Below are 57,671 nucleotides of genomic sequence, written 5' to 3'. Positions count from 1 at the left end.
GGCGCTGCCTCGTTCCTCCCCTTCCTTCCGTGATTCCCGCGCGCCGATTTCGGCATGCCCAAGGAGCTTCCTTGCACCTATTCGAAACCGTGCAGTACTTGGCCTACGATCCCGGCATCACGCCGTCGGGCGGTGGACTGCCGGGCCTGAGCGTGCTGAAGAACGTCGTCAACTCGATCAACTTGTTCGGCATCGTCGCCGTCGTCGGCGCCCTCGCTGTGTCGCTCGGTGTGTGGGCCTGGGGTCATCACACCGGTGGGCACCAGGCCGAGGCCAACGGGAAGAAGGGCGCGGTCGTGGCTGCGGGCGCCGCCCTGGGCCTCGGCGCCGCGAACGGAATTGTCGCGTTCTTCTCGGCTCTCGGGTCGCAGGTCCACTGATGCGGAAACGACTCTCCTCCTCCCTGTCTTCGTTTGGCATGGGCTGGGCGGCTAACCGGCGCATCGCGCTCGTCGCCTCCGTCGTCGCCGTCCTGCTTGTCTTCGCCGGGATCGTCGCCCCGCTGACCGGCAGCGGGAACGGCCACCAGACCCCCGACACTGCCGCACCAGTTCCATCTGACAGCCCGTCCTCCACCGAGGCCGCCCCGAAGCCTTTCTCCGGATCTGGATCGGTGCCCAATCCTCCGCAGATCGCCGAGCCGGTCGCCTACGCCAAGGCGGCGGCCCAGATGCTGTGGTCCTACGACACACGCGACACCAGCCGCGACCAGCAACTAGCGGGCATGCGGGCCTGGATGACCACGGAGCCCAAGTACGCCGACTGGGCCTCGGTCTCCGGCCAGGTTCCCGATCCGGTGCTCTGGTCGCGGATGGCCGACCAGGACCAGCACGCCACCGCCAGCGTCACCGAGGGCCACTACCCCTCCGCCTTCAAGCAGGCGCTGGCCGACGACCCGTCCGCGATCACCGAGGCGTACATCTACGTCGTCACCGTCAACGGCAAGCAGCAGATCGTCTGGAAGCAGGGCGGCGGCGGTGCCGAGGAGCGCGCCGTGACCCTCGCCGTGCAGTGCCGCCCCAACCACGACTGCACCCTGGCCGCCATCGCCCCGAGCGTCACGCAGTGACTCGCGCCTGACACACGAAAGGGAGTAACTCCCCGTGGGTTTCTGTGACTTCCCCTTGGCAGACAAGCTGTGCACTGTTGGCGACGCGGTGTCCTTCGCCTCGGACCCCGGCAAGGCCATCGGCGACTGGATGGCAAAGTCCGCCGGTGAACTGGCAGCCGCCGCAGCCGACTTGGCCGCCGAGGCGGTCAACACCACCACCAAGGTCGACCTGAACGCCGTATGGTTCCGCGACAACTACGAGATGCTAATTCCGCTGGGCCTGGTCCTGCTGGTCGCGACGTTCTGCGCGCAACTGGTCAGGGCCGCCGTCAGACGCGACGGACAAGCCCTCACACAGGCATTCACCGGCACCATGTCGGGCGTCCTGTTCGCGTTCTGCGCCATCGCCCTGACCACGGTCGCCGTCGAGGTGGTCGACGCCGTCTCCGACGGACTGTTCAAAGCCGCGAACCTGGACATCGCCTCGGCGGTACGCCGCATCGTCAAGGTGAACCAGATCGCCAGCCTGTCCGGACTGGGCTGGCTCGTCGCGGTCGTCGCCGGCCTCGGCGCCGCCATCGGCGCCTTCCTCTACTGGTGCGTGATGATGGTCCGCAAGGTCGGCATCCTCGTCATGGTCACCCTGGCGATCTTCGCCTCCGCCGGCGGCGGCTGGGAGGTCGCCAGGCGCTGGCGCAAGGGCTGGATCGAAGCCACCGCCACCCTCGTCGTCTCCAAGCTCTTGATGACCGTGATCTTCGTTCTCGGCATCGCCGCCATGGGCAAGACCGAGGCCAAGGACGGCATCGCCGCTCTGGCCGACGTCATGTCCGGCATCGTGATCATGATCCTGGTGCTGCTGTGCCCGTACGCCGTCTTCAAATTCGTGCACTGGGCAGCCGACGGCACCGACGGCGAGTCCATCCACCGGGCCGGTGGCGCTGGAGCCCAGATCGCCAAGGCCCACGCCGAGAAGGCCGCCCGCAAGGCCGCCGCCACTGCGGCCACCGCCGGAACCGGTGGCGCTGCCGCCGGAGCCGGCGCCGCACCGCAGGGGCCCGACGCCGCCAGCGGAGGCGGTTTCCCCGGCGACGTCGCCGCCAACCCGACCGGCGGGGGCGGCGAGGGCAAGGAAGGTTCGCAGGGCGGCGGCTCGCCCGGTGGCGATGCCATCAAGTCCGGTCTTCAGAAGGCTGTCCAGCCCGCACCGACGAGCGTGTCCGACGACGCCAGCGGCCAGGTGGGCGGCAGCCCAGGGCCGGGCGGATCCGGCGCGAACGCCGCATCCGGCCAGGGCAGCGGATGGCAGTCCACGGCGCCGACGACGACCCCGCCGCCGCAGGGCGCACCCCCGTCCCCCGGCTCACAGAGCGCCACGTCCAGCGGGGCGAGCGGACCGCCGTCGCCTCCGACCGGCCTCTGACCCCCTGCCCGACTCCCGGGGGCGGGACGTGCACGTCACCTCCCGCCCCCGGGTTCCACCCGCGCCACCAGGACCCGCCCCTTGACTGATCTCTCCGTCGCCCCGGTCACGGTGAAGTTCCCGCACCGGTCCCGCCGCGGCATCCTCCTCGGCCTCTCCCTCCCCCAACTCGTACTCGTTTCCTGCACGCTGGCGCTGCTGCTGATGACGGTGATCTCCACCGGACTGCTCGGCGCCGTCGCCCTGGCCCCGCTGTGGGCCACGTCCGGTGCACTCGTCGCAATCCGCCGGCACGGCCGCTCCCTAATCGACTGGGCGCCGATCGTCGCCCGCTACGCACACCGCCGCCGCAGTGGCCAGACCCTCTGGCTCGCCCGACCCGTCACCCGTCCCCGACAGGACGGCATCCTCCACCTGCCCGGCACCGCCGCCTCCCTCAAGGTGGTCACCCCCAGCGACTCCGCCAACCAGGCTGCGGCCGTGCACGACCCGCACCAGCAGACCCTGACCGCCATCGCCCGTGTCAGCAGCCGCGCCTTCGCCCTCCTCGACCCCACGACCCAGAACCGCAACGTCAGCAGCTGGGGACGCGCGCTCGCCGGCATCGCCCGTACCGGGCACATCGCCACCGTGCAGGTGCTGGAACGCACCGTCCCCGACAGCGGCGACACCCTCACCCGCCACTGGACCCAGAACGGACAGCCCCGCACCCCCGTCGCCGGACAGATCTACTCCGAACTGGTCGCCTCAGCCGGACCCGCCGCCGCCCCGCACGAGACCTATCTCGCCATCTCCCTCGACCTCAAGGCCGCAAGGCGCCTGATCAACCAGGCCGGCGGAGGCTTGCCCGGGGCGTTCACCGTCATGGCGCAGACCACCGCGTCCATCGCCCAGGCCGCCCGCAACGCCGGACTCCAGGTCACCGGATGGCTCACCTCGCGCGAGATCGCCGCCGTCATCCGCACCGCCTACGACCCGAAGGCGCTCGCCGCACTCCAGCAGTGGTCCCCCACCGGCCGCGCCGAGGCCGACTCCGAAGCCGCCGGGCCCGTCGTCCACTTCGAGGAATACGACCGCCTCGCCACCGACTCCGCACGGCACACGACGTACTGGGTGGAGAACTGGCCGCGCACCGAAATGGGGGCCGGGTTCCTGCACGGGATCATGTTCACGGCCGGCGTGCGCCGCAGCCTCTCCCTCATATACGTGCCGCAAGGACTCGAGCCCGCGCTGCGGGACGTCCAGCGCAAGAAGGCGGCGATCATCGCCGACGCCAACGAACGCGCCCGCCGCGGGCAGGTCGACAGCGAGGAAGATTCCGTCGAGTACGCCGACGTCAAAATGCGGGAACGGCAGCTCATCGCCGGGCACGCGGACGTCGCCCTGACCGGCCTGGTCACCGTCACCGCCGAGACCGACGCCCTCCTGGACGCCGCCTGCGCACAGATCGAGACCCACGCCGTCACCTCGGGCGTCGACCTCCGCAGACTCAACTACCAGCAGCCGGACGCCTTCGCCCTCACCGCGCTCCCGCTCGCCCGGACCGCCCTGTGAGCCGGACCCGTTCCCCACACCCGGCACCCTGGCCCACTGTTCTTCGATCACCCGCGACGGACCACCCGTCACCGCCCCTGCCTCCCGGCAGGAAGGACCACCACCTTTGACCTCTCGCACACCTCCGGACGACGCGCACCCCTACCTCCGCGCCGCGAGCGCCGGAGTCCGCCACCACACCCGGGCCCTTGCCTCCTCGGACGCGACCCCGTCCCGGCCGGCAGACCGCCTGCACCTCGATGTGGTCCACGCTCACCTCACCGCCCTGCACCAACTCCTGGACCGGCTCGCCGAAAGCGCCCGGCCACCGCACCCCGCCGCCGGCCGCCACCTCGCCGCCGCGCATACCCGCCTCTGGCAGGCCGCCAGCGAGGTCCACTCCGCCTTCCACCTGCTGCCCAGCAACACAGCAGCAGAACCCGAGGCGAGCGCGTGCCATCCCGAGCGGCTGCCCGAGGGACCGCCCGTGCTGACGATCTGCCAGCGCCACCTCGCCGCCGGACACAGCATCCGCCGCAAGACCACCCCCACCGACCTCCGCCCGCACACCACGGCCTGCGTGCGATGAGCACCACCCGCAGAATCGAGGGCCACCGATGAGCCACCGGCCCGCCCGCCGCGCCTCCGCCAGCCCGCTCTTCACCCCCCACGGCACCGACCGCGCCAGCCGCAAGGCCGCCCGTCGCCAGCTCGCCGAGGCCACCGCCAAGGCCCGCGCACAAGCCAGCGCCCACCAAACCGAGAGCACATCCGCTGAGCACGAGATACCCACCGCGCTCTACCCACCGAGCGGACGCCCCGGGCCCGCCTCCGCACGTGGAAACCGGCTGAAGCTGCCCGCCCACCGCATGACGACCGCCGTGGTCGCCGGCGCGTATCCGTTCCTGGCAGAGGGCGGACTCGGCGCCGAGGGCATCTACATCGGGCGCGACGTCCACGCCGAAGCCAGCTTCGTCTTCGATCCGTTCGCGCTGTACGGCCGCGTCGAGGGATTCACCAACCCGAACCTCTTGCTCGCCGGAGTGATCGGCCAGGGCAAGAGCGCGCTCGCCAAGAGCTTCGCCCTGCGTTCCATTGCCTTCGGATACCGCGTCTACGTACCGTGCGACCCGAAAGGCGAATGGACGCCGGTGGCGCAAGCCCTCGGCGGCCGATCCGTAGCCCTCGGCCCCGGGCTGCCCGGACGACTGAACCCTCTGGACGCGGCACCGCGCCCGCAGAGCGTTGCGGAGGCCGACTGGGTCGGCGAGATCCGCAAACGGCGCCTTCTCCTGCTCGGCTCCCTGGCCCGGACGGTCCTGGGCCGGGACCTGATGCCCATGGAGCACACCGCCCTCGACGTCGCCCTGGACGCCATCGTCACCCGCGCCGCTGCCACCGGCCGCACCCCGCTCCTCGGCGACGTGGCCGCCACCCTCAACAACCCCAGTGCGCTCGACGAAGCCGCCGGGATGATGTCGGGCCAACTCGGCGACGCCGCCCGCGACCTGGCCCACGCGATGCGCCGCCTCATCCACGGTGACCTGGCCAGCATGTTCGACGCCCCCTCCACCGTCGCCTTCGACCCGAACGCGCCAATACTCACCATCGACCTGTCCCGTCTCGGCGGCTCCGGCGACGACACCGCCCTCGTCCTGGCGATGACCTGCGCCTCCGCCTGGATGGAATCCGCCCTCTCCGATCCGTCCGGCGGCCGGCGCTGGATCGTATACGACGAGGCATGGCGGTTGATGAGACACGTCGGTCTGCTCCAGCGCATGCAGGCCCAGTGGAAGCTCTCCCGCGGCCTCGGCATCGCCAACCTCATGGTGATCCACCGGCTGTCCGACCTGCTCACCGCCGGCGACGCCGGATCACAGGGGCGCGCCCTGGCCGAAGGGCTCCTCGCGGACTGCTCCACCCGCATCATCTACCGCCAGGAGACCGACCAACTCCACGCCGCGGCCTCGCTGCTCGGCCTGACCTCCGTCGAAATGGACGCCATCGCCCACCTCAACCGAGGGCGTGGCCTGTGGAAAGTCGCCGGACGATCTTTCATCGTGCAGCACCTCCTGCACGCGCACGAGCTGGCGCTCTTCGACACCGACGCTCGCATGCACTGAAAGCGATCAAATGCAGGGAAAACCTACCGAAAGATCCGGACATGCTGGACGCTTCCGCACACTCTATTCCGGAGCGCCTGCACCAGTTGTGCCTCGAACTGCGAAGCGCCACCAGCACCCTCGAACTCCTCGACGCGGATGGCCAGGTGCCTTCTCCCCTGCCCATCCGCAAGCTGCTGCGGCACACGGTCATGGCCCAGACCCTCGCGACCGCTACCACGCGGCTAGCCAGCGACCTCGCCAGCAGCATCGGAGCCGAGCCCTCCAAGGAGCAGGCCAAAGCCCTCGCCGGCATGGTCGCCGCAGTAGCGCAGACGTCGACAGCCGCCCATCTCTTCGCTCGTATCGCCGAGACACCGGCGTCTCCAGCTCCCCAGCCGGGCACCACGCACGCCGAGCGCCGCAACAGGCGGACGCTCATCGATCACGCCACCGGACGACGCGAATTGCGGCGGGCCTCCGAATCCGTCCAGGCAGTGGGACAGCATCTGAGCGACCATCACGCCTATCAGCGCTTCCTCGCCGACATGCGTCTCCCTCCCCGTCCACCTGCTCTGTCCCGGTTCCCGACCACCTCACGCTCCTAGCGTCAAGGGACGCGACAGCGCGGTCCCTGCACTCGGGCAGGATGCTGGCTGTGTACGGTCAGTCGAGGTCGCCCGTTGCCACCAGGTGGTCGACGAAGGCCGCCGTGATGCCCTGCGGGTCGGTGTCCAGGACGGCTGCGTCGGGCAGCTCGGCTTCCAGACCCCATTCCGTGTTGAACGTGACGGCCGCGCCCTGCGGGACCACGGCCGACCTCAGCCAGGTCACCACACCGGCCGCCAGAGCGACGGTGCAGTCCTTGACGGACACACCCTCGGGCGACAGCAGGGCCATGCCCTCCAGCTGCTCCTCGTCCACCGTGATGCCGAAGTGCATCGACGACCCCGTCACCGGCCCGTCCGTGCCCTCCTCCACACGGATGAACGCCTCAGGGTTCCGCTCCCGCAACACGGCTTCAAGCCCCGCGTAGGTCAGCCCCCAGCTCTCCCCCGCGGGCGGGGTGAAGACGTACAGGGTGCGCAGGGCGGCGATCTCTTCCGGCTCCATCGTGGGGGTGCTGCCTTCTGTGCGGGGGGTCAGGGAACGTAGCGGGCGTGGCCGCTGACACCATAGGCGGCCATCATGACGCGCCAGTACTGGACCGCGTCCTGATTGTTGGTGACGGTCTCCACGCCGCGCATCTCGCTGTTGCGCGGGTCGGTCAGCGCGGCAGCGTACTTCTTCAGCTCGTCACGATCCGACCGGTACAGGAAGTCCTTCTTGTCGGACGCGTGGTTCTCGCGCAGTTCTTCGAGCGAGCGATAGCAGCGCTGGTCCGGCTTGTTGACGTACTTGGCCTCGATCGCCATGCCGTCGCTGTCGCGGAAGCCGTCCACCATCAGGGTGCTCTTGGCGCTCAGCCCCGGCGGGATGGGAACCTCGAACTCCGGGTAGCCGGCGACACGGCGCTGGTAGGCGATCTCGGCAGGACGGCCGCCGGAGAAGTCGCCTTCGCGCAGTGAGCTGAGCCAGGTCTGGAAGTTGCCGCGCTGGGCGGGGGTGAGCGGCGGGAAGCGGGGGTCGGGCGGGAGGGCCGGCGGTATCGGCTGGACGCGCGGGCCGTTGGCCGGCCGGTAGGCAACCGGGACCAGCGTGGGCACCCGGATGAGCGGAGCCACAAACGGCGGCAGGCCGGGCAGCAGGCTGTCGTTGTCCGGGCGGGGCAGTTTCACCCGGGCCCTGGCGCTGTCGAGGGCGGGCGGGATCTGGCCGAGGGCGGTGATCCGCGTGTCAGCGGCGATCAGGTCGTGCAGCCCGCCGTCGTAGCCGTCCCCGCCGAACCTGGGCTGCTCCCACGGCATGAGCACCTCGCTGGTGGGCGAGGTCTGTTCGTACGGCAGCCGGGCCTTGGCCGTTTCGATGTGAGCGGCGTACGCCTCACACGCGTCGGCGAGCATCTTGCAGGCGGACGGCAGGTTCGCCATCAGGGTCTCGTCCTCGCTCACCGCACTGGACGGGGGCCGCTTGCCCACGAACCTGCCGAAGAACTCCTCGACCGCGTCCGCCGTCACGCCGACCTCGTCGAGGGTGGCCCTCTTCCACGCGGCCTCCGCATCCCAGTACGCGTCCTCCAGGATCTTGCCTGCACTGCGCCAGGATCCGGCCACCGCCCGCAGCTTGCCCGGCTGGCCGAGGAAACGCTCGTTGAACAGGTACTGGTCCATTCCGCTGGTCTCGCCCACGACCTCGGGCAGATCCTCGGCCTGGTGACTCGCGCGCGGGCTGCAGTCCGGTCCCGTCGGCTGCGCCCCGATCTCCGGTGCCTGCGGGCTCTGCGCCAGCAGCTCCGCGGCGATCCGGCTTTCCGTCTTCAAGAACTCCTCGGCGGACTTCAGCAACGCGCCCGCCCCGCTGGCCATCACCCGGTGGGCGAAGCCGGCCTGTTCGAAGACAGTCGTGACGGCTTGCCTGTACACGGTGGCGAAGGCCCGCCCGGCCGTGTCGTCGCCCGCCATGCCCCCGTTCCCGCTGAGTTCGGCGGACAGCAGGCTCAGCATGTCGAAGATCAGGTCACGCAGCTCCACCAGGGACCATGACGCGTTGACGAAGTTCTCCGTCTGATGCCGAATGTCCAACGTTCCCCTCGCCCTGCCCGGCCCAACTCCCCTCGCACCGTACACGGTTGCGAATGAGGCATACGCGGGCAGTGGCTGACATCAGAGCAGCCGCCGTCACGGGCACGACCGGCGGCGCACCCCGTCCGGCAGGAACCTGCCCTGCCCAGGCACGTAGCGGGCGGGCACGAGCATCTCGATCCGCACGTGCACGCCCGTCTCAAGGCCCGCTCTCTCCTTCATCACATCGACCAGAAACCCCTCATGTCCCATCCCGACTTCGAGCTGTACGACAACGTCGGCCGCACCGCCGACCAGATCCGCGCCTACCACACGCGTTCCGCTACCAGGGCGGATCTGCGCCGCTGGGCCGATCGCGATGCCGAAGCATTCCGCACGCGGCACGCCCTGCCGCCCGAGCGGTTCCCCACCCCGGACCTGAACCTCTACCGCGCGCGGCTTTGGACGCGGCGGAGACGCCGGCCGAGTTCAGCACCGTACTCAATGCCCTGCTGGACGCCGTCGCCCCGTTCCTCGGCGAGGTCATCGATCATCTGGCCGCCACGGCGAAGTGGCGGGACCAAAACCGAGGAGCCGAACCCGAGTCACCGCCCTGGTTGCTGCGCCAGCAGCATCGCCTCCGGACTGGCCATGGCCAGCGAAGCCGATCTCAAGATTCTTCGCGCGCACTACGACCCGGCCCCGGACCGCGACGGGCCCCTGAAGCAGACCCGCACCGCGCCCGGGCCGCCCCCGCTCCCGCCGCCCAGCCCGCAGCCCGGCTCAGCAGGCCCACGGCGCTGACCGCCGAAGGATCAACCACCCGCCACCTCAACTTCCCCGGCTTCCTCCCCGCGCACTCCCATTGCAAGAGCCCCGTGCCACCGCCACATAAACCGAGCGGTCGCCACCGTTGAAACCGGGCCGCTGCCCACCTTCACGAGGAGTCCCCTGAAACGCCCCGCCCACTTCAGCGACGCCGACTATGCCGAGTACCAGCAGTGCCAGGCCGAGCACGACGACCTCATGGCGCAGATCGCCGACCACGAAGCCCAGATGGAACACGGCCTGATCAACGCCTACGACGAGTACGAACTCGCTTTCAGTCCGGTGCCGAAGCCGGAAGCCACCCCCGCTCGCCGGACGCCTCCGCCGCACCGCACGCCGACCTCCCGCAGGAGGAGCCGTGGCCGCTGACGACGCGAGCACCCCAGACGCCCGCCGCGCGGCTCCGCTCGCGCCGCTCCCCGACCATCGCAACGTGGACACCCCGTGGTGGCAGGAGCTGTGGTGCCGCCACGCACACATCACCACACCGCTGCGAGAGCGCGGGCTGGAGTGCGACATCGAGTTCGGCCTCAGCGCCTACATCGTGCGCGTGTCGCTCCCCGACGACAGCTACCTGATCATCGGCCCGCCGCAGGAGCCCTCCACCGACCACCCGCCAGGAAACCCGCAGGGCTGGATCGCGACCCGTGAGCACCCCGACGACCAGGCACTGTTCGAGGTCGTCTACGACTCGGCTCCCTCCGACGACCCCGGTGCCCCCCAGCGGGCCGAAGTCCGCCACGGCGGCAACGCCCAGCCCCTCATCGAGGCGATCGACCATCGCCTCGCCCAGCTCGGGCTGCTGCCACATCCCCTCTCACCCACCACCAACCCGCACTCGCTACCGGAAACGCCGACGCTCCACGAGCCTGACGCCCCGGACGTCCCCGACGCAGACCGCGGCCCTGCCTACGTCTACGGCGACGCGCTGCTCGCTCTGACCGACCGGCTCAACGCAGCCGAGTCACACGCGGACGCCGCTGACCTGCTGCACCAGATCCTGGATCCGGCCAACGGCCTGCTCGAACGGCTCGGCGAGTTCTTCGAAGCAGCCGGGGAGAAGGCCAAGGAAGCCGAGGAGGACGACGGCTTCGACCTGTCCCACGACCTCGCCGACGCCGCCGCCAAGATCCGCAACCTCGGAGAAGTCCTGCACGTGGCCGAGGACCGGATGCGGGCACTGGCCCCGCGCGTGCCAGCGCCGCGGCTCCCCGCCGCCCCGTCCCGTGCGCCGTCCCTTCCACTGCGGTCCCTCCCGTCGGCATCACCGAAGACCGCACCAACGACCAGCCGTACGCGCTGATCCACTCCCTCCCGCAGCCCCTTGGAGCCTCCAGCCGCACCGCTCGCCGTACCCTGCCGCTGTTCGTCGGCGCCTTCGCCCCGGAAGGGCTCGAAGAGGGCCACGACGATCCGCACGCTCCACGCAGTATCGTCCTGCCGCCGTTCGCCAGGTCGGGCTGCCCTGGCCGTCGCCGATCGGTACCTGCCCTCCTACGAGCCTGCCGTCCACGCCCGCCGGACCGCGGCCATCGCCGCCGTACTCGGGGGCATCTTCTCCGAGCACGACACCTGGCAGGCCATGGTCGTCTCCGGCCGCTACAGCGACGCCACCCCGCTGAGCGCCGCTGCTCTGGGCGCCGCGACCGAGGAATTCCTCGACCGCTCCTGGCGCGGCTTTCTCACCGCCGTCGACCACGCCCCGGCTCTGATCGACCGGTGCCGTCCCGCCAGCAGCCCGTGGCACGACGACATCGCGACGCTCTCCCGCCTGGCCGACGCCGTGACCGATGCCGAGACCCTGCTCGACGAGGTGGTCCACGGCGGTCCCGTGCCGTCGTAGGAGCGCGATGCCCGCGCGTGGCCGGCCGTCCAGACCTGGCTCACCGACGGCGCGATCTTCCTGCGCCAAGCCCGCGTGGCGTACCCCACCGCCGCCCGGTCCTCCTCGTCGCCGCCTCGGTCCCCCCTCGCCGCCGCGGCCCGTCCGGCGCACCTCAGCCACTGACAGCTCCACCCCGACAGCGTGAGGAGAAGCCCGCCCCCTTGCAACCCGGCACCCACTTCGCCTTCGGCGACCACGACACCCACGGCTTCGTCGCCTCCTTCACCGCCTCCCTGCCCGCGCACCTCGCCCACTGGTACCTGGAGCGCGAGCAGTTCGAGCCCGTCCCCGGTGAGCCCGGGCTGTACCGGCTCAGCGAGCCCGAGCGCGATGGTCCCCGCCGGACCCGCCAGGCCGTCCACGATCTTCGCCGGCAGGGCTACACGGTGCAGGCCGACATTCGCCTCGACCCGGCCCTCTCCGACAGCCCACCACGCCCGGTCCGGCCGAACGGGCTCCAGGAACGCCGCAGCCGTCTCGCCCAGGCCGCCGCCGGCCGAACGACGCAGCGCGCCACACCGCCCACCACGTCCTTGCCGTCGGTCCGGCCGATACCGCCGAAGCCCGCCTACGCACCGACCGTCCACCTGACGGCCTCAGGCAGTGGACGGTCCCGATGACGCCCGCAAGCACCGCCCCCGATGGCCACCTGCCGGTGGCACCCGAACTCGCCAACGGAGCCCGCGACTTCCGGCTGCGGATGGCGGTCATCGACCGCGAGACCGAAACCGCGCTCGACATGACACGCGACCGCTACGGCCGCACCGTCCACGCAAGCGCTGCGGCAGCCGCACGAGCCCACCGCGACAAGGCGGCGGTGGAGGCGTACACCACCCACCTCGCCCCGCACACCGATGCTCTGCTCGATGCTGCCCGCCGTGTGCTCGACGAGCTGCCACCTGCCCGGCATCTGGCCGGGTGGCGGGCCGTGCTGGACGGCCTGGCCGCCTCCGCCACCGAGATCCGCCGGGCGCTCGACCGGCCGGCCACCCCCGGCTCCGCAGCCGAACGCGCGCAGCACGCGGCCCTGTGGCCGCACCTCACCGCGTGGGCGGATCAAAGCGTCATCGCCAGCAACCTCGCCGACCAGAACAATGGCCAGCACCACAAGGCCCCGCTGACCGACGAAGAACAGCAGATGTGGACCGAGATGGCCCAAGCCGCGCAGAGACGAGGCGAGCTGGAGCTGACCGAGTCGTGGTACGCCGCCGACGGGCAGCCGATCACCCTCGCCCACCTGGTCGAAGACGACGACTCGACGCTGGTCGCGCTGCGAGGGGACCCGGACGCACCGGGCTGGCAGGTGATCGGGCACTACGCCCACGAATACGAGGCAGGAAAGGTACTGCCCGTCCCGGTCCCGCCCGGCGTGCTGCGCACGGACTTCTCACGGTTCAACCGCCCAGCGCCCGTCCCGGAGGTGTCGCTGCAGGAACTCATCCGCGACGTCGTCGAAGGCCGAACTGCGGGTGACGCCTCCGAAGCTCTCCTCGGCGCCGTCCAACGCGGATACACCCCGGGCCCGATGGTCCGTCTCCAGGAACTCCTCGAAACGAGTAGCCAGTTCGCCCGCGCCCTGGAGACCGTGCAGGGCCGCCAGATCGCCGCCCGCCTCTCGGCGCTGGGCCGGCAGATCGAGTTCCTCACCCGCGAAGTCGAGGAGGCGGCCGAGGACCTCGGCGAAACCGTCGCTGTCCTGCCGCCGCACCGCACCCCCGTGCTGCGGGTCCGCCCGCGCCCCGCCGTGGACACCACACCGCCCACGCCGCCGCCCCGCGCCAGCACGCCCGCCCGCCACCGCTAAGCACCGAGAAAGCACCCGGTGTCCCTGACCGCACCCCCGGCCCCGGCACCGGGCATCACCCACGGCGCGGTGCTTGGCAGCCCGTACGTCGCCCGCCTGCTCGGCGGCACCCTCACCTGCCGCCTCCCCAACGGCATGGCGCCCGTCGCCATCACCCTGTGGGCCACCGGGAGCGGAGGCAGCAGCGCCTTCGGCGGGCTACTCAGCGCCCTGTACGGGCTGTCCTCCGCGCTGGCCCAGCCGGTCAAGGGATGCCTCATGGACCGCCGCGGCCAGAGCACGGTGCACCGTCCGGCCGGCGCGCGCCGGCGTCTCGGTCCCACCGGACACCTGCAGCGCGGCCGGCATCGCCGCCCGCGCCGGAGGCCCGGCACAAGACGCCCTGATCAGGGCGCAACCCCTTTCCTGTCCAACCCTTTGAGGAGATCCATTTATGGCCGTCCGTATGCAGTGGACCGTGGAGCACGCATGCTCTCACCAGGTGGTTCATGACTTGTCCGGCCGTCCTGCCGACAAGCGTGCCGGATTCGCCCGCTGGCTCGCGACGAAGGACTGTACCGACTGCTGGAAGGCGGCGCGTGACGCCGACACCGAGTCCAAGGAGGAGTGGCTCGCGGCCAAGCGCGTCGCAGAGCAGGAGGCGGCCGTCGCGTGGGCGAAGCGGTTCGACATGCCGCAGTTGGAGGGTCCGGAGAAGGCCCGGGACTGGGGTGAGCGCTCGCGTCATCAGCTGATGACGGCCGCGCACACCGCGCTGGTCGTGGAGGGGAGTTGGGACGAGGCGGACTGGGCGGAGCTGGAGGAGAAGGCCCGCTCCCTCACGCGTGCCGGGTGGTGGATAGATCAGCGGGACGCCGAGGGCACCGACGTGCTCGAACTCCTCGACGCAGCGACCGAGGCGGACCGCGGGACGGAGAACCCGTTCCGCTGACAGCGGGGGAACATAGCCGGGAAACGCCGGTTAGCCAAACCGGCGTTCCTCCGGACCATTGTTCCTCCCACCCCGCCCACCTCGCGTGGAAGGAACAGCATGTCCCAGCCCCCGCCCTCGTCGGCCTTCGCGCCGACACCCGACCCGCTCACCCCCGACCGGGACATCACGCACCAGCACTTCCAGGCCGGTGACACCGTCGTCGTCCTCAAGGGGGTGGCCGGCGGGGAACTGTGGGGCGACGCGATGCGCGTTGTCGCCCCGTCTTGGCACACCCCGACCGACGAGGACGGATGGCGGCTGCGGGATGCGACCGGCGGAGCCCAGTCCTACGTCACCGCCCATCCCCGCTATCTCGTGCATCTCTCGCGCCGCTGCCCGGACTGCCTGATCCACCTGCGGGCCATGGAGGACACGCTCCTTGCGCGGTTCGCCGGCCGCGACGAGCTGATCGATTGCGGCTGGTACACCACCACCGCTCTCAACCATCTCGTGCACATCGCCGACATCCGGGGTGGTCGATGATCCCCCGCCTCCATGAGCGGACCCACACTCCGCACGACCCGCTCGCCGAGGCGCTGGGGCGGCCCATCTCGCCGATCGAGGGCCTCACGGAGTACACGGTCGTCGCCCACTGGCCGGGCCTGGATTACTTCTCCCTGGACGACGAGCAGAGGACCTGGACGTCCGTCCAGTGGGCTGAGCATCTCGAAGGCCCGTACCTGGAGCATCCGTTCGCCGCCAGTCCGGACGACGACCGGCGGGCGATCCTCCATCTCGACGTCCGGCTTCACCCGGACGACCGGGAGCTGACCGGCCCCGAGTGGGCTGAAACCGCCCACCGGCTCGCGCGGGCCGCCGGCATCGAGATTCCCGGCGAGGAGCACGGCTGCCGGTGGATCGCCATTCAGGCCCAGCCCGGACGCCTCGATTTGATCGCCAACCTGATCCACCTCGACGGCGCGTGGCACGCCCCGCCCGCAGACATTCTGCGGCGCCTCTCCGCCGAGGCGCGCCGCATCGAGCAGGACCTGCTCCTGATCCCCGTACGCACCGGACCCACCCCGCGGCCCGCCATCCGGCCAGCGACCACGGCATCGGCCCAGCTCGCGAGCGTCCTCACCCAGCTCGCCGACGAGCAGACCGGCCCGCTGGCCACGGTCCGCGGACTCGTCGAGCACACCGCGCAACGGATCGCCCGCCAGCCCGGCGCCGCCGGAACCGCCACCGCGCACCGCCTGGAGCTGATCGCCCGCCGCCTCCACGCCATCCAGCAGGACCTGGACAGCACCGCCGCGTGCCTGGTCCAGCCCCGGGTCGCCGCCGCACCGCCCGCCGCCCGGCACACCGTCCACCGATCGCCGTAGGAGAAACGCCTCATTGCCCCGTACCGACCGCTTCCTGGACATCCGCCGTGACTCACACTCCGACGAACTCCTCGCCCGTGGCGGCGACTCCGAGGCGCACAGCGTCCTGCAGCGCGCGGGTTTCGTCGCCGTCGTCCGCGTCCACGAGACCTACCACCGCGCCCCCACCGGCCTCACCCAGGACGACGAGTCCCGTCTCGCCGCAGACGCCGTCGCTCGCCTCCGGGCAGCCGGATACCACGTCGACTGTGACGAGGACTTCGACACCGAGGCCCGTCCGGCCAGTTACCTGCCGCTGGGCTCCTCCGTCGCCCACCTCGCCGAGCGCATTCGCGAGGCCACCACCACCGACGAGGCGGCCGACGCGCTGACCGAGCTGACCGCCGCCCACGACGGCATCCTCGTCGCCCTGCGCGAAGTCCTCACTGCCACCGCCGAATTCCACGAAGGGCTCGGAGGAGCAGCCGATCAACACGTCGCCCGGCGCCTTCGCTACCTGGACGAATGGCGCTTTCGCTCGCTTTTGAACGACCGCTCGGCCACCCGCAACGCTCTCGCCGACCGGCGCGCCCCTCACCCCGGTCGGAGCACCTGCACCGGGGAGGTCCCCGCCACCGAACGCGAGCGCTCTGCCATATGCGCCTGCCCGCCCCCGCCGCGCACGCTCCCGGCCCCGCCACTACCGGTCGCGGTCGGACTGCGCCGCTGACCCACCTCACCCAAGGACACCATGCACGACCACGACACCTCCGAGCGCCTCGCCTCGTACGCCGACGTCCTCGCCGGCGAACTCCCCGACACCTGGACCAGCACTCACCTCCCGGCGGGCGCCAAGGACGACCTCACCGAACTCGCCGACCGCATCTGGGACCTGGACCTGGTCGCCGCCTCCCTCGCCGAGCACCCGCTGAAGCAGGCAGCCGTCCTGAGCCGCCCGGACGGCGCCCAGCTCGTCCTTCTGGACCGGCACGACGAACGCGACGGATTCCTCCTCGCCGCCGTCGCCCCCCGCGCCCTGCCCGACGAGGCGTACCGCGCCGTCCCCGAGCCCAACGGCATCGCCCTGGCGGACGACCCGTTCCTGGGCGCCGAACAGATAGCCGGCGACCTGCTCGCCCGCTACGACAGCGCGCTCGCCCAGGTCCGGCACAACGCCCTGGGCGGCATCCAGCCCTCCCAACCGGACCGGATCGTCCTGACCTGGCAGCCGGACGGCAGCGTTGCCACCGCACCCGTCGACGACCGTGCCGGCGTCGTCCTCGTGGCCAACGGCTTCGTCCAGGACCCGCAGAGCGGCATCTATCGCCTCAGCGGCGACGACACCAGGGCGCAGGCGCGCGCCCTGCGTGAGATCGGCCCTCAGCTGGACACGCTCGGCATCGGCACCGCCCTCCAGCACCCGGCAGGCCGGACCGCGCCCACCTCCGCCCCAGCCTCCATGCCGCCGGTCCCGGCCGGCACCCGTACGTCGGCCAACCGGACTCGATGACGTTCAAGGAGCCCGAGTTCTGGGTGCTGGAGTACATCACCATCACCAAGGACCCCCGCACCGGCCTGGTCGTCGCCATCGGCGGCACCGAGAAGGCGGCGGACATCCTCCAGCGAGCCGGCGGCTTCCTCTGCGCCCCCGGACCGCGCGGGGACTACCACCGGCTCCCGCACGGCCTGCCCGTCGAGCAGCAGCGCCTGAAGGCGACCACCGCCTCGCACGCCCTGCTCGCCGCCGGTCACAGCGTCCATCTCGACCCCGCCCTGAACGCGCTGACCAACCCGGACAGCGAACACGACGCGGCCCTGCGCTACCTCGCCCAGCTCGCCGAGCGGGCCTCTGCTGCCAAGACCAGCAGCGCGGTAGCCGAGGTGCTGACCGAGATAGCCACCCCGGTCAACGGGCTGCTGCCCCTCACCAGGGAAGCGGTCGTCCGGGCCTGGATCGCCGCCAGTGACCTCCAGAGGGCTGCCCCCAGCAATGAACCCGCAGCCCTCGCACGGCTCAGGGACACCGCCAACTCCATGAGCCAGGCCGCGCACATGATCCTCCACGCCCGCAACCACGCCGCCCGTGCACCGCAACCGGCGGCCCCCACACCACCGCCGAGCACCGCTCAGCCCTCGACCGCCTGCCGCCGTTGAACCCGGAGAGAAGCACATGGCCAACCTGGCCGACGAATACGGCACGGACGTCGAGATCTACATCAAGGCCCTGACGACCACCTTCCACGCCGACACCCCTACCAGCGCCCCCGCCAAGCTCCACGACCTGCTAGAACAGCTCGGTACCGACGAGCAGAAGCGCCTGGCGACCCGCGCCATCCCCGCCCTGCTCCTGGCCGGGTACGACGTCAACTGCACGCCCGACGTCTTCGACGAAGCCGCCTACCGGCAAGCCGTGCACGACGCCCGCACCCGCGCAGCCCACCCCGCCGCGCAGCCTCCGGCACCGGCCAGCTCCCCCTCGCGCCCCGCACCGGCCCGGCACACCCCGTAAGACCGCCCGGGCGGCCCCGGCACCCCGCCGGGGCCGCCCACCGCACCGCTCGATCCCCCGGAGAAACCCGTAGCAGCCCGCACACCTCCACCCATCAGCCACCGGCTCAAGCCCCGACTCGCGACCGCCCTGTTCCGCCGCTACCTGCGCGCCTGCATCCCGACCGGCCCCGACCGCGCCTCCCCGCTGGCCGGCGCCCGCCCGGAGGCCGTCCTCGCCGAGACGCAGCGCGTCGGCCACCGCCACCACCACTGACCGTCCCCCTGCCCCGGAGGAGCATGTCCCACCCCGCCCTCTACCCGGTAAGGCTGGCCGACGAGATCGCCCGCCAGCTCGGCCAGCTCGCCGACGACCTCTCTCAGCTTCCCCCGCCGCAGGCTGCGCAGGTCATCGCCCGCGTCCTCGACCCGGGCAGCGGCGTCCTCGGCGGCATCACCCAGCTCGTCGCCACCGGCAGCGTGTTCGCCAAGGACCAGGCCGAACGAGGCGCTCTCCCCGCGGAGGTGAGGCTCGCCCTGGGCCGCGCCTCGAACGAACTGCGTGATATCACCCTCGACCTGGGCGAACACAAGGACACCCTGCTGCACGTCGGCGCCCAGCCCGCCACCACCGCGGCGAAGCCCCCGGCGCCCGCACCGCTCGTGGTCCGGCGGCGCCGGTGAAGAACAAGCAATGGCAGGGCTGGGGACCAGGCGAGCAGGCCGAGCAGCACTATCTCGTCCAGCCCCGTGCCCTCGCCGGCGGCGGCGACGTCCGGCACGTCTCACAGTTCCTGCGCGCCTCGGGCTGGCGGGACAAGTCCAAGGCAGGCGGCCCTCTGCTCATGGAGAGCCCGGACCGCACCATCCGTGTCGCCTACGACCCCTACGTCCTGCCCGGCGGGTGGACCATCCACGGTCAAGCGGACGGCCCCAACGGCGAATGGACGGCGCACCTGGGCCGGCAGACGCCAGTGGAGATCGTCGCCGGTATGACCGACGCCCTCACCCGACCCCGCTCCGCCCACGCCCCCAACGTCTGGGCACCCCTGCAGGAGCAGAACTGGCACGCGCGTTCCGAGGGCGAGCACTACACGGCGACCAGCCCCGACGGCACCGCGTGGATGCAGTACCACCACAGCCCCGACGGCACGGCGATGTGGTGGACCGGAGCGAAGGACAAGCAGGGAAACGGCTGGACGGCCAACTTCACGCCCAACACCCCGATGCACCTGGTACAAGCCCTCTCGGCCGAACTCGCCGATCCCGATCCCGTGATGCGCCCGCGCGGGCGCGTCCCGCACAGCGCACAGATCCGCACCTGGTCGGTCTCCGTCACGCCCTCCCAGCTCAGTGCGTGGCAACAGGCCCGGATCACGGCCGCCCGCGCCGCCACCTGGGCCCGCCACAGCGCCCGAAGCACCCGGCCACGCACCACCGCCCGTCCCTACGCCCCCGCCGGCGGCGCCCGGACCCGCCGCTGACCCGACGCCCCGTACTCAAGGAGCCCGATGCTCGCACTCACCCCGCAATCCATCCGTACCGCGACCGAGACCCTGTCGGACCTCACCGACTACCTGCGCGAGAGCCCCGACCCCGTGGAAGCCCTCGCCCTCGTCGAGCCCCTCCTCGACGAGTACACGGGCCTGCCCGTCCAGCTCGCCGACACCCTGCGCGCCCTTGCCCGCGCCGTGCAGGAACACCCGGACACGCCGCGCACCGCGCAGGTCGATCTCCTGATCACCGAGTTGCGCACGGCCGCGTGGGAGCAGACCGACCAGCACACCCTCCACTACGTGCTGGACGACCTCCGCGACCTGTATGGCAGCACCGCCGCGAACGGGCAGGGGGACGGCCGGTGCCCCTGAGCGAACGGCAGCTCGCCGAGTTCGCCGACAAGCACGCCAGGCAGATCCCCTTCGACACCAGCCCCCGCCACCTCGCCGGCTCCGGGGATGCCCGCCACGTCACCCACGGCCTGGCCGCCGCCGGATGGAGCGCCGTCTCCGACCCGTTGAGCGCCGAGATCGTCCTGCGCAGCCCCGACCTTCGCCACCGCCTCCAGCTCGACCCGCAGTCCACCACCTCCGCGTGGTGGCGGCTGCGAGCCGAGCCCACCGACACCGAGCCCGGCTGGTACGCCGAGTTCGGCGAACTCGTGCCCGCCGAGGTCCTCGCCGGTTTCACCGACGCCCTCATCGCCTCGCCGCCACAACAGCCAGACCCGTGGCAGCCGGTGACCTCGGCGGGCTGGCACCGAGATGCAGACGGCACGGCGCGCTCGCCGGACTCCATGTGCCACGTCGAACTGCGTCCGTTGAGCGAATTCAGCGACCGACCGTCCTGGCACGTCGAGACCCGCGAGCCCGGCCACGGACAGTTCCCCGGCCCGCGTATCTGGCACGCCTACTTCGACGAGCGCACCCCCGCCCATCTCGTCGGATCGTTCCTCACCGCACTGGTCGACGGTAGCCCGCTCCAGCGCGGCATGTACGACCGCACCGGCCACTACAGCGCCGTGCAGGAGCCCAGCCCGCTGCGCCCGCAGCAGGTGGTCGACGCGTACACCGCGCGTATCGAGTCGGTCCGCGCCCGGGCACGCTCCGCCCGCCGACAGCGGACGAAACCCGCACTGCCCCCGGCGAAGGGCCACACCGCCCAGCCAGCCGCCCGCCGCTGAACCGACAGGACGGACTCCTCCCCATTTCCGCCGATCACCGCGCACACCGCGACTTCCTCCGTCACCTCGACCGCTACGTGAGCGACAGCAAGAAGATCCTCGACGCCTGGGACGCCTACTCCGACGAGCACACCGACCTCGACGGCTGGCCCCACGACGACCACGCCTACGGCCTGCGCGCGAGCCAGCGCGACGCCGACACCGCAGAGGCGTTCGAATCGCTCCGCTACGGCGCCCGTCACCTCCTGGCCACCGCCGAGACGCAACTGGCCCAGCTGCCGGAGAACACCGTGCAGAGCCGCTGGGTCTACCAGCTGGGCGTTCTGCACGCCGCCCTCGACCGGCTCGAGCAACTGCACGAGCAGTGGCTGGAAACCCGAGACGCCCTTCCCGCCACCGCCAAGCCCGGCACCACGGCCTTCGACGACGCCCTCGCCGAGTACCACGCCGAATCGTGGAGCTACCTCGACGACTGGGCCACCCACGGCAAGACACTCCGCGAGATCAACACCGCCGCCCGCAAAGCCCCCTCACCTCTGGCACCCGCACCCGCACCGGCTCCCGCAGCCGACCGGCGAACCCCGGCACGGAAGTGACCATGCCCCCGGCTCCCGAGACTGTCGAGGTCGACTTCATCGCACCGCGCCACCTGGCCGGCGGTGGTGACCCCGCCTGGATCACCGTCCCCCTTCACCGCGCCTGCGGCTGGAACCACGGCAACGACCCCCTGATGCCGCGCGTCCTGCTCTCCAGCCCCGACCAGAAAGCACTCCTACGCCTGGAACCCGAACCGGAACCCGACGGCCAGTGGTGGACCCTTCACCACGCTGCGGAGCCGGACCGGCCCGCCTGGTACGCGAGCTTCGGCGCCCTCACCCCGGTGGAACTGATCGCCGCCGTCACCGACGCCCTCACCGATCCGGCCGCAACGACGATCACACCGTCCGATCCGTACGAGCCGCTCCAACAGATCGGCTGGTCGCCCGCCTCCGCGGACAACGGCCTCGTGTCACCCGACGCCACCGCATACGTCCAGTGGCTGGGCAGCGCGGAAGAACCGGGCGCCTGGTTCGTCACCGCCGCACTCGGCCCGGACCGGCCGGTGTGGCAGGCCCGCTTCGGCGCGCACACTCCCGCCCACCTGCTCGCCGCGTTCACCACCGCGCTCGCCGATCCGAAGCCCGTGCTGCGCATGGACAGCGGGCGCAGTCTCCCGACCCGCGACCCGAACGTCGTCACCCGCAGGAGCACGGACGTGCTCGCCGTGTACGTCGCCGGGGCGCTGGAAGAACGCGTCCACACCTTCGCTGCCCGGCACGCCACCCCGCCGACGAGTTTGAACCCCTCGCGACAGCCGCCGGCCAAGAACAGCCGCAGCCGCTGATCCCTCCGCCCCCGCCCGGAAGCACGTAGCCCTTGCCCCCTTCCTCCTCCAACAGCAATACCGACGGGTACGACCTCGTCCTGCGCCTCCTGATCGGCGTGCTCGCCGTCGTCGTCCCCCTCGCCCACCTCGCCTGGCTGTCCGGCAACATCACCGCCTACCTCACCGGCGCCACCTGGGCCGCCTACCAGCCGACCACCGCCCTGCTCCACCCCGAGCAGGTCTGGCCCGACGCGGGAGAAACGTCCCTGCTGATCGGTGCCCGCATCGTTCCCGTTCTCCTCCTCCTTGCCCTGGGGACGGCCGTGGGCATCGTGTGGGCCCGGCACAAGAACCGCAGCGGCGGCCGGAAGAAGAAGATCACCGGCATGGCCAAGGCCCGCGACATCGAACCGCTGATGGCCAAGGCGATCACCGACAAGGCCCGCTCCCTGCGCCCGAGCCTGAAGGACGCCAAGCACATCGAGGCCCGCGACACCGGCATCCTGCTCGGCAACCTGCAGGGCACCAAGCACGAGGTGCGCATGGGCTACGAGGACGTGGCCGTCGCCATCATGGCGCCCCGCTCGGGCAAGACCACCTCGCTCGCGATCCCCTCCATTCTCGCCGCGCCCGGCCCGGTCCTGCTGACCTCGAACAAAGCCGCGGGCGATGCCTTCACCGCGACCTACGACGCCCGCGCCCGCGTCGGGCAGGTGTGGTCGATGGACCCGCAGCAGATCGCGCACGCCGCCCGCGAGATGTGGTGGAACCCCCTGGCGGACGCCAAAACCCTGGACGGAGCCGGGCGGTTGGCCGGCCACTTCCTCGCCGCGAGCGTTGACGCCTCTCAGCAGGGCGACTTCTGGTCCAAGGCCGGATCCAACATCCTCGCCCAGCTCTTCCTCGCCGCGGCCCTCGACGAGCGGCCGATCACCGACGTCATGCAGTGGCTGGCCTTTCCCGCCGACCGCACCCCGCTCGACATCCTCCGCGACCACCAATTCGCCGCCGTCGCCGCCCAGCTCAAGGGCACGGTGGAAGGACCGCCGGAAACCCGGGACGGCATCTACGAGACCGCCCGCCAGTACGCCGCCGCCCTGCTGAACAGCGAGATCGCCGCCTGGGTCACCCCGCAGAAGGACACCGCCGAGTTCAAGCCGTCCGCGTTCGTCGCCTCCACCGACACGCTGTTCCTGCTCAGCAAGGACGGCGGAGGCGGCGCCTCGGCGCTGATCGCCGCGTGCGCGGACTCGGTGATGCGGGCCGCAACCGCGCAGGCCGAACGCGCCGGCGGACGGCTCGACCCGCCCATGCTCGCGATCCTCGACGAGGCCGCCAACGTCTGCAAGATCAGCGACTTGCCGGACCTGTATTCACACCTCGGCTCGCGCGGGATCATCCCGATCACCATCCTGCAGTCCTACCGCCAGGGCCAGAAAGTCTGGGGTGACGCCGGCATGGACGCCATGTGGTCCGCCTCGACCGTCAAGGTCATCGGCTCCGGTATCGACGACCCCGACTTCGCCGACAAGCTCAGCCGTTTGATCGGCGACCACGACGTCGAGACCACCTCGACCTCGCACTCGGAGTCCGGAAAGTCGACCTCGGTCAGCATGCGGCAGGAGCGGATCCTTCCCGCCGACGCCATCCGGGCCCTGCCCAAGGGCACCGCACTCTGCTTCGCCACCGGCATGAGGGCCGCCATGCTGGACCTGCGACCGTGGTACCTGGAGCCCGGAGCGCAGGAGCTGTCCGCGGCGTCCGCCCGCGCGTCGAAGGCGATCACCGCCCGCGCCGTCGCGAAGCACGCGCCGACGCAGTCCGACTTCGGGAAGGCCGTGTGAGCGACGCCCGGCTGCACCTGGTGCCGGTGCGCTCACGTGAGGCGAAGGACTTCGTGCGCGCCTGGCACCGCCACCACCAGCCGCCCGTCGGACAGATCTTCGCCGTCGGAGCCGCCGACGAGAGCGGCACGCAACGCCAACTCGCTGCTGTACGGGGCATCATGGCGCGCGGCGAAAGCCCTCGGTTACCGGCGCCTGATTACCTGTACCCAGGAGGGCGAGAGCAGCGCGTCCCTGCGCGGCGCGGGATGGCACCTGATCGCCGCCCGCTCCGCGCCGGCCACGGCAACGACCGCATCGCCCGCTTCCTGCGGCAAGCCCCGTGAACCACATGCCTGGAGATGCCCTGCACACCTACGAACCCACCGACCTCGACGAGATGTCCCCGCGTCAAGCCGTAGACGCCGTGACCGCGGACATCCGCGACCACCACATCACCGCGGACGGCACCGGCCTGTTCAACGCCACACGGCACATCGGCCTGCTGTGCCACCTCGCTGCCCGCATGGCCGCTGACGTCGAGTACCAGCTCGCCCCGAACATCGCCGACCTCCCGCCCGCCGAAACCCTCGTCGCTAGCGCCGGCCACGTCGGGCGGGCCATCGCCCACTACACGCAGGCACTCGCCCCGCTCATCACCCTCACCACCACAGCGCAGGACACGCTCCAGCAAAAGCTCGACTCGCTGGACCACCACAGCCGCCTGCGGATCCACCTCGACGACGCCGGCCGCGCCCTGGCAGCGGCCCGCACCGCGCTGGAAGTGCCGCGGCCCCCCGCTGCTGCGAGCGCACCCGCCGCGGTGCCGTTTCACGCCCCGGCCGTCCGGCGCCGTGCATGACGACACCGCCCACCGACGGCCTCCTTTTCGACGTGGCCGCCCCACCGACGCCGGTTGAACGGCTGCTGCTGCTCGCAGACCAGTACGTGCGGCACAACGACACGCTCGACCGCCTTCTGCGGGCCGGTTCGCCATCCGAGCCCGACGCCCACGTCGCCTCCGCACAGCGACTCGCTTCTGCGACGGGCACCGCCATCAAGGCGGTCATGGACGAGCGGCTCTACGAAAGTCACGAGTTGTCGGACGCGGTGCTCCGCCTCCAGCAGCTCGCCTTCCTGAGCAGCGCCTCCACGGACCACCGCCTGCCGATGGCCCGCACTCTGACCGCCCTGGCCCCCGAAGCCGCCACGGGCTGCGCCGACACCGTCGCCCACGAGATCCGACGCCGACGCTGGAGTACCACCGACACTCCAGACCACCAGCTGACCCCCACGCAGCGCACCGCCCTGTGGGAGATCGCCTGCGGACACGTCATGGCCACCAGCTCCCTGGGACGGCAGTACGTCCACTACCGCGACGAACGCGTACTCATCGGCACACTGCGGTCGCTGGAGGCGAACGGCCTCGCCGAACGCGTCCCGCAGTCCGCGTCCTCCGCCTACGTGGGCGGACCGCTTCAAGACCGAGTCCGTCTCACCGCCGTCGGCACCACCGCCCTGGCCGCCGCCATCAGCCGCCCTCCCACCGCCAGGGCACCTGGTACGACACCCGCGCCCGCCGCCGCGACGACGGCCACCCGAAACCGCTGACCATTCCTCCGGAGCCACACCACTCCATGCCCTCGCTCGACCTGGTGCTCCATACCTTCCCCACCACTGGACTCCCTTGTGCCCGAACCCCGCCCCGACCCCGGCCTGCGCCGCACGCAGCGGGCCGGCCGTGACCGTAGCGATGACGATGTCCTCGTCGCCCCTGGCTACCTCGCCGGCAGTGCCTACTGCGGTACCGACGCCTTCGTCCCGCTGACCCATCACTACTGGCACGACATGAGTGACGAGATGGGCAACTTCTACGTCACGACCATGGGCAGCCAGCTCCGCGTCGCCTACGTCCCGGAAGCATCCGAACTGATGCCGGACGCCACCGCGTTGTGGCAGATCCGCTGCCGCACGGATCTGCACGCCCCACCGACCTGGACCGCGGCCTTCACCGACGACACCCCGCCCGAGATCATCGCCGCCGTCACCGCCGCCCTGGACGCCGACGTCACCGCGGGCCGATGGGACGACGAGCCCTACCGCGAACGCGATGACCATCCGGCAATGGTGTGGGAGGTCCTCCGCGCCGCCCGCTGGCAGATCACCGTGGACGGCTGGCACATCACCGCGACCTCGCCCGACCGGCTGGCCCGCCTGGAATACCGCCCTCCCTCCTCGTTCGGCGGGCACACAGTGGCCCGGGACGAGGCATGGCGCGCGAGGATCCTTGCCGCCCCGGATGCACGGCAGGCGCTGTGGGAGGCCGATTTCCACAGCGCCACCCCCGCCCATCTGGTCGCGGCCTTCGCCACGGCTCTGGCCGATCCGGCGCCGGTCTCCCGTGAACGCGCCTGCGTGCCGCGCGAGTGCCACGCCCACCTGCGCCCGCTGAAGCCAGACGCCCTCGCCGCGCCCCGGGCCGCGGCGGTGCCCACGCCGCTAGACCTCGCCCGTGCCCGGGCGGCTCGCGGTCCCGCACTGGCGACCGTCAGCGTTCCGCGCTGGTCGACCACGACACGGCCGCCCGCCGTTGCTGCCCCCGCCGTCACGCCGGGCCCGCGCCGCTGACCATGTCCGCCGCCGGGATCCAGCACGACACAGCCGCCGAAGGCCCCCGCGCGCTCGCCCGCCCCAGGCCCGCAACCAGCCCAGCCACAAGCGCCTCCCCGCCGCCTCAGCCGGCAACGGCACCACCCGGCCGTGGTACGAGCCGGTAACCAGCCAGCGCCACCCCCGTCCCGCCGCCCGAGCACGCCGCCGAAGGCCACAGCCGTACGGCGCCTCGCTATCCGCCCGCCCCCGACCGGCGGCAAGCGCAGTGCGGTGCCGAACGGCCGGTTCCACCAACCCGGCCCGGACGGCGAACAGCTGCCCCCTACTGATCCCCCTTTGGGAGTCCTACCTGTGCGCAACCCTCCTTCTACCACCGAGGTGTTGTCGGTCTCCGCCGCGGACGGCACTGGCCTGTCCGTCTACCGCGACACCCCGGTGCGCCCGCGTCCCGGCGGCGCGACGGTCGTGCTGGTGCACGGCGCGTCCGTCACCGCGGACCTGTGGCGCGTCCACGCCCGGCACCTGACCGGGCTGGGCTTGACCGTCGTGCGCTACGACCAGCGCGCGCACGGTCACACCCCGCGCGGTCAGGCACCGCTGACGATCCGGCAGCTCGCCGACGACCTGCACCAGATCCTGACCCACGTCGTCCCCGCCGGGCCGCTGGTGCTCGCCGGCCATTCCCTGGGCGCCCTCGTCCTGCAGGAGCTCGCCGCCCTGCACCCCCAGCATCAGGCCCGCATCCGGGGCATGGTGCTGCTGTCGGCCACCGCACGCGGTGCGAGCGTGCTGCCCGGACGCGACCCGCGCCTGGCTCTTGGCCGCCGGACGTAGCCTCGCCGCCCTGACCTGCACCCGGGCCCCACGCACGGTGGACTTCCTGCGGCACCGGCTGCCCACCGCACACCCCTACAGCCTCGCGCCCCACCCCGACCGGCCGGCCGACGAGCCGCCGCCGTGCCGCCACGGCATCCGCCACACCCGCACCCGTGATCTCGCCGTCCTGTGGCAGTGCCTGCGCCGCTACCAGCCGCGCGACGCCACCGTGCTCAACCAGTTCGGCGACCGGCTGCTGCTGATGGCCGGCGCGGACGACCGGCACATCCCCGCCGCCCACACCAAGCAGTTGGCCTCCCAACTCCCTGCCGCCAGCCTGGAGATCCTCCCCCGCACGACGCACGCGCTGCCTATCCGCCACCCGGCGCTCATCAGCGACCGCATCGCCCGCCTCGCCGCCGACCCGAGCCCCCATCCTCCCCACCCCCAGGACCGATCATTTCCGAACTCCCTGCCTTCCGGGCAATTTCACTAGGTGCCGGTATCCAGTCCAGCGCCATGCTCGCCCTCTCCGCACAAGGCATACTCCCGAAGGTCGACTACGCAATTTTCGCCGACACAGGCTGGGAACCGAGAGCCGTTTATTCCCATCTCGACCGGCTGGAGCGAGAAATAGCCAGCCCTGCAGGCATACCCGTTCTCCGCGTATCGTCCGGAAACATACGCAAGGATGCCCTGGACCCCGAGCACAGGTTTGCATCGATGCCGCAACGTCATGAACAAGGACGGAAAGCCGGGTATGACCAGGCGGCAACGCACCGGGGAATATAAAATTAAGCCGATCAAGAAAAAGGTCCGCGAAATACTCAGCTATCCCTATCCGGCACGCGTCCCCAAGGGTGTCTTCGTCGAGCAGTGGGTCGGCATCTCCACCGACGAATTCCACCGGGCCAAGGACGCCGATGTGAAGTACATGCGCAACCGGCACCCGCTCATCGACATGGGGTGGTCGCGGTCCGACTGCGTCCGTTACCTGACGTCGCTCGGCCTGGCCGACACCCCGAAATCGAGCTGCCTCGGGTGCCCTTTCCATGGAAACGCCCAGTGGCGCAACATCCGTGACAAGTCCCCGGAGGAATGGGAGGACGTGGTGGAGTTCGACGCTGCCATCCGCAAGGGAAATGCCCGCGCCAACGCCACCGGCAACCGTCTGCTCGGCGAGGCGTTTCTCCACCGCTCCCGCGTCCCTCTCAGCGAAGCTCCCATCGATCACGTCACCGCCGCTGAATGGGCGGCGATGCAGCAGGAACTCGCCGACAGCGGACCGGACCTTCAGGAGCTGGAGCAAGGAGCCGCCGATGGCTGTTCCCCGTGGGCGTGCCGCGGTGAAGTCGAGCGGGTACAGGACGACTTCGGACTGGTCTCTTGACCATCCTGGACCTGTTTGCAGGACCGGGGGGATGGAGCCACTCGCTTACCGTCCTCGGTGTACGGGACGTGGGCCTTGAATGGGATGAGTGGGCCTGCAAGACCCGTGCGGCGGCGGGGCAGTTGACCATTCGCACCGACGTGGCGCTTTATCCCGTCTGGCCCTTCCTCGGCAAGACCACCGGGCTGATTGCGAGCCCGCCCTGCCAGGCATGGTCCATGGCCGGCAAGCGCCTCGGCCTGGTGGACCAGCCGCTCGTGCACCAGGCAGTGGCGGACCTCGCCGCCGGACGCGACACCCGCGAGAAGCTGCTGACCGCCTGCCGGGACGAACGCTCGCTGCTGGCCGCCGAGCCCATGCGCTACCTCCACGCCCTCAACACCGTCGGCGAGCCCGAGTGGGTCGCCATGGAAGAAGTGCCGGATGTCCTGCCGCTGTGGAAGCAGTACGCCTCTGTGCTGCGCGGATGGGGCTTCTCGGTCTGGTATGGGATCCTCAACGCCGCCAACTTCGGCGTGCCGCAAACCAGGCGGCGGGCAATCCTGCTCGCCTCCCGCGTCCGCACCGCCCAGCCCCCAGCACCCACGCACGCCCAGACCGCTGAGCCGGAGAGCCTGTTCGGGCCAGGCCGTGACCGATGGGTGTCGATGGCCGAGGCCCTCGGCTGGGGCGCCACCGACCGGCCCGTCCCCACCCTCTGCGCCGGCGGCGGACCCGGCGGCGGGCCCGAACCGTTCCCTTCAGGCTCCCGCAAGACGCTCTCCGACGCCAGGGATCGCGGCACCTGGATGCCGCGACCGGAGGCTGTGGTCCTGCAGTCCCGCCGCGAAGGAGCCGGATGGGCCGCCCGGCACGGCACCCGCGAGAACCGGACCGCCACCGCCCCGGCGCCGACGTTCACCGCCGAGGCGCACCGCTGGTCCTGGTCCCTGCGCAGCAACAACCAGGCCAACGCCACCATCCGTCCGCTGTCCGAGCCGGCAGGCACGCTGTTCTTCGGTCACCGGGCGAACGAGTGCACCTGGGTCGCCGCACCGGCCTCGGCGCCGACGGAGGACACGGGCGCGCCAGCGGTGCCGGAGCCGATCCGGATCACCGCCCGCGAGGCCGGCCTCCTGCAGACCTTCCCCGCCGACTACCCCTGGGCCGGCAACAAAGGCCAGCAGTTCTCCCAGATCGGCAACGCCGTACCGCCGTTGCTCGCCGGCCACCTCCTCGCCCCGCACCTCGGCGTCACCCTCGACCCCGACGACTTCACCCTCGCCGCCTGATGCCCCGCACCCCCGAACCCGACGAGGACGACGACCTCGACCTGCCCGACACACATCCGCCGCCGCCCGTGCACTACGTCGAGCAGGCCCTCCTCGGCGCCCTCCTCCTCGATCCTCACCGTCTCGCCGACGTCACCGGCATCGCCGGCAACTCGTTCTACACCGCCGCGCACTCCGCCTTGTACGCAGCGATCAGCACCCTGCCCCCGCCCGACCCGGCCGAGCACGCCAAGAACACCAAGTGGCTCGACCGGGTGCTCGCCACAGGGCGCGAGCAGGCGCGCGGACTGACCGCCTCCTACCTGCACACCCTCGTCCAGGTCTGCCCCTGGCCCCGCCACGCACCGGCCTACGCACGGATGGTCGAGGCCGAACACGCCCGCCGCCGCCTGCAGAGCGCCGCCGAACGCCTCGTCCAGACCGTCCACGATGCCTCCCTCCCACACCCCGTCCAGACGGTGCTCGCCGAGGCCGACGCGCTCGCCGCGGTCGTGGACGACATCGCGAGCCGCTTCCCACCGCGCGCCGGCGTCCTGCCCCGCACCCCGGCACCGCCGCCGGCCATCACGCCCGACCACATCGAGGCCGTCGAGGAGGAGCGGCTGCTGCTCGCGACCGCCACCGCCCACCCATCCGATATCGAGTCCGTCCGGTGGCTGCTCCCCGACGACCTCACCCTGCCGCTGCACGCCGGCCTGTGGCAGTGCCTGACGGCTCTTGCCCGCCGCCGCGAGCCCGTCGACCCCGTCACTGTCCTGTGGGAGGCCCAACAGCGCGGCGTGCTGGACGACGGAAGCGAACCGGGCGAGGTGCTCCGTCTGCTGGCCGAACCAGCCGGTTCCGTGGAGCACTGGGGCGAGCGCGCCCTGCAGCGCTCCCTCCTGGCAACCGCCGATCACACCGGCCGACGCATCGAGGCGTACGCCGGCGACCCGACGAACACCCCATTCCAACTCGTCGCCGGCGCCCGCCGATCCCTCGCCGACATCGGCGCCATCCGCACCCGCTGGCAGCACGCCACCAAAACGGTCCCGCCGCAGCGACCGCGGCCGGCGCCCACCACTCGCGCCGGCCCGCCGACCACCACGGCCGCCCACATCGCCCGCGCCGCGCGAGCAACCCGATAGCACCCCGCATACGCCGGTGGCCGGACTCGAAGACCCGGCCACCGGCAGAAGAGACGACACCCCAACGTGACCACCAATCGCCCCATCGACGCCCACGTCCGCCTGGACACCCACCCCACCCATCCCAGCGCCGTGACCGCCGTCCTGACCGGCACCCAGGCCCACATCGCCCACCTGGGACTGGAGGCAGCCGACTGGACCGTCGTCGCCGACAACGTCCTGGTCCTGGTCCGCATCGACCACGAGGAGCCCTACTGGGCCCAGGACGCAGCCAAGCACCTGACCGCCGAAGGCATCACCGTCGAGATCACCCCTCGGCTCCAGGAGGCCATGGACGAGGAATGGACCTGGGCGAACTATCCGATGCCCTGGTGCATCCGCAGCGAAATCCGCGAGGTCTCCAATCAGGCGCAGAAGATCCATGACGACATCCGCCACGGCCAGCTCCTCATCCACGCCCACGCACACGACGGCCACACCACCGTCGCGGTCGGTACCTACCTCGGCCGCAACGGCAAGTCCGTCTACCTCCACGGCGAGAACCACCTGCGCCAGGTTGCCGATACCTTCGACTCACCCGCCCAGGCCATGCTCGCCTTCGAGAAGGTCCACCGCACCGAGATGCGCCCCGGCCCGGCCCCCCTGACCGACACCGAACGCGCCGCCGCCGAAGCCCGCACCACACTCGAACTCACCGCAGCCAAGCCCGAACCGGCCCGCCCGGAGCCGGAGACCGTTCCGGCCTACCTGGCCGATGCCGGCGACCACGACGCCCTGCTCGACACCTTCCTCGACGCACACGGCGACTGGGAGAAGTGGCGCACCTGGACAGACGGAACCACCCATGCGATCCACGAATCGCAGACCCTGCGCATCGAGCAGGTCCACGAAGCCCACGCCCGCGAGACCGCCTGGACCGTGGCCGCGTACGAGACGCCCGTCTCCGACCGCATGTGGCACCTGACCGCCACGGGCACTGCCCCCGCCCCCATCCTCCAGGCTCTGCTGAACCACCTCGCCGACGGTGACGGATGGGACACCGCCCTCGGGAGCCCCGTTGACGAGAAGACCGTCACCGCCGCCACGAAACCCCTCGCTGAGGTCGGATGGAAGCACACCGTGGACGGACGCTGGCTCCGCTGGACGAACGCCTCCCAGGATGCCGGTGTCCAGTTCGACGCCTTCGCCGCTCAGCACCCGAACAGCAGCCTCGCCACCTTGACCATCTGGGCCGGCCCCACCATCGACCAGCCCACCTGGACGATCCACGCCTCCCCTTACGCACCCGCCCCCATGATCGCCGACCTGGCCGAGGAACTCGCGCACGGCACCGGCACGCGACGGTCCAACCCCAGCGTCCAGCGGCAGCCTCCGCGTCTCACCGCTACCGCACCGGCCATCGCGTCGACCGTCGCCAGACCTCAGGCGAGCCGAAGTCGCTGACCAGCACGCTCACGCACGCGAACAGCAGTGTGGCCCTGCGGACGGGGGATGCCGCAGGGCCACACTCGCACCGTACCGCGTCTGTCCGTTTCACGGTGGCTTCCTCTCGCTGAATGCCGATGTGGTCCCCGCCCTCGGCAACCCAGCGCGGGGGCGCTCGTGGATTCACTCTGCAGTGCGCTCTCGCCTTGGCTTGTGGCCCCTAAGGTCCAAGCAGTGGTCGTGGGCGGCAAGGGAGTCCAGGTGAAACGTGAACGGGCAACGGAGATGCTCGACAATCTGGACGCAGGCAGTCGCCCCTGGATCTCGTAGACGAGGTCTATGTATTCGGTTCCTACGCCCGAGGCGCGCTGCAGCCAGGCGACCTCGACGTGGTGGTCGTCCACCGGACCGACACCGAATTCAACGAACACGTCGTCGGCGCCCTCATGCACGGGCTGGATCCGATGGCGGGCATGAAGCGCGCACTCAAAAGCAGCAAACGCGGCTTCCAGTTCCAGTTCAACCAGAACGACCGCCTCCCAGAAGGCTCCGAGCCGAGGCTGCTGTGGAAGCGGGGCGACACCCGCGCCTCAGCATAGGCACGGCTACAGGAGATGACAGCGGACCCGTCCGCCAGCCGTGCGCCACGTGACGCGATGATCGAGCAGTTCGAAGGACTCGACCGGTGGATCCCCCTGCCCGTGCGCACCCGGCTGGTGGAACTGCTGAACGCCGGCGGGATCGAGATCCGCCGCATCGAGCTGGCGGCTGCCGAGCCCACGAGCCCGGCAGCCGTGGCCGCGCTGGGGCGCCGCTGGAAGCCGGACAGCCCGCTGCGCCGCGCAGCCGCTGCCGCAGTGCGCTATTCGGAGGACACCGGCATGTCCCCGCCGTCCGTGTGGCTGCAGGGACAGCCACTCGACCACCGACGCGACCAACGGCGCCGGCGCCCTGTGGATCAACCTCGGCTGGTACCACTTCGACCAGCTCGTCTTCCGGCTCCGCGAGGGTGCCCAGAGTCTGGAGGTCGTCCGCCCCACCCAGACGCAGTCACTTCACGCCCTCCACATCACCGTGTGCGACGCCACAGTCCTGCCCCCGTTGTAGCGGCGCCAGCTGGAGTGATGACGAAAACGGCGCCGAGCAGGAGACAGATCAAGGCCCAAGCAGCGCAACGAGGCCCGGCAACCGCCGCAGGTTGCCGGGCCTCGTTGCGCACGTCAATCGACGAGATAGTGGGCTTCGACGTAGGCGACGGTGGAGCCGTAGGGCTCTCCCACCGGCTTCAACATGTACCGGCGGAAGACTGCGGCGGTGGCGCGGCGGACGCCGCGATTGCGGGCCTCGGCGTTGTCCCATGACTGGGCGAGGGTGCGCTTGACCACCTGGTCGATCTCCTCGGCCAGGTTCTGCTCCGTGACGGTGAGGCCGGGCGGCGCGTGGTCGTGGATGATCCGCGACAGGACACCCACGTGGTCGTCGTCCAGTACGACGGCTTCGTCGGGGTGCTTCTCGGCGTTCACGATGGCACGGGCGACCCGGAGTGCTTCGGCCAGGAACTCCAGGGCATCTTGAGCGTTCTGGATGATCCGGTCCCGCAGTTGCCTGATCCGCTCTGCCAGGGCGGTGTACTTCGCGGACCCCGGTTCGACGCCCTTCTCGAGGGCGGCCTTGATGTGGTCCAGGATCTCCGCCGCCGACGGTGGCCTCTTGTCCTCACTGTCGTCCTTGTCGGGCTTGGGACGGACGAGGGTCAGCAGTTCCTTGAGGATCGTGATGCCCTGGGCATCCAGGACGAGGGCTTCTTCCTGGGAGGCGGCCACCGAGAAGGAGTGGACGTGGGCGTTGATTATCTCCAGGACCATCGGCCCCAGCTCGCCCAGTCGCTCCTTCCTTTCCTCGTCGGAAGACTTCTTGAACAGGGTCGTGTACGCAGACCCGAAGAGCCCGAACCCGTCCTGGTACTTGGCGACCCGCTTGTCCGTGTTGATGAGTGGATACAGGCGGGCTAGAAGCCGGTAGTTCTTGCTGAAGACCTCGGCGGCGTCAGGGTTGGCGTCCAGGAAGCCGTTGATGACACGTACGGACTCGTATCCGTGGGCCGTGAGGTCCAGGCCGTCCACGTCTGCGAGGAGGTCTTCGATGCGGGCGAAGGTGGTGCGAAACTCGGCGACCAGATCGGTCAGGTCGGTGACGAACCCGCCTCCTTTGCCGGCGGACCCCTCCGAGGTGGGGTCGACGACCGCACGCTGGACCTCTTCGGCCAGGCTGATGTAGTCCACGACCACGCCGGTGGTCTTCACGAATCCGGCCGGGGACACCCAGGTGCGGTTCGGGCGGGTGATCGTCTGGAACAGGTTGTGAGCCTTCATTGGCTTGTCCAGGTAGAGGACGCCCTCGTTGGGAGCGTCGAACCCAGTCATCAGCTTGGCCGTCACGACCAGGAAGCACAGCGGGTCATCGGGAGTGAGGAATCGCCGCTTCTGGTCCTCCTCGTCGACCTCGGAGAGCCGGTAGGGCCGCATGGCCGCTTCCTCGGTCTTGGCGTCCGAAACATGGATATTCACCTCTGCGGTGATCCGATCGTGCTTGCCGACCTCGGCGAGTACCTGCGCCGCCTCGAAGCTGGCCAGCAGCTCGTTGAGCTTGTCCGTGTATGCCACGGCCAGCTCACGGTTGTAGGCGACGACCTGCGCCTTGAGGCCATTGCGGTAGGTGCCGGCCAGGTAGTGGTCGACGATGTCCTGGCAGACCGTGTGGATGCGTTCGGGGTTGGCGAACACCGAGGTGAGGCGCCCGAACTTGCGGGACAAGGTTTCACGGTCGGGGTCGTCGAGGTCGAATTCGTCGGCGAACTGGTCGAACTCGGCCTGTAGGGCCCGGTCGTTCATCTCGAAGGTGACCGGGTGCGGGTCCAGCATGACTGGAACAGTTGCCTCGTCCTGGAGAGACCGGGATACCGAATACCGGTGCAGCACCCTGTTCGGGTCGGTCTCCTCACCGAAGAGGGCGAAGGTGTTGGTGGTGAGGTTCCTGACGGGTGTGCCGGTCATGCCGAAGAACTTCGCGTGCGGCAACGCTGCGCGCATCTGCCCTGCCAGGGACTCTTCCTCGGATGACTGGGTGCGGTGTGCCTCATCGACCAGCACGATGATGTTGCGGCGGGTCGACAGGTTCTTGCCGGCGTCCGCGAACTTGTGGACAGTCGTGGAGATGACGCCGCGCACATCGTCAGCCAGCAGGGAACGCAACTCCTTGCTGTGGAGGGCTGGTGGAGTACTACGGGGCCCGGCTCCATGAGCTGTCCCGGATGTATGACGATCAGGAGATGGCGTACCGGCACCTCCTGCAGTACTCGGACGGCTTCCTGGAGGACTTCCCGGGTCAGGCGTGAGCCGCCCACCGATGACTTGACGGGATCAGCCTCGGCCAACTTTTGCGCCAGGCAGGATGACCACCATGGGATCGGGAATGTGGACGGAGCTGATCGGCCTCGCAGGAGCTGTGATCGGTGCTGGAGGAGTCATCCTGGGCGGCTGGCTACAGCAACGAAACCAAGCCATCCAGCGCCGCCGCGGCGGCCCGCCGGTCATCCTCCGTCCCGGTGAGGCCGTGCAGGTCGCGCAGGAAGCAGCCGAGGTTGTTCAGCCGCAGCGGACGGTTCGGGGACGAGCGGGGGCGTCGCGTCGACCGCCTCCCGCAACAGGGAGATTGCCTCGTCCAGGTCCTCCCGCCTGCCGCTCGGTCACCAGCGGCGCCACAGCGCGCCCCCGGTGTTGGCAGCGATCCGGCCGCGTTCCGGCGCCGGCGCGGGCAGCAGGTCCAGGGCCTCGGCATGGGCGGCGAGACCCGTGTCGAGGTCGTCCGGGTTGGCGTCGCGTTCGTAGCGGTCCATGAGGGCGTTGCCGAGGTTGTCGAGGAAACACCGGCCGGTCGGGGGTCGTGCGGCCGGCCAGGGTGACCGCCGTGTTCACTGCCGAGGATGAAGAGGAAACGGCGGGACAAAGGGGTCTCCTTGAGGGTGCGTGGGCGACTGCCAGCGTGAGCAGTCGCGCCAGGCGGTGTATTGGTCTGCCGTGTCCCAGCGGTGCCGGTCGAACCGACGTCACGTGACATAGTTCCCGCCGCGGCGGACGATGCGGATCATCAGCTCTGGAGGAGTGTGGCGGCCAGTTTGAGTACGATCGGTAGCCGCTCCACCAGGCCTTCGCTGCGGCACGGCATCCACTGTGCTTCACGCTGCGCGATACAACGAGTAGACAGTTTTGGGACGACTCCGATACGTACCACTGCTGTTGGTACGTCTGGCAGTAGCAAACAGGACTGACACCCTCCACCGCCGAGAACTCAGCCGAACGCCAGCTGCAGCGGTGAATTGCCTGCCTCACGCGAACCCTTGACGCTGAACCGTTTCATTGCTTCTCTCGAAAGGCTGCTTCTGGGAGCGCTCCCACCCCAGCCGAAAGGGACCCCTGTGCAGACCACCCCCCACGCCACCCCCCATGTCACCTCCTTACGCCACCTCGCCCGTACCCTCCCTGCGCTCGTCACGGCCGTTCTCGTCGCCTGCCTGCTGTCCTGGACGGGAAGCTCCCCCGCCCAGGCCGCGCCGGGTGACGGCTCGGTCTCCGACCCCAACATCGCCTACGTCGGGCGCTGGGACACCAGCGCAGGCACGGCGGCGGTGCCCTCCTGGACCGGCGCCTACCTGCAGACGGCCTTCACCGGCACCACGGTGAAGGTCAAGGCGAGAGACGCGGTCAACCTGTACGCCAGCATCGACGGCGGCCCCGACGTCTTCCACGCGGGCGTGCGCGGCACGGTGAACCTCACTCCCCGGCCGTTGTCCGCCGGCACCCACACCCTGCGCATCTCGTACCGCTCCGGCGACACCGTCTTCCAGGGCCTGGTGCTGGACCCCGGTGCGCGCACGGTCGCGCCGAACACCCCGTCCAGGCTCGTCGAGTTCGTCGGCGATTCCATCACCGCCGGCGCGCTCACGGACCGGCTCGCACTGGACTCGTACGCCTGGAAGACCGGCGAGCGACTGGGGGCGCGCCACACCCAGATCGCCCGATCCGGCTACTGCCTCGTCGCCCAGTCCGGATGCACGGGCCTGAGCACACAGTTCTTCAGGACGGCGAGCGCGGGCGGCCAGAACTGGGACTTCTCCCGGTACCGGGCGGACGCCGTCGTCATCAACCTGGGCACCAACGACATTGGCCACGGAGTGACCGGCGCCGCCTTCCGGTCGGCGTACACCAAGTTCCTCGCCGACCTGCGCGCCACGTACCCGAACGCGCGTCTGTTCGCTGTGCAGACGCTCAAGAAGCGCTACGTCAACGAGACCAAGGCGGCCGTCACCGCCCGCACCAACGCCGGCGACAGCGGGGTGCACTACGTCGACACCGCGGGCTGGCTGACCGACGGGACCGACTACGAGGACGGCAACGGGCATCCCAACGAAGCGGGCCACACCAAGTTCGCGAACCGCCTCGCCCCCGTCATCGCCGCCCGACTCGGCGACCCCGCGTCCACCCTGGCGGCCGCTCCCGGCCAACCCGGCGACCCGAACATCAAGTTCGTGGGCCGCTGGGACACCAGGACCTCCACCGCCTACACCCCGTACTGGGCGGGCGCCTACTACCGGGTCGGCTTCACCGGCCGGACCGTCCAGCTCAAGCAGCGCGGGACGATCGACTTCTGGGCGAGGATCGACAACGGCCCGGTGAAGTTCTACGACGACGTCAGGGGGACGGTGAACCTGACGCCCTCCCCGCTGTCCGCCGGCAACCACACCCTGCAGGTCAACTACCAGGTGGTCGCCGGTTCGTACCGGGGTGACGCCGTCTTTCAGGGGCTGGTCCTCGACAGCGGCGCCACGACGTTCGCACCGTCGGCGCCCGGCAAGCTGATCGAGTTCGTCGGCGACTCGATCACGGTGGGGACGACCTCGTCGCAGAACGCCCGCACCGCGTACGGCTGGCTGATCGGGGAACGGCTCGGCACCGAGCACACCCAGATCGCCCAGGGCGGCGCCTGTCTGGTCGCCGCGGCGGACGGATGCGTCGGCCTGGAACGGCAGTTCACCAAGCTCAACCCGAACGCGGCCACCCCCGACTGGGACTTCTCCCGATACCAGGCGAACGCGGTCGTCATCAACCTCGGCACCAACGACGTGGGGCACGGGGTCAGTTCCGCGCAGTTCCAGACGGCGTACACCAGCCTGCTGCGCAAGGTCCGCACCGCGTACCCACAGGCGTGGATCTTCGCATTGGAGACCTTCCGCGGCCGGTACGTCCCGCAGACCCAGGCGGCGGTCAAGGCAGCCGTCGACGGCGGGGACTCCCGGGTCTCCTTCGTCGACACCACCGGCTGGCTGGGTTCGGGCGACCTGACGGACTCGGTCCACCCCAACGACCAGGGGCACCGCGTCATCGCGGACCGGCTGGCACCGGTCATCGCGGCGCGGATCGGTATGTGAAGGAGGGCCGGGGCCGCCGGACCGCGACGCGCAGGCGGGCGCCTCCGCTGCCCTGCGCGGGCGCCCGGCCCCGGCCCCGGCTCGACGGCGAGATCGCCGCACTTCCCTCCCTTCCTCTTGACCGCGTCGAACACAAGGCTCGATTCGTCGTCCAACCACATCGCGGGTAGATGCCGATCGTCCTGCTCGACGGGTCACCTCGCTTGCCGGGAATGCTCGGGATCGCCTCGAACGTGAGGCACCAGCCAGGCTCCTGCCAGGTGTGCTCGGGCACTGGCACCTTGCGCTCGTACTCTGTGCCGACGCGGTCGGGGGCAGGCTCGCGAGCCGCTGTGGATCTCCTACTCGTGCTGGTAGCGAGCGGTTGTCCGACCCCAAGATCATCCGCCGACGGGCCACCTCGGTGTTCGGTGAGTACGAGCGGCGCTATCAGCAGCCCAGTCGCTCACCGCGGCGACAGCCGCAGCCCTTTGAAGATTCGAGCCTTCAGGCGGGAACCCCGCCCGGCGGGAAATGCTCAGGCAACCGTGACCTTGATCGTGTGCCGGCCGGTCGCCCCGTCGGGCAACGGCTCGTGCACCTGTCCTGTCTGCACCTGGCCCGTGTTGTCGGTGGCGCGTACGTGCAGCCGATGCTCGCCGGGCGTCGCCTGCCACGGCCAGCTCCACTGCCGCCATGTGTCCACCGACGGCACCGCCGCGAGCTGTGCCCGCTGCCATGGCCCGTCATCCACGCGGACCTCCACCGCGGACACCCCACGATGTTGCGCCCACGCCACCCCGGCCACCATCACCAGACCTTGCTCCAGACGCCTGCCCGCAGCCGGTGTGTCGATCCGCGACTGTGTCTTCACCGGAGCCAGCACCGCGTAATCCCGCCGTACCCAGTAGGCGCTGAAGTCCGAGAAACGACTCAGCTCCAGCTCCGTCAGCCACTTCGTCGCCGATACGTATCCGTACAGCCCGGGCACCACCATCCGGACCGGAAATCCGTGCTCGACCGGCAGTGGCTCCCCGTTCATCCCGACCGCCAGCAACGCGTCCCGCCCGTCACGCAACGCCGCCGTCGGTGTGCCGGCCGTGTAGCCGTCCACGGAACGGCTCACCACCTGATCCGCGCTGTCATCCGGCTCGACTTCATCCAGCAGATCCTTGATCGGTACCCCCAACCACCGCGCGTTGCCGACCAACTCGCCGCCGACCTCGTTGGACACGCACGCCAGCGTGATGTAGCGCTCCACCATCGGCCGTGCCAGCAATTGCTCGTAGGTCAGCGTCAGCGGCCGTCTCACCCGGCCATGAATGCTCAGCCGCCAGTCCTTCGGTTCCATCTGCGGCACCGTCAAAGCGGTGTCGATCCGGTAGAAGTCCGCGGTACTGGTCACAAACGGCTCCACTCCGGGCACGCCGACGGAGACCTTGGCGGGCAAGGGTGCTGCCGGGCTCGACGGCGACGGGAGAACCACCGCGGCCCGGGCCGCGGCCACACGCTGTGCCCAGAGCCGGCGTCCGCCCGGTACGGCCACCGCGGCCGCACCGATCGCCCCGACCGCCAGCGCGAGAAACCTCCGTCGGCCCGGTGGCTGTCCCGCGCCGTCCACCACCGGGGGGTCGGCATCCGACGACGGCGAACGGCCGCCCTGTACAGGGGCGGGGACTTCCTGCGCCACCCCGTCCGTATCCGGGCCGGTGTCGTCCCCCAGGTCCTCCGCCGATACCGGGGCACGGCGCGGCAGGGTGCGGCGCAGCAACACCAGGAGGCCGGCAGCGGCCAGAGCACCGGCCACTGTCGGCACCGGGTACGCCCACGTGGCGCTAGGCCGGGTGGCTGACGCGAGTACGCCGATCATCCCGAACACAGCGACGCCGACCAGCCCGTACCAGAGCCGGCGCATGGCCAGTACACCGATGAACGCGGCGAACACCGCCAACACCAGCACGATTCCCGCCTGCAGTGCCAGCTTGTCGTACGTGTAGAACACCGCGACGGCGAACTCCTTGACCGGGGTCGGCGCCGCGTCCACGGCGACGCCACCCACCGCCACAAGGGGCGCTGACGGCCCGCCCGTCGCGGCTGCCACCAACTCACCGAGGCCCAGGGCGAGTGCGGTGGCCGCGACGCCGGCAAGCTCGCCGTACCACTGCTTGGGCGGCCTTCCCGGCGCCGGCCGATCCGTCTTCTGCGACTCCATGTCTATACCGGACATCTGATCGGCGCTTATCGGCTCACCCGGCGCAGCCGGGCGAAGCCGACACCCAGCACGACCAGACCGACGATCGCCACGACCGGCCCGACGACCGCCCACAGCGTCACGCCGCTCATCGCCGAGCCCTTCATGACGTCGAGTCCCTGCAAGGTCCAGCCCACGCCGACAAAGGCAAGCAGTGCGCCGAGGCCGAGGACGAACCAGTTCTTCTTCATGGGGTATCTCCAGGTGTGGAGCCGAAGTGCTCGACATCGAGCGTGACGGTTCTGTGGCCCCAGCCGCGACAACGTGTGGTGGGACCCCGTTGTCAACCGATCGACGTACGCAAGGCTCCACTGGTGCGTGGACGCTCCTCGACACCGAGTCGGGCACTGTGGATCCGGGCGCCCGTAAACTGGCGGCCAGATCTCGGTGGGCGAAAGTGGGCAGGTCGTGACAGTGCGCAGCACCGTCGACTTCGGACACCGCTACCGCGTCGGATGGCATGTCCTCGTCGGCGCCGTCGCGATACCGCTTGCCGTCGCCATAGCGGCCGACGTCTCCGTGGCGCTCGGACAACGCCTACTGGCCCTCGGTACGCTCACTGTCATCGTCGCCTGCTACGCCCTGGTCGCTCCGCGGGCCATGGAAAACCGCGACGAGCGTTGGGGTGCGGCCTATTTCGCCGTCCTGGCGGTCGCGTTCCCGCTCCTGCTCGCCATCGCCCCGATCGCCGGCGCACTGCTGTTCGCGCTCTGCCCACAGCTGTTCGTGATGGTCGCGAGGTGGCGGGTACGCCTACCGCTGTTGTTGGTCCTCTACGCCGAGCTCGCCTGGGCCATGGTGGCGCGGGCCGGAGTCAGCCGCTACACGCCGGCGATGGTCGGCGTGACCGTTCTGGCACCCATGACCGTGACGATCCTCGTGGGCGCCTATCTGACCGGCATCCGCGAGCAGAACCGCAAGCGGGCCGCGCTGATCGAGGAACTGACCCGGACGCGGGCCGCATTGGAACGCGCAGGCCACGAGGCCGGCGTCCATGCCGAACGCGAACGCCTGGCTGCCGAGATCCACGACACCCTGGCACAGGGCTTCACCAGCATCCTCATGCTCGCCCAGGTCGCACGGACGACCCTGCGCCGTGATCCGACGGCCGCCGACGGCCAGCTCGACATCCTCGAGAAGACCGCCCGCGAGAACCTCGCGGAGGCACGCTCGCTGATCGCCGCATCGGCCCCGGTCGACCTGACCGGCCGCAGCCTCGCGGATGCGCTGGACCGGCTAGCCGCCCGGCATGCTCGCGACACGGGTACGCGCGTCGAGGTCTCGATCGTCGGCGAGCGGTCCGGCACATCCACCGGCACCGACATCGCCCTCCTGCGCACCGCGCAGGAGTCCCTGGCCAACATCGGCAGGCACGCCGCCGCCACGACGGTGCGGATCGAACTGCGCCACGATTCCGACCTCATGGCACTGGCCGTGACCGACGACGGCCAAGGCTTCGACCCGGCCACCGTCCGGGGTGGATACGGCCTGCTCGGCATGCGCACCCGCGCCTCCACCCTCGGCGGAACCTGCACGGTGCGATCGGCTCCCGGCCAGGGCACCACGGTGCGGGTCGAGCTGCCGCCGCCCCCGGCCGAGCAGGCGGAGCGTAGCCTGCAGCCTGTGCTCGATCTCAGCTCCACACCCGACCACTGAGCGGGCGGAACCGTCTCGATGACTGTCCAGATCCTGATTGTCGATGACCATCCCGTCGTACGCTTCGGCCTCCGCGGCATGCTCGAGGCCTACGACGACCTGCGGGTCGTCGGCGAGGCCGGCTCCGGCGACGAGGCGATCGTCCTCGCCGCCGCGATGCGCCCGGACGTCGTCCTGATGGACCTGCGGATGCCGGGTACCGATGGCGCCACCGCGACGGCGCACATCCGTCAGGAGCACCCCGGCATTCGCGTGCTCGTGCTCACCACCTACGAAGGTGACGCCGACATCCTGCCGGCGATCGAGGCCGGCGCCACCGGTTACCTGCTCAAGGACACCCCGATCGGTACCCTGACCGACGCGATCCGGGCGGCGGCCCGCGGTGAAACCGTCCTCGCCCCGCCGGTGGCCGCCCGGCTGGTGACTCACCTTCAGGCTCCGGCCGGGGAGCAGCTGACCCCACGCGAGGTTCAGGTACTCGGCCTCGTCGCGCGGGGTCTGTCCAACGGCGAGATCGGTCGGCAGCTGTACATCGGCGAGGCGACGGTGAAGACGCACCTGCTGCGAACCTTCGTCAAACTGGGTGTCAACGACCGCACCGCAGCCGTCACCGTCGCGCTGTCGCGCGGCGTCCTCACCTCGCCACAACGGTGATCTCCGCATGACGGCCATCGCGTATGTCGGGCGACTCGCGCCCCTTGGATTCAACAGCGCGCGGTTGCCGGCTTGTCGGGTGGCCGTGAGGCCACGGCCCGGTGCGCGTCTGAAGGGTGTCGTCACTCACCGGCCGGTTCCCGTGGGGGCACGGCCGTGGAGGACCGGGATGCCCTGGCGTTCACCCGGTGCATGGGGTGATCGAGCACGACAGGATGGGCAACCAACAGGGCTCCCACGCCGATGAGTTGAGACTTCGAACACCTTCCTCAACGACAGGGGAGCCTTGTGCGGTGCGGCATCTGACATCGCCACCCGTTCAATGGCCACGATGTCGGCACCTGGTCATCCTGGTTCAGGCCCATGCCGTTGTCACTGCCCAACGCCGCTCATGACGGCGTTGACGATGCCCGGTTGGATCACGGTGTAGGAACGTCGGTCGAACAGGCCGAACCCGTACTGTCCGTTCACACCGTTGTCCCAGTAGACGCTGACTTCCCCGTACTTCTTGGCTGTGGCCACGAGGGTGTGCGCAAAGTCAGCACGGTATCCGTTGTTCGCTGAGTCGAACGACGACTTGTCGATCGCTCCGTACTCACCGATGACTACCGGGTATCCCTTCGTGACGAATCCGTCATGCATTTTCTTCAACTGCGCGTCCAGATAGTCCTCCTGCCCCCAGGTGGACGTCTTTGACGGGTTGATCGCAGTCGGGCCCCACTGCGTGATGGCCCCGCTTTCCGTACCGGCGAAGTCCCACGGATCGTAGTAGTGCACGGAGATCATGATCCTCTGCTGGTTGCTGGGAACGGAGGAGGATCGATAGCGATCGGCCGGAAGCGCGAAGCCGTAGTTGCCCGCGGTGTAGTCGATGTTTGTGTTCCAGCCGGGGATGAGCAACCATCGTGAACTGTTGTTGCCGCCGGCTTTCCGCACCGTGTCCACGAAGATCTGATTATAGCTGTTGATATTCGAGTAGCACGGTTGGGTCGGTTGGCCGAAGTCCCCGGTGAACTCTTCGTTCATGGACTCCAGGATCAGGTGCTGGTCGTAGCTCTGGAACTTCGACGCGATCTGTTGCCAGACCTTCTGGTACTTGGCCTTGATTTCCGTCTGGGAGGACGAGTCACAGATCAGCCAGGAGCCGTTGACCGACTTGTAGCCGTCGCCGTGCATGTTGATCACTACATACATGCCTCGACTGTAGGCGTAGTTGACGACTTCCTGGACTCTGTTCAGCCAAGACGAGTTGATCGTGTAATTCGGGCCGGCCCCTATGTCACGCAGATAGGAGACAGGGATCCGGATCGTCTTGAATCCTGCAGCCCGCACCTTGTCGATGAGAGCTTGCGTGACCGCCGGCTGACCCCACGCTGTCTCGCTGGGATATCCGTTGGTGTTTGCTTCGAGCTGGTTCCCCAGATTCCAGCCCGCGCCCATATCGGCAACAATCTGCAATGCGTCCAACTGGGCCAGTGTGTCGGCAGACGCCTGATCCGCCGAGCCGCAAACAGATGCGGCCGCTGCCATGATGACGGCAACGAGGACGGCTCTGATCTTCATCGTCTTCACAGCCATTGACGTTTTCTCTCTTCCGGTCCTGGGATGCCAAGACCACGTGGATGCACCTGACGCCGAGCCGTGGCGACCATGGCGGCTCGACACCCTGCTGGAGCGTGTGGCGCGGGGTGGGCTCCCGCACGTTTCCGTTGCGGGGCCGGCTCGGGCACCCGCGTCGGCTCAGTGCTCAGAATCCGACCGCGCCCCAGGAGGTGGCCGTGTAGGTGCCAGGGCCGTACTCCCAGCCGGCCATGACGCTGTTGAGGTACTGGCTGCTGGTGTAATAGCCGTTGCTGACACCCCAGTTGAGGAACGGGGAGAGGCTGCCGGACCACCATCCGGACCTTCCGGTGTCCAGGTAGCTGATGGTGTGTCCACCACTTGGCCAGCTGTACGTGTAGATGTCCCAGGTGCGCCCGCCGAGGCTGGCGTTCGTCCTGGTGGGCACGGCGCTCCCCGAGGCGTCGTAGCAGTCGGACAGCGGCTGCGCGTTCGACCAGTTGAGCCAGATCATCAACTCGTTCTGGGAATTGCGGTTCGTCGGTGCCGCGGTGGGGTCGATGAAGATGTCGTAGGTGGCGTCGTAGTACACGCCCGGCCGCGGGGACGACGTCTGGGAGAACCACGAGTTGTTGCCGGGGTTGACCGCACTGAGCCGCTTGGGGTACCCGGTCACCGGTGACCGGGTACCCCAGTCCTCGCCGTTGACCATGACGGTGAAACCGTTGGCGTCCGCGGAGTTCACACCCCAGGAATTGTCGTTGGTGTACCAGCTGGTGTCACTGCCTCCGGTGGTGGTGAAATGCTTGAAGTAGTACGTGCCCGACGCCGCCGAGGCGACGTTCGGAACGGCGAAGACGAGTGCAAGAGCCGCAAACAGGGCGCCCCACTCCAGGCGATAGATTTTCATCGCACCTTCTGTGATCGGATCGATGATCGAGCGCGCGCCGACCGAAGCCGGGAACGGTGCGCGTGACGCGAAGGCCAATCGAAATGAATTCGACGGCCGTTGAGATGGTGGGCCATTCCGCACCCTCGACGCAGGTATGGCGACCGTGCTTGTCGAATTTCCAGTCGAAGCGCTTCGACGGAATATTCGAAGATCTGGTTCCGCTTCTTCCAGACGAGAAGATAAAGTCATGCCGCAGTCATGACAACAGGCGCCAGGCTAAAAACATAATGTCCCACCAGGGACTTGTGGAGACGGCACGTTAACGTTAACGTGCCTCGATGCGCGACGCTCCTCGACCTGGTGCCGGATCCGACGCGAACGGCATCACGTCGTCCTCCACGGCCAGTGACCGGCCCGTGGTGCTCGGCGACGTGGCACGGCGAGCGGGTGTCTCGGCGATGACCGTCTCCCGCGTACTGAACGAGCGGCCCGGGGTCGGTGACGACACTCGCGCTCGTGTGTTCGCTGTCGCAGCCGAACTCGGCTACCGACCCAACAGGCTTGCGCAGGCACTGGTGACCGGCAGGTCGCAGGTGCTGTCGGTGGTGAGTTTCGACACCGCCCAGTACGGTCCCGCGGCAACGGTCTTCGGCGTCGAACAGGCGGCTCGCCAAGCCGGCTACGCCGTGCAGATCACCACGTTGCGCTCCGGCGACCCATTGCCCGCCCGAGCCGTCGTGGAGGGCCTCGTCTCCCAAGCGGTCGCCGGCCTCATTCTCGCGGCGCCGCACGACTGGACCGCGCAGGCATTGCGGCACCTTCCCGCCGACCGGCCCGCGGTCGCGCTCGACGTCGACATCGAACAGGAGGGCGTCCCGGTGATCGGACTCGAACAGACGACAGGAGCACGCCAGGCCACGGAGCACCTGCTTGCTCTCGGCCACGACACCGTGTGGCACGTCGCAGGGCCGAGCGACCAGCCATCGGCCCGAGCCCGCGAACGCGCCTGGCGAGAAGCCCTGGTCGCCGCCGACAGAACGCCACCGCACCCGCTAAGGGGCGATTGGAGTGCACGGTCGGGCTACGAACAAGGGCGGCGACTGGCCGACATACCCGGTGTCACCGCCGTCTTCGCCGCCAACGACCAGATGGCCCTCGGAGTGCTGCGCGCCCTGCGCGAGGCGGGCCGCGACGTGCCGGGCGACGTCAGCCTGGTCGGCTACGACGACATCCCCGAGGCCGAATACGTGTGGCCCCCGTTGACCACGGTGCGGCAGGACTTCGGCGAGGCCGGGCGTCGCGCGCTGGAACTCCTCGTCGCCCAGATCGAGGGCCGGCCGAGAACCGGAACCCTGGTCGCGCTGCTGCCCGAACTGGTCGTGCGGGGCAGCAGCGGCCCTCCTCCCTGACGGCGGAGCGGAACCTGCGGTACAGGAACGAACCGGCGAACCGGCCAGAGCCGCAGCAGCTGTTCACACCGGATCCACGCGGCGGCCGCCCGTCCGGCGTCGGCTGCGGCCTGGAAATGTCATCCGCCTCTGCAGGGCATGGCCCCACCCTCATTTCGGCGGACGGGAGATCGTAGGCCGACCGGCTTCCATCATCTCGGCGACCCGGGCCGTCGTCTCCCGCAGCCACATGTGCGCCGCGTCGTGCATGTGGACCGGATGCCACCACAAGGCCTGCTGGATCGGCACGGCGTCATAGGGCGGTTCCATGATGCGGACGTGTGCGAGTCCGTCCAGCTCGTCGGCGAGACGCCTTTGAAGCAGAGCTACCCGGCGGGTGCCCGCGACCAGGAGTGGCATCAGCTGGAAACTGTCGACGGAGACCGCCACGCGCGGCTCGATGCCGAGCATGGCAATCTGACGGGCGGCGGGGGCATCGTAGGCTCGTTGGTACGTCACCCACGGCAGTCGGGCCAGGTCGTGGAGGGTGAGCTGCTCGCCGACCTCCGGGTTGTCGTCCGCGACGAGGAAGACTCAGCTGTCCTGGTAGAGCTCGACCGTGGGGAAGCCGCGAATGATGCCGTGGGGCAGCAATAGCCCGTCCACGGTGCTGAGCAGCGACCCGGTGTCGTCGATGATTTCGTTCGGCACCTGTTTGAACCTGAGCCGGATGCCTGGTGCCTCGGCTTGGACGGTGCGGGCGAGTTCGGTGCCGAAGACGGCGACCGCGTAGTCCGAGGCGATCAGCGTGAACTCGTGTTCCTCGCGGGAGGGGTCGAATTCTGCCTGACTGGCGAAGACGCGCTCCAGCAGGTCGCACGCGGTGGTGGTCCGGTCGAGGAGGGCCCGCCCGAGGGCGGTCAGTTCGTACCCTCCGCCCACCCGGGCGAGCAGGTCGTCGTCGAAGTGGCGGCGCAGCCGGGCCAGAGCGGCGCTCATCGCGGGTTGACTGAGCCCGATGCGCTGGCCGGCCCTGGTGACGTTGCGCTCCTGCAGGAGGGCGCGCAGGGCAACGACGAGGTTGAGGTCCAGGCTGGCCAAGTTCACAAAGCATCCCAATTCCGGAGCCGGCCCCATCGGTATTCACCGGCTGGATTCACCTATACAGGAAATCGATTTCCCTGATTGCAATCTACCGGGCCAGATTAGTGGCACCGCAATCGGGAGGAAATCTCCGTGACATCCGCAGCCACGTCGGCACCCTTCACCCCCTTCTCCGGACCGTTCGCCATCGGCACCCTTTCGGCGCCGGGCGAGACCAGGTTCCCGGGCCTCGTGACGCCGGACGGCCGAGCGCTCGACCTGCGCACGGCACTGGACGCACCCGCGTTGACCACGCTCACGCTCCTGGAGCGCTGGGACGAGGAGCTGCCACGGCTGCACACCCTCGCCGGGGACCCGACGCGCGACTGGCGGCCGCTGGCGGAGATGACGGTGCACACGCCCGTCGAACCCCGGCAGATCTTCCAGTCCGGCGCCAACTACCGGCAGCACGTGATCGACCTGGCGGTCGCACACCGCGCCCCCGACGCCCCGGGCACCGTCGAGGAGGCCCGCGCCGAGGTCGCGGCGGTCATGGACAGGCGGGCCGCCGAGGACCTCCCGTACGTCTTCATCGGCCTGCCGACCACGATCAGCGGCCCATATGACGACGTGGTGCTGCCCGCCTGGGCCGAGAAGCCCGACTGGGAGCTGGAGGTGGCCGCGGTGATCTCCCGCCCCGCCTACCGAGTCACCGTGGACGAGGCGCTGGAGTACGTCGCGGGCTACACCATCGCCAACGACCTGACCGACCGCGCGAGCGTCTTCCGCCGGGACATGCCCCCGATCGGCACCGACTGGCTGCGCAGCAAGAACGCCCCCGGCTTCACCCCGCTCGGCCCGTGGATCGTCCCGGCCGGCTCCATCGCCGACCCGTCCGACCTGCGGGTCACCCTGAAACTCAACGGCGAGACCATGCAGGACGAGTCCACCAAGGACATGATCTTCGGTGTCGCACGGTTGGTCTCGTACATCTCCCAGACCGCCCGACTCCTCCCCGGCGACCTGGTGCTGACCGGCAGCCCGGCCGGCAACGGCATCCACTGGGGCCGGCTGCTGCGCGACGGCGACGTGATGGACGGCTCGGTCACCGGGCTCGGCGCTCAGCGCACCCGCTGTGTCGCAGAGGACGCACGATGACCGCCGCCCGTATCGACCGTACGGATCCCGAGGCGGCGATCGCCGAGGCCGCGAAGGCGTACTCGAACTGGGGCCGCTGGGGCGAGGACGACGTGCTCGGCACGCTCAACTTCCTCGACGAGGCCAAGCGCCGCGAGGGCGCGGCCCTGATCCGCGACGGTGTCAGCTTCTCCTTGTCCCAGGCCTTCGACATGGACGGCCCGCAGAAAGGCTGGCGGCGGCGTACGAACCCGGTGCACACGATGCTCGCCACTGGCACCGACGCCGCTCTGGGCGGTCAGGGTTTTCCGCACGGTTTCGGTGGTGCCGACGACGTGATCGCCATGCCCCTGCAGTGCTCCACCCAATGGGACGGGCTCGGGCACATCTTCGATCACGGCATGGCGTGGAACGGCCGCCCGGCGGAGAAGGTCGTCACCTCCGAAGGCGACCTGGTCACCGGCATCGAGCACATGGCATCGCACGTCGCCGGGCGAGGCGTCCTCCTCGACGTGGGTCTGGTCATCGGCCAGGACGGCGAACTGCCCGACGGCTTCGCCATCACTGAGGAGCACCTGACCGCAACCGCTGCCTCGCATGGTGTGATCGTCGGTCGTGGCGACCTGGTCCTCGTGCGCACCGGGCGGCTGGCCCGCGCCCGTCACGTAGGCTGGGGCGACTACGCAGGCGGACCGGCGCCGGGACTGAGCTTCAGTACGGCCGGCTGGCTGCACCGCAGCGAGATCGCCGGGATCGCCACCGACACCTGGGGTTTCGAGGTGCGGCCCAACGAGTTCGACCACGCCTTCCAGCCGCTGCACCAGGTCGCCATCCCCCACATCGGTCTGCTCATCGGTGAGATGTGGGACCTCGACGCCCTCGCCGCCCATTGCGCCGGCGACGGCCGTTACGCGTTCTGGCTCACCGCAGCGCCACTGCCCATCACGGGGTCCGTCGGCTCACCGGTCAACCCCATCGCCGTCAAGTAACGCCCTGGGCTGCCGGGCGCACCGCGCCCGGACGGCTACGCCCCCTCGCCCACCCGGCCGGCAACACCCCCTTTGCCGTTCGAAGTCGCGCGGCACCACCTCAGGGAGAACCCATGAACGACCCCCGTGCCCGAACCGTCCTCGTCATAGGCGGCGGCGCGTCCGGCAACGCCGTGACCGTGCTGCTGCGGCGGGCGGGCATCGCCGTGGAACTGATCGAGGCCAAACCCGACTGGAACGTGCTCGGCTCCGGCATCACCCTCCAGGGCAACGCGCTGCGCGTACTGCGCGAAGTCGGCGTATGGGACGAGGTCCGGGAGAGTGGTTACGCCGTCGACGCCGTCGGCATGGCCGCGCCCGACGGGACCGTGTTCCACGTCCAGCAGGACTTCCGCACCGGTGGGGACGACCTGCCCTCGATCTTCGGCATGCAGCGGCCCCGGCTGCAGGAGATTCTGTGTGAGGCCGTTCGCGAGAGCGGCGCGGCGGTACGCCTCGGCACCACCGCCGAGGAACTGGTCCAGGACGCGTCCGGCGTCACCGCTCGGTTCAGCGACGGCACCGAGAGCCGCTACGACCTTGTCATCGCCGCCGACGGCGTCGGCTCCCGCACGCGCGCCATGATCGGCATCAGCGACAAGCCCGAACCGACGGGCATGGCCATCTGGCGCGTCCCCGCGCCCCGCCCCGAGAGCGTGAAGCGCAAGGACCTGTCCTACGGCGGACCGTGCTACATCGCCGGCTACTGCCCCACCAGCAAGAACACCATCTACGCCTACCTCGTCGAGGCCAACCGCGACCGCGCCTCCATCGACCCGGCCTCGTACGCGGACGAGATGCGGCGGCTGGCCGCGCCCTACGGGGGTGCGTGGCCGGAGATCGCCGCGAGCATCACCGACCCCGCCAAGGTCAACTACACCTGGTTCGAGCGGCTGCTCGTCGAGGGCTCCTGGCACCGCGGCCGGGTCGTCCTGATCGGTGACGCGGCCCACGTCTGTCCTCCCACGCTCGCCCAGGGCGCGGCCATGTCGCTGGAGGACGCCTCTGTACTGGCCGAGATGCTCACCGCGGAGCAGGACTGGAGTTCCCTGGACGCCCTCCTGACCGGCTTCTACGAACGCCGGATCGGCCGTGTCCGCATGGTGGTCGAGGCATCCGTGCAACTCGGTCAGTGGCAGCTGGACGGCGCCCGTGACGTCGACGCACCCGGTCTGATGGGCCGCACGATGGCAGTCCTGCAGGAGACGCCGTGAACTCCGTGAACCCCGTGAGTCCTCAGAACAGCGCACCCACGATCGACGTCCACGCGCACGTCCTGCTCCCTCAGGTCGAGGACGCCGTCGCCGGACACCCCGGGCTGGCCGCGGCCCGCGATCTCGACGCCCGCCGCAACGGCCCCGAGGCCATCGCCGTCAGCGGCCCGATGTTCCGGGACCGCTTCCCGAGGCTGACCGACGTCAAGGCCCGGCTCGCCGCGATGGACGCCTCCGGGATCGACGTCCAGCTGGTCTCGCCGTCGCCGTCGCACTACCACTACTGGGCCGACGAGGACCTGGCCCGCACGGTGTGGGAACTGGCCAACGAAGGCACCGCAGCGCACGTCGCCCAGGCCCCGCAGCGGCTGCACGGCCTCGGCCTCATCCCGCTCCAGCACCCGGGCCTCGCCGTCGAAGCCCTCGAACACGCCCTCGGCCTGGGCCTGCGCGGTGTCGAGATATCGAGCCACGCGCCGGGACGCGAACTGTCGGACCCCGCGTACGAACCGTTCTGGACACGGGCCGAGGAATCCGGCGCGATCCTCTTCCTGCACCCCTTCGGCTGCACGCTCGACGAGCGCCTCAACCGGTGGTATTTGTCCAACACCGTCGGCCAGCCGACCGAGAACGCCGTCGCGCTGTCCCATCTGATCTTCTCCGGAGTCCTGGACCGGCACCCGGGGTTGCGCATCGTCGCCGCCCACGGCGGCGGCTATCTGCCCACCCACATCGGCCGCTCGGACCACGCCTGGCTCGCCCGCACCGACACGCGCGGCTGCGCGCACCCGCCCAGCAGCTACCTCAGGCAGCTGTACTTCGACTCCCTCGTCCACGACCCGGACGTCCTGCGCGAGCTGATCCGGGTGGCCGGCCCCGACCGGGTGCTGCTCGGCTCCGACTTCCCCTTCGACATGGGCACCGACGACCCGCTCGGCGCTGTGCGCGACGTCACGGACCTGCCCGCCCCCCACTTCCACGCCGTACGCGGCGGCAACGCTGCAGCGCTGCTCCGCCTTGTCTGAACCATCTGAACCGCACAGAGGAGAACCCCCACCATGAGCACACGTCTGCTCACCCACCTGCGCCACGTCGACCTCGCCGTGCCGGACTACGACAAGCAACTCGACTTCTACGCCGGCGTCTGGGGCCTGACCAAGGTCGCCGATGACTCCGGCATCTCCTTCCTCGCCGCCGAGGGCTCCCCCGAGCAGTACATCGTCCGGCTCCGCAAGGCCGAGGAGAAGCGCCTCGACCTCATCTCTTACGGCGCCGCGAACCCCGCCGACGTGGACACCCTCGCCGAGCAACTCCTCGCGGGTGGCGTGCAGTTGATCTGCCAACCGGGCAAGGTCGACACCCCCGGCGGCGGCTACGGCTTCCGCTTCTTCGACATCGACGGCCGCACCATCGAGGTCTCGGCCGACGTCGAGGCGCGCCGGCACCGTCGTATCGAGGAGAAGGAGTCCATCCCGGTCCGTCTCTCGCACGTCGTCCTGAACTCCCCCGACATCAACGCCACCCGCGCCTGGTACGAGCAGCACCTCGACTTCCGGCTGTCCGACACGATGACCTTGCCGCACATGGGCGACGTCATGCACTTCATGCGGATCAGCAACCAGCACCACTCCATGGCGATCGCCAGCGGTCCGCACGCCTCCCTGCAGCACCTCTCCTTCGAGATGCGCGGCATCGACGAGTACATGCGCGGGTCCGGCCGCGTGATGCGCTCCGGCGCCCGCAAAATCTGGGGCCCCGGGCGGCACATGGCGGGCGACAACACCTTCACGTACTTCCTCGACCCGCACGGCAACACCGTGGAGTACACCACCGAGCTCGAAAAGCTGGACGAGGACACCTGGCACCCGCACATCTACGACCTGACGAAGCCCGAGAACGCCGACCAGTGGGGCACGTCCAACCCGATGAACGAGATGGTCGCCAAGGAAATGCTCAACGACGTCGACCGCGGCGTCTTCGTCGCTCCGCCGGTCTGACCCCATGACACCGGGGGCCCGGCGCACTCCCCCGCCTGCCATGCCGCCGGGCCCCCGGCCTGTGTCAACCCTCCCAGCTCCCTAGGAATGCCATGCGTTTCGCCACGTACGAACAGCACGGCCGCAGCCGTCTCGCCACCATCGAGGATGACGGCGTCCTCTCCCCCTGCCCCGGCACGGGGACGCTTCTCGACCTGATCCAGGCCGGTCCCGAGGCACTGCGCAAGGCGGGCAACGCAAGTCTGGACGTGCCGCGCGGGCCGCACGTCTCCCAGGTGCGATTGCTGCCGCCGCTCCAACCGCCGTCCGTACGCGACTTCGTCACCTTCGAGGAGCACGTCGAAGGTGTACGGCGAAGCATCGACGGAGTCCCGGGCGCCCCGGACGCCTGGTACGACGCGCCCACCTTCTACTTCACCAACCCCTACGCCGTCATCGGCGCTCACGACGACGTCCCCGTGCCGCCCGGCAGCCAGGTGCTGGACTTCGAGCTCGAAGTCGCCGCCGTCATCGGCCGCGAGGGCCGCGACCTCGCCCCCGAGCAGGCCCGCCACCACATCATCGGCTACACCATCTACAACGACTGGTCCGCCCGCGACCTCCAGTCCCGCGAGATGCAGGTCCGCCTCGGCCCCTGCAAGGGCAAGGACACCGCCACCACCCTCGGCCCCTACCTCGTCACCGCGGACGAACTGGAGCCCTACCGCGACAGCGACGGATTCCTGCGGCTGGCGCTGACCGCCGAGATCAACGGCGAGGTCGTCGGCCAGGACCTGCTGTCCAACATGAGCTGGACCTTCGAGGAGATGACCGCCTACGCCTCCCGCGGCACCTGGGTACGCCCCGGCGACGTACTCGGCTCCGGCACCTGCGGCAACGGCGGTTGCCTCGCCGAACTCTGGGGGGTACGCGGCCGCCAGGACCCGCCGCCGCTCAAGCCCGGCGACACCCTCACCCTCACCGTCGAGGGCATCGGCACCGTCTCCAACACCGTGGTACCCGGGGCTGAACCGGTGGCCGTCCCTCGCGCCCGTACGCGCCCGCGAACGCGCCCGTGAACCGCGCGGCGGAGAGCAGGCCGGCCGACAAGGTCGTCGCCAGCGGGGCCGCGCGGGCAGGGCACGGTCGAGGCGCCGACCCGGGCGGGAGCGCCGTGACCGCCCCCGATCCGCCCCCGGCGTCACCCACCACGACATCACCGCCGCCACCGCCGCGAAACTGCACACCGCCGCTTGAGGCAGGTCAACGACGACCAAAGCTGAGGAACCCACCATGACGAGACTTCCCGCCAAACGCGGCCGCGTCGCCGTGATCGGTGCCGGACCCGGTGGCATGGCCGCCGCACTGTCCATCCATCAGGCCGGCCACGACGTCGTACTGTTCGAGCGCTACCCGCAGGCCAGACCCGCCGGCAACATCCTCAACCTGTGGCCGCCCCCCATCAAGGCACTCGGGCTGCTCGGAGTGAACACCGAGGACCTGGGTGCGCCCTGCACGTCCGAGTTCCGCAACGCCCGCGGCCGCCGCCGGGTCCGCGCGACCCTTCCGGAACAGGTTGTCCGCGACTACGGCGGCGGCTTCGTCGGCCTGCTGCGCCCCGAGTTGTACGAGCGGCTGCTCGACGCGCTCCCCAAGGGAGTCCTGCGGGTCAACCACACAGTGGAGAGCGTCGAGCAGGACGAGAGCGGTGTTCGACTGCACCTCGCGGACGGACGAGTCCACGAGGCGGACCTCGTGATCGGCGCGGACGGCATCGATTCCCTGATCCGCCGCACCCTGTGGGGCGACAGCCCCAAGCGCGAGCACAACCTGCACATCTTCGGCGGCTACACCTTCGACGACAGCGTCGAGACCGAGCCCGGGATGTGCGTCCTCTCCCACACCCGCACGGTGCAGGGCAGTTGGACCTCCATCCGCGACAAGGGACGTGACGGCCACCAGTGGTGGGTACTCGAAGCCTTCGACGCAAGCCGGGAATTCACCGGTGACCTGCATTCGACCGCGACCGGCCTCGGTCATGCCTTCGCCCACCCGCTCCCTCAGCTGATCGCCGCGACCGACACCGCACACGTTCAGCGCTGGGTGATCCGCGACCGCAAGCCGCTGAAGCAGTGGTCCAAGGGCCGCGCCACCCTTGTCGGCGACGCCGCTCATCCCGCCTCCCCGTACGCCGGGTACGGCGCCGGTATGGCCACCGAGGACGGTTATTTCATCGGCCGCCACCTGGCAGGGGTGGACCTGAGCGACTACGTCGCCGTCCGCCAGGCACTCGACGCCTTCGAGGCCCCCCGCAAGCCGCACACCGCCCGGCAGTCCCAGCACGCCTACGCCCTCGGGCAGGTCTTCCATCACGCGCCGCGCGCTCTGCATCCGATCCGGGACGCGATCCTGGACCGCACCCCGCTGATGCAGAAGGTGGTCGGTGACTCCACCCCCGTATCGATCCTCACTCAGCTCGGTGAGATCGACCGGGCCGAAGCCCGCTTCACGGCGCTTCTCGGTCCCGGCCTCGGCGAGGCACATGACACCGTCACCGCTTCCTGAACCACGTGGCAGGTCAACGCATCGCCGGGGTCCGCTCGGAGGTGGCCGAGCGCGGCCCCTCAGGGCGAGTTGTCGACGTCAAACCCCGGGTCAGCCACACGGTGGAGCGCGTCGCAGTGGCTCCAGGATGGGTCGGGGACCCTGGTGAAACTATTTCGTCAGCGTGTCCATCGCGCGGTCGAGCAGTACGGCCAGGGGCACTGCGCCCTCGCAGGCCACCCAGCCCGTCGCGGCTGCATCCAGACAGGCGAGCGCGGCCCCGGAAAGCGAGTTCGGCCCGACCTCCTCCGGCTGGTCGGCGCTGACGCCCAGCCGCCGGGCGATCTCCGGCTCCAGCATCGCCTGCCAGCTCAGCTGCTTCTCGAAGTGCCGGGCGCGCAGTGACGGAGTCTCCTGGAGCATGCGCAGGTAGGCGAGTGTCTGCTCGGGCGCCTGCTCGTTCGCCTGCGTGAGGACGTCGAACGCCCTGCGCAGCGCCTCCCAGGGACGCTCGGTGTCAGGGCGGGCGGCGAACGCCTCCGCGATCTGAAGGCCGGTCTCCTCCAAACCCTGCAGGACCATGTCTTCCTTGGTACCGAAGTACCGGAACAGGCTGGCACGCGACAGCCCGACCTCACCGGCGATCTGGTCGACGGTAGTCCCGTCGAACCCCTGCTCGATGAAGAGCCGGAGCGCGACCTCGACGACTTCCTTCCGGACCGTCGCACGCATACGCTCCCGCAGGCCGGGCGGCTTGGTCTCGGACTGGGCGGAGGCGCGGGCAGAATCGGTCATGAGTAAAGAATACAACAGCGGCTCAATCTGATACTGAGCATCAGAAGCACGGGATCCCGGCAGCTGCACTGCAGTTTGCGCAGGAGACGTCAGCTTCAGGGTGGCCATGGCCTGTTCGCCGACGGCGCGGATGCGCGCTCGGGCGACATCGAGGGTCTGCTGACCGACGTAGAGGTCGCGGTGTTTACCGCGGAAGGGCACGCGCCCAGTCCTTCCTCGCGGACGCCAGCGCTTACGCCGGGGCCAACGGCGACGCCGGCACTGCCCCGAAAGGTTGCTCCTCCTCATACGCACGCACCGCCTGAGGCGTTGGTTCGCTCCTGCCGTGTTCCGTAGGCAGCAAGCACACGCCCATGACATCGTGACCGACGTCCCCGACTGGGGCGCTTCCCCCAACCGCGGCCCGCTCGCGGCTATCACTCTGAGCCCGCTCCGGACCGGGTCATGGTCTGCCGCCCGGCTCGGCTGC

Annotated in this window: 58 protein-coding genes and 2 pseudogenes; 49 read left to right on the top strand and 11 right to left on the bottom strand. The window is 70.0% G+C overall.

The features are described from left to right. Positions 1–71: 71 nt before the first annotated feature. The 7 genes from RKD20_RS38985 to RKD20_RS38955 all read left to right on the top strand — a co-directional run bounded on the left by RKD20_RS38985 (position 72) and on the right by RKD20_RS38955 (position 6,717). Positions 72–380, top strand: a complete 309-nt coding sequence (locus RKD20_RS38985; RefSeq protein ID WP_041669032.1) for a DUF6112 family protein — start codon at positions 72–74, stop codon at positions 378–380. Further along, the gene (locus tag RKD20_RS38980; protein ID WP_424881800.1) at positions 380–1,069 is read left to right on the top strand and encodes a hypothetical protein; all 690 of its coding nucleotides are present in this window, start codon (positions 380–382) and stop codon (positions 1,067–1,069) included. The genes RKD20_RS38985 and RKD20_RS38980 overlap by 1 nt, the downstream gene beginning before the upstream one ends. Before the next feature lie 34 nt (positions 1,070–1,103). Then, positions 1,104–2,474: an SCO6881 family protein gene (locus tag RKD20_RS38975; RefSeq protein ID WP_424881799.1), complete on the top strand. Its 1,371-nt coding sequence runs from the start codon at positions 1,104–1,106 to the stop codon at positions 2,472–2,474. Positions 2,475–2,555: 81 nt separating this feature from the next. Then, positions 2,556–4,028 carry an SCO6880 family protein gene (locus RKD20_RS38970; RefSeq protein ID WP_424881798.1) on the top strand — a complete coding sequence of 491 codons (1,473 nt, stop codon included), beginning with the start codon at positions 2,556–2,558 and terminating at the stop codon, positions 4,026–4,028. Between the two features lie 106 nt (positions 4,029–4,134). Further along, positions 4,135–4,596 carry a DUF6238 family protein gene (locus RKD20_RS38965; protein ID WP_424881797.1) on the top strand — a complete coding sequence of 154 codons (462 nt, stop codon included), beginning with the start codon at positions 4,135–4,137 and terminating at the stop codon, positions 4,594–4,596. A 28-nt stretch (positions 4,597–4,624) separates the two neighbouring features. After that, entirely contained in the window at positions 4,625–6,130 is a 1,506-nt protein-coding gene (locus RKD20_RS38960; RefSeq protein ID WP_424881796.1) for a VirB4 family type IV secretion system protein, read from the top strand. Between the two features lie 41 nt (positions 6,131–6,171). After that, positions 6,172–6,717 carry a hypothetical protein gene (locus tag RKD20_RS38955; protein ID WP_424881795.1) on the top strand — a complete coding sequence of 182 codons (546 nt, stop codon included), beginning with the start codon at positions 6,172–6,174 and terminating at the stop codon, positions 6,715–6,717. Between the two features lie 58 nt (positions 6,718–6,775). Here the strand turns inward: RKD20_RS38955 and RKD20_RS38950 are convergent, their stop codons facing one another. The 3 genes from RKD20_RS38950 to RKD20_RS38940 form a co-directional block, all read right to left on the bottom strand. Next, positions 6,776–7,222 (bottom strand): hypothetical protein, encoded by a 447-nt coding sequence (locus RKD20_RS38950; RefSeq protein WP_424881794.1) that lies wholly within the window; start codon positions 7,220–7,222, stop codon positions 6,776–6,778. Between the two features lie 29 nt (positions 7,223–7,251). Beyond that, on the bottom strand, positions 7,252–8,790 hold the full coding sequence (locus RKD20_RS38945; protein WP_424881793.1) for a restriction endonuclease fold toxin-2 domain-containing protein: 1,539 nt from the start codon (positions 8,788–8,790) through the stop codon (positions 7,252–7,254). Positions 8,791–8,886: 96 nt separating this feature from the next. Next, positions 8,887–9,174: a hypothetical protein gene (locus RKD20_RS38940; protein WP_424881792.1), complete on the bottom strand. Its 288-nt coding sequence runs from the start codon at positions 9,172–9,174 to the stop codon at positions 8,887–8,889. Between the two features lie 621 nt (positions 9,175–9,795). On the opposite strand from RKD20_RS38940, the gene RKD20_RS38935 reads away from it, so the two are divergent. From RKD20_RS38935 to RKD20_RS38790, 30 genes and pseudogenes are all read left to right on the top strand, one after another. Beyond that, positions 9,796–9,966, top strand: coding sequence for a hypothetical protein (locus RKD20_RS38935; protein ID WP_424881791.1), 171 nt, complete (start codon positions 9,796–9,798; stop codon positions 9,964–9,966). Beyond that, positions 9,956–10,900, top strand: a complete 945-nt coding sequence (locus RKD20_RS38930) for a hypothetical protein (protein ID WP_424881790.1) — start codon at positions 9,956–9,958, stop codon at positions 10,898–10,900. Before RKD20_RS38935 ends, RKD20_RS38930 begins: the two co-directional genes overlap by 11 nt. Positions 10,901–10,921: 21 nt before the next feature. Next, complete coding sequence (locus RKD20_RS38925; RefSeq protein WP_424881789.1) at positions 10,922–11,440, top strand: hypothetical protein; 519 nt, start codon at positions 10,922–10,924, stop codon at positions 11,438–11,440. 203 nt (positions 11,441–11,643) lie between these two features. Then, positions 11,644–12,102 carry a hypothetical protein gene (locus tag RKD20_RS38920; protein WP_424881788.1) on the top strand — a complete coding sequence of 153 codons (459 nt, stop codon included), beginning with the start codon at positions 11,644–11,646 and terminating at the stop codon, positions 12,100–12,102. After that, a complete protein-coding gene (locus RKD20_RS38915; RefSeq protein ID WP_424881787.1) occupies positions 12,099–13,286 on the top strand; it encodes a hypothetical protein in 1,188 nt (395 codons plus the stop codon). Before RKD20_RS38920 ends, RKD20_RS38915 begins: the two co-directional genes overlap by 4 nt. 433 nt (positions 13,287–13,719) lie before the next feature. Next, positions 13,720–14,217, top strand: a complete 498-nt coding sequence (locus RKD20_RS38910; protein WP_424881786.1) for a hypothetical protein — start codon at positions 13,720–13,722, stop codon at positions 14,215–14,217. 99 nt (positions 14,218–14,316) lie between these two features. Continuing rightward, a complete protein-coding gene (locus tag RKD20_RS38905) occupies positions 14,317–14,742 on the top strand; it encodes a hypothetical protein (RefSeq protein ID WP_424881785.1) in 426 nt (141 codons plus the stop codon). Continuing rightward, positions 14,739–15,584 carry a relaxase/mobilization nuclease gene (locus RKD20_RS38900; protein ID WP_424881784.1) on the top strand — a complete coding sequence of 282 codons (846 nt, stop codon included), beginning with the start codon at positions 14,739–14,741 and terminating at the stop codon, positions 15,582–15,584. Before RKD20_RS38905 ends, RKD20_RS38900 begins: the two co-directional genes overlap by 4 nt. Positions 15,585–15,597: 13 nt before the next feature. Continuing rightward, positions 15,598–16,293: a hypothetical protein gene (locus tag RKD20_RS38895; protein WP_424881783.1), complete on the top strand. Its 696-nt coding sequence runs from the start codon at positions 15,598–15,600 to the stop codon at positions 16,291–16,293. 21 nt (positions 16,294–16,314) lie between these two features. Beyond that, complete coding sequence (locus tag RKD20_RS38890; RefSeq protein WP_424881782.1) at positions 16,315–17,073, top strand: hypothetical protein; 759 nt, start codon at positions 16,315–16,317, stop codon at positions 17,071–17,073. Further along, positions 17,070–17,717 (top strand): hypothetical protein, encoded by a 648-nt coding sequence (locus RKD20_RS38885; protein WP_424881781.1) that lies wholly within the window; start codon positions 17,070–17,072, stop codon positions 17,715–17,717. The genes RKD20_RS38890 and RKD20_RS38885 overlap by 4 nt, the downstream gene beginning before the upstream one ends. A 16-nt stretch (positions 17,718–17,733) precedes the next feature. Then, positions 17,734–18,072, top strand: coding sequence for a hypothetical protein (locus tag RKD20_RS38880; RefSeq protein WP_424881780.1), 339 nt, complete (start codon positions 17,734–17,736; stop codon positions 18,070–18,072). A gap of 278 nt (positions 18,073–18,350) precedes the next feature. Continuing rightward, a complete protein-coding gene (locus RKD20_RS38875; protein WP_424881779.1) occupies positions 18,351–18,734 on the top strand; it encodes a hypothetical protein in 384 nt (127 codons plus the stop codon). Next, a complete protein-coding gene (locus tag RKD20_RS38870; RefSeq protein ID WP_424881778.1) occupies positions 18,731–19,534 on the top strand; it encodes a DUF317 domain-containing protein in 804 nt (267 codons plus the stop codon). The genes RKD20_RS38875 and RKD20_RS38870 overlap by 4 nt, the downstream gene beginning before the upstream one ends. Positions 19,535–19,561: 27 nt before the next feature. Beyond that, positions 19,562–19,918, top strand: a complete 357-nt coding sequence (locus RKD20_RS38865; RefSeq protein WP_424881777.1) for a hypothetical protein — start codon at positions 19,562–19,564, stop codon at positions 19,916–19,918. Continuing rightward, positions 19,909–20,730 carry a DUF317 domain-containing protein gene (locus RKD20_RS38860; protein WP_424881776.1) on the top strand — a complete coding sequence of 274 codons (822 nt, stop codon included), beginning with the start codon at positions 19,909–19,911 and terminating at the stop codon, positions 20,728–20,730. The genes RKD20_RS38865 and RKD20_RS38860 overlap by 10 nt, the downstream gene beginning before the upstream one ends. 77 nt (positions 20,731–20,807) lie before the next feature. Further along, positions 20,808–21,326, top strand: coding sequence for a hypothetical protein (locus tag RKD20_RS38855; RefSeq protein WP_424881775.1), 519 nt, complete (start codon positions 20,808–20,810; stop codon positions 21,324–21,326). A 2-nt stretch (positions 21,327–21,328) separates the two neighbouring features. Further along, on the top strand, positions 21,329–22,114 hold the full coding sequence (locus RKD20_RS38850) for a DUF317 domain-containing protein (protein WP_424881774.1): 786 nt from the start codon (positions 21,329–21,331) through the stop codon (positions 22,112–22,114). A gap of 32 nt (positions 22,115–22,146) precedes the next feature. Next, positions 22,147–23,940: a TraM recognition domain-containing protein gene (locus RKD20_RS38845; protein WP_424881773.1), complete on the top strand. Its 1,794-nt coding sequence runs from the start codon at positions 22,147–22,149 to the stop codon at positions 23,938–23,940. Between the two features lie 36 nt (positions 23,941–23,976). After that, complete coding sequence (locus RKD20_RS38840) at positions 23,977–24,456, top strand: XF1762 family protein (RefSeq protein WP_424881772.1); 480 nt, start codon at positions 23,977–23,979, stop codon at positions 24,454–24,456. Beyond that, positions 24,347–24,781 (top strand): hypothetical protein, encoded by a 435-nt coding sequence (locus RKD20_RS38835; protein WP_424883420.1) that lies wholly within the window; start codon positions 24,347–24,349, stop codon positions 24,779–24,781. Before RKD20_RS38840 ends, RKD20_RS38835 begins: the two co-directional genes overlap by 110 nt. Continuing rightward, entirely contained in the window at positions 24,778–25,530 is a 753-nt protein-coding gene (locus RKD20_RS38830; RefSeq protein ID WP_424881771.1) for a hypothetical protein, read from the top strand. Before RKD20_RS38835 ends, RKD20_RS38830 begins: the two co-directional genes overlap by 4 nt. Before the next feature lie 78 nt (positions 25,531–25,608). After that, positions 25,609–26,547 (top strand): DUF317 domain-containing protein, encoded by a 939-nt coding sequence (locus RKD20_RS38825; RefSeq protein ID WP_424881770.1) that lies wholly within the window; start codon positions 25,609–25,611, stop codon positions 26,545–26,547. 336 nt (positions 26,548–26,883) lie between these two features. Beyond that, positions 26,884–27,366 (top strand): alpha/beta hydrolase, encoded by a 483-nt coding sequence (locus tag RKD20_RS38820; RefSeq protein WP_424881769.1) that lies wholly within the window; start codon positions 26,884–26,886, stop codon positions 27,364–27,366. After that, on the top strand, positions 27,350–27,844 hold the full coding sequence (locus RKD20_RS38815; RefSeq protein WP_424881768.1) for an alpha/beta fold hydrolase: 495 nt from the start codon (positions 27,350–27,352) through the stop codon (positions 27,842–27,844). The genes RKD20_RS38820 and RKD20_RS38815 overlap by 17 nt, the downstream gene beginning before the upstream one ends. A 23-nt stretch (positions 27,845–27,867) precedes the next feature. Further along, positions 27,868–28,738 (top strand): annotated as a pseudogene (locus tag RKD20_RS38810) (hypothetical protein). Next, positions 28,735–30,009, top strand: a complete 1,275-nt coding sequence (locus RKD20_RS38805) for a DNA cytosine methyltransferase (RefSeq protein WP_424881767.1) — start codon at positions 28,735–28,737, stop codon at positions 30,007–30,009. Before RKD20_RS38810 ends, RKD20_RS38805 begins: the two are co-directional and overlap by 4 nt. Then, positions 30,009–31,136 carry a DnaB-like helicase N-terminal domain-containing protein gene (locus RKD20_RS38800; RefSeq protein ID WP_424881766.1) on the top strand — a complete coding sequence of 376 codons (1,128 nt, stop codon included), beginning with the start codon at positions 30,009–30,011 and terminating at the stop codon, positions 31,134–31,136. Before RKD20_RS38805 ends, RKD20_RS38800 begins: the two co-directional genes overlap by 1 nt. Before the next feature lie 66 nt (positions 31,137–31,202). Continuing rightward, positions 31,203–32,579: a DUF317 domain-containing protein gene (locus RKD20_RS38795; RefSeq protein WP_424881765.1), complete on the top strand. Its 1,377-nt coding sequence runs from the start codon at positions 31,203–31,205 to the stop codon at positions 32,577–32,579. A gap of 299 nt (positions 32,580–32,878) precedes the next feature. After that, a complete protein-coding gene (locus tag RKD20_RS38790) occupies positions 32,879–33,160 on the top strand; it encodes a nucleotidyltransferase domain-containing protein (protein WP_424883419.1) in 282 nt (93 codons plus the stop codon). Between the two features lie 621 nt (positions 33,161–33,781). Here RKD20_RS38790 and RKD20_RS38785 read toward each other — a convergent pair. Then, positions 33,782–35,812 (bottom strand): type I restriction enzyme subunit R domain-containing protein, encoded by a 2,031-nt coding sequence (locus tag RKD20_RS38785; protein ID WP_424881764.1) that lies wholly within the window; start codon positions 35,810–35,812, stop codon positions 33,782–33,784. Between the two features lie 20 nt (positions 35,813–35,832). Here RKD20_RS38785 and RKD20_RS38780 point away from each other — a divergent pair, with 20 nt between their 5' ends. Next, positions 35,833–35,955 carry a hypothetical protein gene (locus RKD20_RS38780; protein WP_424881763.1) on the top strand — a complete coding sequence of 41 codons (123 nt, stop codon included), beginning with the start codon at positions 35,833–35,835 and terminating at the stop codon, positions 35,953–35,955. A 351-nt stretch (positions 35,956–36,306) separates the two neighbouring features. On the opposite strand, the gene RKD20_RS38775 is transcribed toward RKD20_RS38780, so the two are convergent. After that, on the bottom strand, positions 36,307–36,456 hold the full coding sequence (locus RKD20_RS38775) for a hypothetical protein (protein WP_424881762.1): 150 nt from the start codon (positions 36,454–36,456) through the stop codon (positions 36,307–36,309). A gap of 579 nt (positions 36,457–37,035) precedes the next feature. Here RKD20_RS38775 and RKD20_RS38770 point away from each other — a divergent pair. Further along, complete coding sequence (locus RKD20_RS38770) at positions 37,036–39,045, top strand: GDSL-type esterase/lipase family protein (RefSeq protein WP_424881761.1); 2,010 nt, start codon at positions 37,036–37,038, stop codon at positions 39,043–39,045. Between the two features lie 517 nt (positions 39,046–39,562). Here the strand turns inward: RKD20_RS38770 and RKD20_RS38765 are convergent. Further along, positions 39,563–41,236 carry a molybdopterin-dependent oxidoreductase gene (locus RKD20_RS38765; protein ID WP_424881760.1) on the bottom strand — a complete coding sequence of 558 codons (1,674 nt, stop codon included), beginning with the start codon at positions 41,234–41,236 and terminating at the stop codon, positions 39,563–39,565. Between the two features lie 26 nt (positions 41,237–41,262). Continuing rightward, positions 41,263–41,466, bottom strand: a complete 204-nt coding sequence (locus RKD20_RS38760) for a hypothetical protein (RefSeq protein ID WP_037682106.1) — start codon at positions 41,464–41,466, stop codon at positions 41,263–41,265. A 217-nt stretch (positions 41,467–41,683) separates the two neighbouring features. On the opposite strand from RKD20_RS38760, the gene RKD20_RS38755 reads away from it, so the two are divergent. Both RKD20_RS38755 and RKD20_RS38750 read left to right on the top strand, forming a co-directional pair. Continuing rightward, entirely contained in the window at positions 41,684–42,931 is a 1,248-nt protein-coding gene (locus RKD20_RS38755; protein WP_424881759.1) for a sensor histidine kinase, read from the top strand. Positions 42,932–42,949: 18 nt separating this feature from the next. Continuing rightward, a complete protein-coding gene (locus tag RKD20_RS38750; protein WP_424881758.1) occupies positions 42,950–43,585 on the top strand; it encodes a response regulator in 636 nt (211 codons plus the stop codon). Positions 43,586–43,957: 372 nt separating this feature from the next. Here the strand turns inward: RKD20_RS38750 and RKD20_RS38745 are convergent, their stop codons facing one another. Both RKD20_RS38745 and RKD20_RS38740 read right to left on the bottom strand, forming a co-directional pair. After that, positions 43,958–45,163, bottom strand: a complete 1,206-nt coding sequence (locus RKD20_RS38745; RefSeq protein WP_424881757.1) for a glycoside hydrolase family 5 protein — start codon at positions 45,161–45,163, stop codon at positions 43,958–43,960. Between the two features lie 169 nt (positions 45,164–45,332). Beyond that, positions 45,333–46,055: a GH12 family glycosyl hydrolase domain-containing protein gene (locus RKD20_RS38740; RefSeq protein WP_424881756.1), complete on the bottom strand. Its 723-nt coding sequence runs from the start codon at positions 46,053–46,055 to the stop codon at positions 45,333–45,335. A gap of 320 nt (positions 46,056–46,375) precedes the next feature. On the opposite strand from RKD20_RS38740, the gene RKD20_RS38735 reads away from it, so the two are divergent. Further along, positions 46,376–47,446 (top strand): LacI family DNA-binding transcriptional regulator, encoded by a 1,071-nt coding sequence (locus RKD20_RS38735; protein ID WP_424881755.1) that lies wholly within the window; start codon positions 46,376–46,378, stop codon positions 47,444–47,446. Positions 47,447–47,596: 150 nt separating this feature from the next. Here the strand turns inward: RKD20_RS38735 and RKD20_RS38730 are convergent. Beyond that, a pseudogene (locus RKD20_RS38730) lies at positions 47,597–48,532 on the bottom strand (LysR family transcriptional regulator). Between the two features lie 129 nt (positions 48,533–48,661). Between RKD20_RS38730 and RKD20_RS38725 the strand changes: the two are divergent. From RKD20_RS38725 to RKD20_RS38695, 7 genes are all read left to right on the top strand, one after another. Next, complete coding sequence (locus tag RKD20_RS38725; RefSeq protein ID WP_424881754.1) at positions 48,662–49,666, top strand: fumarylacetoacetate hydrolase family protein; 1,005 nt, start codon at positions 48,662–48,664, stop codon at positions 49,664–49,666. Next, positions 49,663–50,634 carry a cyclase family protein gene (locus RKD20_RS38720; RefSeq protein WP_424881753.1) on the top strand — a complete coding sequence of 324 codons (972 nt, stop codon included), beginning with the start codon at positions 49,663–49,665 and terminating at the stop codon, positions 50,632–50,634. The genes RKD20_RS38725 and RKD20_RS38720 overlap by 4 nt, the downstream gene beginning before the upstream one ends. A 113-nt stretch (positions 50,635–50,747) precedes the next feature. Beyond that, a complete protein-coding gene (locus RKD20_RS38715) occupies positions 50,748–51,887 on the top strand; it encodes an FAD-dependent oxidoreductase (RefSeq protein WP_424881752.1) in 1,140 nt (379 codons plus the stop codon). Next, positions 51,884–52,912 (top strand): amidohydrolase family protein, encoded by a 1,029-nt coding sequence (locus RKD20_RS38710; protein WP_424881751.1) that lies wholly within the window; start codon positions 51,884–51,886, stop codon positions 52,910–52,912. The genes RKD20_RS38715 and RKD20_RS38710 overlap by 4 nt, the downstream gene beginning before the upstream one ends. Positions 52,913–52,945: 33 nt before the next feature. Continuing rightward, on the top strand, positions 52,946–53,884 hold the full coding sequence (locus RKD20_RS38705) for a VOC family protein (RefSeq protein ID WP_075662371.1): 939 nt from the start codon (positions 52,946–52,948) through the stop codon (positions 53,882–53,884). Positions 53,885–53,976: 92 nt separating this feature from the next. Next, entirely contained in the window at positions 53,977–54,942 is a 966-nt protein-coding gene (locus tag RKD20_RS38700; protein WP_424881750.1) for a fumarylacetoacetate hydrolase family protein, read from the top strand. 214 nt (positions 54,943–55,156) lie between these two features. After that, complete coding sequence (locus RKD20_RS38695; RefSeq protein ID WP_424881749.1) at positions 55,157–56,428, top strand: FAD-dependent oxidoreductase; 1,272 nt, start codon at positions 55,157–55,159, stop codon at positions 56,426–56,428. 150 nt (positions 56,429–56,578) lie between these two features. On the opposite strand, the gene RKD20_RS38690 is transcribed toward RKD20_RS38695, so the two are convergent. Further along, on the bottom strand, positions 56,579–57,403 hold the full coding sequence (locus RKD20_RS38690; RefSeq protein WP_256726544.1) for a TetR/AcrR family transcriptional regulator: 825 nt from the start codon (positions 57,401–57,403) through the stop codon (positions 56,579–56,581). Positions 57,404–57,671 lie beyond the last annotated feature (268 nt).

The sequence above is a fragment of the Streptomyces sp. SLBN-8D4 genome, from assembly GCF_049739545.1.
In the GTDB taxonomy this organism is placed as follows: domain Bacteria; phylum Actinomycetota; class Actinomycetes; order Streptomycetales; family Streptomycetaceae; genus Streptomyces; species Streptomyces canus_C.
The sequence above is the reverse complement of the archived record's forward strand: the minus strand, read 5'-3'. Positions and strand labels throughout refer to the sequence as shown.

Coding starts and splice junctions, on each gene's coding strand:
- RKD20_RS38720 (WP_424881753.1), top strand. CDS start 49,663: ATGACCGCCGCCCGTATCGACCGTACGGATCCCGAGGCGGCGATCGCC.
- RKD20_RS38960 (WP_424881796.1), top strand. CDS start 4,625: ATGAGCCACCGGCCCGCCCGCCGCGCCTCCGCCAGCCCGCTCTTCACC.
- RKD20_RS38850 (WP_424881774.1), top strand. CDS start 21,329: ATGCCCCCGGCTCCCGAGACTGTCGAGGTCGACTTCATCGCACCGCGC.
- RKD20_RS38765 (WP_424881760.1), bottom strand. CDS start 41,236: ATGGAGTCGCAGAAGACGGATCGGCCGGCGCCGGGAAGGCCGCCCAAG.
- RKD20_RS38890 (WP_424881782.1), top strand. CDS start 16,315: ATGCACGACCACGACACCTCCGAGCGCCTCGCCTCGTACGCCGACGTC.
- RKD20_RS38865 (WP_424881777.1), top strand. CDS start 19,562: ATGCTCGCACTCACCCCGCAATCCATCCGTACCGCGACCGAGACCCTG.
- RKD20_RS38935 (WP_424881791.1), top strand. CDS start 9,796: ATGGCGCAGATCGCCGACCACGAAGCCCAGATGGAACACGGCCTGATC.
- RKD20_RS38980 (WP_424881800.1), top strand. CDS start 380: ATGCGGAAACGACTCTCCTCCTCCCTGTCTTCGTTTGGCATGGGCTGG.
- RKD20_RS38740 (WP_424881756.1), bottom strand. CDS start 46,055: ATGAAAATCTATCGCCTGGAGTGGGGCGCCCTGTTTGCGGCTCTTGCA.
- RKD20_RS38760 (WP_037682106.1), bottom strand. CDS start 41,466: ATGAAGAAGAACTGGTTCGTCCTCGGCCTCGGCGCACTGCTTGCCTTT.
- RKD20_RS38750 (WP_424881758.1), top strand. CDS start 42,950: ATGACTGTCCAGATCCTGATTGTCGATGACCATCCCGTCGTACGCTTC.
- RKD20_RS38830 (WP_424881771.1), top strand. CDS start 24,778: ATGACGACACCGCCCACCGACGGCCTCCTTTTCGACGTGGCCGCCCCA.
- RKD20_RS38700 (WP_424881750.1), top strand. CDS start 53,977: ATGCGTTTCGCCACGTACGAACAGCACGGCCGCAGCCGTCTCGCCACC.
- RKD20_RS38775 (WP_424881762.1), bottom strand. CDS start 36,456: ATGGACCGCTACGAACGCGACGCCAACCCGGACGACCTCGACACGGGT.
- RKD20_RS38900 (WP_424881784.1), top strand. CDS start 14,739: ATGATCCCCCGCCTCCATGAGCGGACCCACACTCCGCACGACCCGCTC.
- RKD20_RS38715 (WP_424881752.1), top strand. CDS start 50,748: ATGAACGACCCCCGTGCCCGAACCGTCCTCGTCATAGGCGGCGGCGCG.
- RKD20_RS38705 (WP_075662371.1), top strand. CDS start 52,946: ATGAGCACACGTCTGCTCACCCACCTGCGCCACGTCGACCTCGCCGTG.
- RKD20_RS38800 (WP_424881766.1), top strand. CDS start 30,009: ATGCCCCGCACCCCCGAACCCGACGAGGACGACGACCTCGACCTGCCC.
- RKD20_RS38885 (WP_424881781.1), top strand. CDS start 17,070: ATGACGTTCAAGGAGCCCGAGTTCTGGGTGCTGGAGTACATCACCATC.
- RKD20_RS38950 (WP_424881794.1), bottom strand. CDS start 7,222: ATGGAGCCGGAAGAGATCGCCGCCCTGCGCACCCTGTACGTCTTCACC.
- RKD20_RS38880 (WP_424881780.1), top strand. CDS start 17,734: ATGGCCAACCTGGCCGACGAATACGGCACGGACGTCGAGATCTACATC.
- RKD20_RS38875 (WP_424881779.1), top strand. CDS start 18,351: ATGTCCCACCCCGCCCTCTACCCGGTAAGGCTGGCCGACGAGATCGCC.
- RKD20_RS38695 (WP_424881749.1), top strand. CDS start 55,157: ATGACGAGACTTCCCGCCAAACGCGGCCGCGTCGCCGTGATCGGTGCC.
- RKD20_RS38905 (WP_424881785.1), top strand. CDS start 14,317: ATGTCCCAGCCCCCGCCCTCGTCGGCCTTCGCGCCGACACCCGACCCG.
- RKD20_RS38910 (WP_424881786.1), top strand. CDS start 13,720: ATGGCCGTCCGTATGCAGTGGACCGTGGAGCACGCATGCTCTCACCAG.
- RKD20_RS38735 (WP_424881755.1), top strand. CDS start 46,376: ATGCGCGACGCTCCTCGACCTGGTGCCGGATCCGACGCGAACGGCATC.
- RKD20_RS38745 (WP_424881757.1), bottom strand. CDS start 45,163: ATGGCTGTGAAGACGATGAAGATCAGAGCCGTCCTCGTTGCCGTCATC.
- RKD20_RS38915 (WP_424881787.1), top strand. CDS start 12,099: ATGACGCCCGCAAGCACCGCCCCCGATGGCCACCTGCCGGTGGCACCC.
- RKD20_RS38955 (WP_424881795.1), top strand. CDS start 6,172: ATGCTGGACGCTTCCGCACACTCTATTCCGGAGCGCCTGCACCAGTTG.